This is a genomic window from Flavimobilis sp. BM9 (assembly GCF_058313055.1).
Map to the genome: position 1 here is coordinate 62,277 of NZ_JBZEMO010000004.1, position 56,808 is coordinate 119,084.

Sequence of the window (56,808 nt, forward strand, 5' to 3'; positions counted from 1 at the left end):
CTCGCGGCGACGGGTCGCTGGGGGATCTACACGTATGGCGGTTCGGGTGCGAAGCCTGCGGCGTTCGAGACGTACACCCCGCTGACGTTCGCCGAGCCGGCGCCCACCCCGTCGGTGACGGTGTCGAAGACGTCCGGTCTGGTCGATGGTGAGAAGGTCACCGTGCGTGGCACGGGTTTCGTCGCGGGGGACCCGACGGCGGTCGGGACGCGTCCGCCGCTGGCGGGGAAGTTCTCGGGGACGTATGTGGCGTTCGGTCGGTTCGCGGAGGCGTGGGAGCCGTCGGCTGGTGCGCCGTCGACGGCGCGCGTGACGGGTGACACGAGGTGGGCGGTGCTCGCTGAGGACGTGTCGACGATCGGTGGCGCTGCGGCGGGTGCGATCGAGCTGGGCGCGGACGGGTCGTTCGAGGCTGAGCTGACGTTGACCAAGACGGAGAAGCTGCTCGCGGCGACGGGTCGCTGGGGGATCTACACGTATGGCGGTTCGGGTGCGAAGCCTGCGGCGTTCGAGACGTACACGCCGCTGACGTTCAGCACGCCCACGCCGACGCCGACCCCCACGCCGACGCCGACCCCCACGCCGACGCCGACCCCCACGCCGACGCCGACCCCCACGCCGGCTCCGAAGCCTTCCGAGTGCGTCGCTGACTCTTCGATCACCTCCGGGACCGTCTCGTGGGGCGTGAAGTCCAGCTTCGTGACCTACATCGGCGGCTCCATCGCCAAGGGCCGGATCGAGCGCACGGGCGTCGACCTCAAGGGCGGCCGCTTCGAGTGGTCGGGCGGCACGGGAACCTACGCCGACGGCAAGGGCAGCGTCCTCCTGCCCGGCACGCTCCACTTCCTCGGGCACCACGACGAGATGGACATGCGCTGGACCAATCTGCGTCTCGTCCTGACGTCATCGACCAAGGCTGAGCTCCGGGCGGACGCCGACGTCAAGGCGTACCTGAGCACCCCGGCGCAGGACCTCAAGGACGTGGCGATCGCCTCGGTGGACCTCAGGGGCGCGGTGGCGACGTCGGGCCGTACGACGACCATCACCGACGCAGCCGTGACGCTCCTCGCCTCCGGCACGCCCGTCTTTGCGGGGTTCTACCCTGCGGGGGAGAAGCTCGACCCGCTCAGTGCCACGATCACCGTCGCCGAGAACTGCGACGACTCCAAGGTCCCGCCCACCCCGACGCCCGTCGCGACGCCGACGGTCTCGCTGGGTGGTGACGTCGAGGGCTCCCGCGTCGAGCAGGGCGGCACGATCACGTTCCGCGTCACCGGGCTTCCCGCGTCGGCGACCTCGAGCGCCGAGGTCCACTCCGACCCGATCAGCCTCGGTTCCCAGCGCACGTCGGCGAGGGGAGTCGTCACGTACGACTTCGACGTCCCGGAGGGTTTCGCGGCGGGCCGCCACACGTTCGTGCTCTCCGTCGCGGGCGTCGCGAAGCCGATCAAGCAGACCTTCACGGTCGTCCGCGCGGAGGCTGACAAGACTGAGCCCGTCGACTCGACGGGTACGCCCGAGTGCGTCGCTCGCAGCGTCAACGGCGCCACGCTGACCTGGGGCCTCAAGTCCAGCTACCTCGCCTACATCGAGGGCTCGGTCGCCCAGGGCAAGATCACGACGTCGGGCGCTCAGCGTTCCGGCTCGACGTTCACCTGGTCTGGCGGGACCGGCGCGTACAACACCGACGCTGCGCGCGGCACGGGCTCGTTCACCGGCTCCGTGCGGACGGTCGGCCACGGTGACGTTCTCGACGTGACGTTCTCGAACCCGCGCGTCGTGCTCCACAGCTCGACGCGGGCGTCGCTCGTCCTCGACACGCGAGGTACCACGATCGACGGCGACACGTTCGCGTACGCCGGCATCACGTTCGCGACGCTCTCGCTGAGCGGGCACGGCGGGGCCTCGGGCGACCGCATCGCCTACAGCGGCGTCCCGGCGACGCTCACGGCAGCGGGCGCCAAGGCGTTCTCCGGCTTCTACAAGGCCGGCGACGCCCTCGCCCCCGTCTCGTTCACGCTCCCGCTCGGGGGCGAGACCGACTGCTCGACGCCGACCGGCACCCTCCCGGTGACCGGCTCCGAGCCGGTCGGGCTGGTCGCGCTCTCGGGTGCGCTCCTGCTCGCCGGTGCTGCGCTCGTCCTGGTCCGCCGACGTCGGGGCACCGTCTCCGCCTGACCTGGACGCCGACGCACGTAGGCCCTGGACGCGATGCGTCCAGGGCCTACGTGCGTCGAGAGGTCTCGGGACGGTGGGGTCAGACCAGCTCGATCAGGTCCGCGATCGACGGGACGACGCGCGACGGACGGAACGGGTACAGCTCGACCTGCTCCGCCGTCGTCGAGCCGGTGAGCACGAGGAACGTCTCGAGGCCTGCCTCGATGCCCGCGACCACGTCCGTGTCCATGCGGTCACCGATCATCGCTGTCGTCTCCGAGTGCGCGTCGATGCGGTTGAGCGCCGACCGGAACATCATCGGGTTCGGCTTGCCCACGAAGTACGGCTTGCGCCCCGTCGCCTTCGTGATCATCGCAGCCACCGCACCCGTCGCCGGCAGCGGGCCCTCGGCGCTCGGGCCCGTCGCGTCCGGGTTCGTGCAGATAAATCGCGCGCCGTCGAGGATCAGGCGGATCGCCTTCGTGATCGCCTCGAACGAGTAGGTGCGGGTCTCGCCGAGCACCACGTAGTCGGGCGACGACTCGGTGAGCGTGTAGCCCACCTCGTAGAGCGCCGTCGTCAGCCCGGCCTCCCCGATGACGTATGCCGAGCCGCCTGGCGACTGGTCCTGCAGGAAGCTCGCGGTCGCGAGCGCCGACGTCCAGATCGCCTCCTGCGGGACGTCGATGCCCGACTGCGCGAGCCGTGCGCGCAGGTCGCGGTCCGTGAAGATCGAGTTGTTCGTGAGGACGAGGAACGGCCGCTCGGCGTCGCGCAGCGCCCGGATGAACTCCGGCGCGCCCGGGAGGGCGACCCCCTCGTGGACGAGGACGCCGTCCATGTCGGTCAGCCAGGAGCGGATCACGCGAGGCTGGTCGGTCATGTCACACCTCCGGTGTCGTCGTGGGGACGGACGCGGCCGTGTCGCGCGGCGCACGACGCCGCGCGAGCCAGCCGCGGGCGACCTCGATGATGATCGGGAGCACCGACACGAGGACGATCAGGACGAGGATCGCCTCGATGTTGTCGTGGATGAACGTGATCTGCCCCAGGAAGTACCCGAGCACCGTGATGCCGACGCCCCACAGCAGCGCGCCGATCACGTTGTAGCTCACGAAGTGCCGGTAGGGCATGCGGCCGACGCCGGCGGCGACGGGCGCGTACGTGCGCACGAAGGGCGCGAAGCGCGCGAGCACGATCGCCCGGCCACCGTACTTGTCGAAGAACGCGTTGGTCTGGTCGATGTACGACTGCTTGAAGAACCGGGAGTCGGGCTTGTTGAAGATCCGGGGCCCCGCCTTGTGCCCGATCGCGTAGGCGACCTGGTCACCTGCGAACGCGGACACGAACAGCAGCACGCACAAGAGCCACAGCGGGAAGTCGAGCTGCTCCTGCGCGACGAGCATGCCCGCCGTGAACAGCAGGGAGTCGCCGGGGAGGAACGGGAACAGCAAGCCCGTCTCGATGAACACGACGACGCAGATCCCGATCAGCGCGTAGGTGCCGAAGGACGCGATGAGCGTGTCCGCCTGCATCCAGTCGGGGCCGAGAGCGAGGACGCTCGGATCGGCGGCGGCGTGGAGGGGTACGGAGGACACGGCATCGAGCACAGAGGTCAGCACCGCTCCAGCCTAGTCCGGCGACCTCACGGGCCGGCGGCGCCCCGGTGAGCAGGAGGTGAACATCTCTGGACCGTTCGTCGGGCGACCTGCTGGACAATGGGCGGGTGCCGCAGGACCGTGATGACGAGACGACCCGTGAGATCGGCGTAGGCCCGTGGCCCGGCGGGGAGGATGCCTGGCCGGTCGGAGCGCGCTACGACCCAGACCTGTTGCGTGACGGCGACCGGCGCAACGTGACCGACGAGTTCCGGTACTGGACCGTCGACGCGATCGTCGCGGAGCTCGACTCTCGCAGGCACCCGTTCCACGTCGCGATCGAGAACTGGGGGCACGACCTGAACATCGGATCGGTCGTGCGGACCGCGAACGCGTTCAACGCCGCGGCCGTGCACATCGTCGGGCGTCGCCGCTGGAACCGCCGCGGCGCGATGGTCACGGACCGCTACCAGCACGTGGTCCACCACCCCGACGTCGCGGACCTGCTCGCCTGGGCTGCCGGGGAGGGCCTGCGGGTGATCGGCATCGACAACGTCCCGGGCTCGGTCGCGATCGAGAGGTTCACGCTCCCGCAGGAGTGCGTGCTGCTCTTCGGCCAGGAGGGTGCGGGCCTGAGCGACGAGGCTGTCGCGGCGTGCGACGTCGTCCTGCACATCACCCAGTTCGGCTCGACCCGCTCGATCAACGCGGGCGCCGCCGGGGCGATCGCCATGCACGCGTGGGTGAGCCAGCACGCGCAGATCCCCGAGGCATGAACCTGCGCTGGTGAGACCGTGTTCCACGGGTCAAACGGCCCAACGGGCGTTCGTGCATCCGTGAGAAACTGTCCCCGACAGTCCCGTAGAAAACCCTCACCCTTCTTTGGAGTTCTTCGATGGCCATCGCAACCCCCGAGGTCTACAACGAGATGATCGACCGCGCGAAGGCGGGCAAGTTCGCCTACCCCGCGGTCAACATCACGTCCTCCCAGTCGATCACGGCGGCCCTCCAGGGCTTCGCCGAGGCCGAGAGCGACGGCATCATCCAGGTGTCGGTCGGCGGCGCCGAGTACGGCTCCGGCTCGACGATCAAGGACCGCGTCTCCGGCTCGCTCGCGCTCGCCGCGTACGCCGCCGAGGTCGCGAAGAACTACCCGATCACGGTCGCGATCCACACGGACCACTGCACCAAGCAGAACCTGGACTCCTGGGTCCGCCCGCTCCTCGCCATCGAGGCGGAGCAGGTCAAGGCCGGTAAGAACCCGACGTTCCAGTCGCACATGTTCGACGGCTCGAACATCCCGCTCGACGAGAACCTCGTCATCGCGGCCGAGCTCCTCGAGCTCTCGCAGGCGGCCCGCACGATCCTCGAGATCGAGGTCGGCGTCGTCGGTGGCGAGGAGGACGGCCACATGGCCGAGATCAACGACAAGCTGTACACGACTGCTGAGGACGGCCTCGCGACCGTCGCCGCGCTCGGCGCCGGCGAGAAGGGCCGCTACCTGACGGCACTCACCTTCGGCAACGTGCACGGCGTCTACAAGCCGGGTGCGGTCAAGCTGCGTCCGTCGATCCTCGCCGAGATCCAGAAGACGGTCGGCGACAAGATCGGCAAGGAGAACCCGTTCGACCTCGTGTTCCACGGTGGCTCCGGCTCGACCGAGGCCGAGATCTCCGAGGCCGTCGACAACGGCGTCATCAAGATGAACATCGACACGGACACGCAGTACGCGTTCACCCGCCCGGTCGTGGCCCACATGTTCCAGAACTACGACGGCGTCCTCAAGGTCGACGGCGAGGTCGGCAACAAGAAGGCGTACGACCCGCGCGCCTGGGGCAAGCTCGCCGAGGCCGGTATGGCTCAGCGCATCGTCGAGGCTGCCCAGCAGCTCCGCTCGGCTGGTCACAAGCTCTGACCTGAGCTCACACGCAGAAGGCCTCCGCACCCTCGGGTGCGGAGGCCTTCTCCGTGTCTGGCGGGCTTCAGCAGCTCACCGGGGCCCGCGACGACGCACGGTGGGCTCTCGGCCCGTGCGCGTCAGAGCGCGGGGTTGCTCTGCCGGGGCAGACGCTCGATCGTGAACTCGTCGACGGGCGCGAGCTCGAATCCCGGGTCCTCGTCGAGGATCTCGAGAAGCTCGCCGATCCTCGTGACGTCGAGCAGGAAGCGCATGGTCGCGGGGGCGCGCAGGACGCGCACCTTGTGCGGCGACGTCGTCGCGAGGCGGGCGAGGAACGCGACGCCGGACGAGTCCATGAACGTCACGTGGTGAGCATCGACCTCGACGGGGAGGCCCGTGGCCTCCGCGTCCTGCATCGCGTCGGAGAACTCGTCGGCAAGGTTCGCGTCGATCTCGCCGGACAGGACGATCCGTGTGCGCACAGCGCCGACGAGGACGTGGACCGTGCCGGGGTCGCTCACGGTGGCCGCAGACTCGTCGGCGGCGGACGGGTCCTGCCCAGGGAGATCCTGCGGGCTGGGCGTGTCGTACACGGTCCTCCTTCGGTCGCCGTACGGTGCGGCGGGCGATCGTGCGGGCATATGGTCACTATCCTGGCGCCACCACGGTGGGTCGCCTGGGAGCAGACTATCTATCTTGCACGGGCGACGGGCAACTCAGGGGAGGACGGGTGCGAGAAGCAGGGACGAATCACCCGCGCACGGTCGGCGTCACCCCGGGTGGCGTCGCCAGCCTGCTCGCTGCCGCCGCGACGCGCGCCGGTGTGGGCATCACCGTCCTCGCGGTCGACGGCCCCGTCCTGACGATGCTGTGGGTCAACGACCGCTTCACGGAGATCACCGGGCACCGCTCCGCCGAGGTCGAAGGGCGCCAGCCCAAGGAGTTCTTCGGCGATCGGTGGGACGACTCCGCGCTCGCTGAGCTGGCCCGGCGCGTGCGGGCCGGTGAGCGGGTCGAGGTCACGCTGCCGTTCCGCCGTCCGCAGGACGATCTCGTGTGGTTGCGGCTGTGGCTCACGTCCGCGGGCGCTCCTGACGAGCGCCCGGAGCGCTGGGTGGCGACGTTCGACGACGTGACCGCGGAGATGGCGCGGGACGAGTCGCTCCAGGAGTCGATCGTCCAGGAGCGTCGCGCGCGCGAGGGGCTCTCGCTCCTCGTGCGGATCTCGCAGATCCTGACGGACGCCGACGAGTCCGAGGTGCTCGGCATCGTGTCGGCGGCGCTCGCCCGCACGGTCGCGTCGTGGGCGGGCTTCCTGCTCGTCGACAACCACCTCGAGGTGAGCTCCGGCGTCGACCCTTTCGACCTCGCTGTCCTTCCTGCGCGCGGAGCACGCGTGGAACCGCCCGAGCCTGCGTCCGTCGGGCCTGTGGACAGGTCGAGCGGGGGAGCGGTGCTGCACCTCCTCGGCGGGCGGCTCGCGGACGCGATCGTCGACCTGTCCCTCGGCTACCCGGAGGGGTCCGCCGCATACCGGGTGCAGCAGGCGGTGCTGGGCGACGACCCGACGCTCGTGCTCACGGCTCCGCGCGTACGCGTCATGGCGATCCCGGGGTCGCGGTCGGTGCTCGGCCTGCTCGTCGTCGCCCCGCCGGAGGGCGTCGCCCCGGAGGACCTCGACGACAACGTGCGGACTCTTCTCGACGTGATCGTGCGTCGCGTCGCCCTCGCGGTCGAGAACGCGCGTCTGCACGCGCGCGAGCACCAGCTCGCGTCCGCGCTGCAGCGTGCGATGCTCCCTGAGCAGGCGGACGTGCCCGGCCTCGACGTGTGGTCCTACTACTCACCGAACGTCGAGCACGCCCAGGTCGGTGGCGACTGGTACGACATCGTCGGCATCAGCGACGACGTCGCGGGCATCGTCATCGGGGACGTCGTGGGGCACGACGTCGAGGCGGCGGCGGTGATGGGACAGCTGCGGTCCGTGGTGCGTGCGTACGCGTTCGAGCTCACCGACCCTGCTCTCGTCCTCGAGCGCACGGACAAGCTCGTCCGCGGGCTCGGCGTGGCACGCGCGGCGAGCCTCGTCTACGGCACGCTCACGCGGATCGGCGTCGAGGGGGCCGCCGAGGACGAGATGCGCTGGCGGCTGGACTACTCGCGGGCCGGGCACCTGCCGCCCATCCTGCTGCGGGACGGGTCGGCGACCCAGCTCGCGCAGGGGGCGGGCGCCCTCGTGGGGTTCGGGAACCGCGCCCGCACGGTCGGTTCGGTCGAGCTGCGGCCGGGCGACAGCGTGGTGCTCTACACCGACGGCCTGATCGAGCGACGCGACCGTGGCCTGCGCGACGGGCTGATGGCGTTGCTCGAGGTAGCCGGGAGCTCGGTCGCGTCGGACGCGGCGGGGATCGGGGAGGAGCTCGTCAGCGCGCTCGCGGAGCGGCCGGAGGACGACGTCGCGGTCGTCGTCGTGCGGCTGCCGTCGCGTCGCCGCGCAGGCGGCCCGGCCGACGGGCCGCGGAGCCGGCGGTGGAGCCTCCCGAGCGATCCGGCGTCGATCGCACGTGCCCGGCAGGCGCTGCTGCGCACGGTCCAGGCGTGGGGGTTGGGGAACGTCGCCAACGCCGAGCTGGTGGTCTCAGAGCTCGTCGCGAACGCGGTGCTGCACGGGTGGGGGACGATCGTGCTGCGCCTCTTCGACACGGGTGACGGGCTGCGCATCGAGGTCGAGGACGCGAACCCGGCGCCGCCCGTCATCATGAACGGCCACCCGCAAGGCGTGGGTGGCTACGGCGTGCAGATCGTCGACCGGCTCGCCGACTGGGGCTGGCGCCCGTCCGCGGTGGGCAAGATCGTGTGGGCGAAGCTGAGCAGCTGAGCGTCCGCGAGGACGTCAGGCGCCGACGGCGACCGGGAGGGTCAGGCGCCGACCGCGCGGCCGTGGCGCCGGGGCCGCGGCGTCGGAGCGTGGTCCGTGCTGCCCGGGTCCGGGGTCTCGGGGGCCGCAGGGCACGCGTGGTCACCGTCGATGCGGAACAGGTCGAGCGCTCCGCACACCTCGAGGACGAACAGGTCGCGCTCGTCGCAGCCGCGCAGGACGGTCGCGCCGCCACGGCGCCGACCGGCGTCCGCGAGCGAGATGAGGAACGCCGCGCCGGTCGAGTCCATGAACGTGACGCGGCACATGTCGAGGACGAGGAGCTGGCGGCGCAGCCCGACGACGCGCGCGGTGATCTCGGGGAACTGGTCGCGCTCAGCGAGGTCGAGGTCGCCCGCGATCGTCAGCGTGGTCGTCGCCGGCGACGTGGAGATCTCGATCATGAGCGGTGTCCTCCGAGGCGGGCCGTGCTCCGACAGGAGCCACGCGGGCACGTCCGGGGAGGGCGTGCGTGGCACCGAGCGTAGCCAGGCCCGGGTGTCGGCGCGACCGAGAACGGCCGTGCGCCCTGTCACGATCGGGTCTCGGGTCATGTCTCCAGGAGCGCTGCGCCCGCGCGCAGATACGCACCGGCGTGCCCGCCGCCGGTGGCCGTACGGGTGCTGCGGCCGGGTCCTCTCAGTGGATGTCGAGGCGGGACTGCTCGACGTCGAGGATCGCCTGCGCGCGGTCGATCACGTGGCTCGCGTGCGCGCCCTCGGCGCGGGCGTCGTCGAGCGCGGCGCGCTCCGCCTCGAGGACGCGCTGACGCAGCGCCCGCTTCATGGCGTGCGGGCCGTCGTCGTCCGCGCGGACGATCTGCTCGGCGAGTCGCAGCCCGATGCGGCGCGTGTCCTCACGGACGCGCTCGACGATCTCGGGCGGGTAGCGGGTGCCGTCGGGTCGACGCAGCTCGGGGTTGTCGAGCGTCGCGAGGCCGGCGCTGTTGATCTCGGTGACGAGCGTCGCGAGCTTGACCCGCTCGGCCTGCTCGTCGGACCCCTGGACGTCGAGCCGGTCGATGACCCACGGCAGGGACGCGCCCTGCACGACGAGGGTGACGATCGCGACCGTGAACGCGACCAGGACGAGCTGCGGTCGGTACGGCAGGTCGGACGGGAGCGACTGCGCGGCGGCGAGCGTGACGACGCCGCGCATCCCGGACCAGGCGATGACGGCGCCGCCGCGCCAGCTCAGGCCCTCGGTCTGGAGGAAGTCCATGTCGGCGCGCTTGCGGCGCAGGCGCCGCGTGAAGCGGCGGGCGTGCTTGTCGTCGGTCAGGTCGAGGCCGGGCAGCGCGTCGCGGACGGCGTCGATGCGGCTGATCACCGAGTCGAGCTGTCGCGCCCGTACGCGGGCGCGTTCCTGGTCGCGGCGCAGCACGGCGATGAGCGGGAGGACGAGCGCGCCGCGGATCGCCGTGAGCGCGACGGTGACGACGAGCCCGATCCACACGGCGGTCCAGATGCTCAGGCCCTGCGCGTGCACCTGGTCCGTGAGCGCGTGCAGCTCGAAGCCCATGAGCAGGAACACGCCGTTCTCGAGGAGGAGCTGGGCGGTGCGCCAGTTGATGCGCTCGGAGACGCGGGCCTGCGGCGAGAAGTACGTCGAGCCGAGGTGGCCGGTGATGAGGCCGGCGACGACGACGGCGAGCACCCCGGACGCGTGCACCTCCTCGGCGGGGAAGAACGCGACGAACGGCACGCCGAACGAGATCGCGGTCGTCAGCACCGGGTCCTCGATCTTGCTGCGCACCCAGACGCTCGCGAAGCCGATGACGGCACCGACCGCGATCGCGACGACGACGGCGAGGACGAAGTCCCACGCGATGTCGACGAACGAGACGGCGCCTGCGGTCGCGGCGATCGCGGAGCGAAGCAGCACGAGCGCCGTCGCATCGTTGACGAGGCCCTCGCCCTCGAGGACGGTGACGAGCCGGTGCGGCAGTCCGAGCCGCTTGCCGATCGAGGTCGCGGCGACGGCGTCGGGCGGGGCGACGACGGCGCCGAGCGCGATCGCGGCGGGCAGCGACAGGTCGGGGAAGAGCCAGTACAGCAGGGCGCCCGTGAGCACGGCCGTGATGATGACGAGTGCCACGGACAACCACGTGATGGCCTTGAAGTTCCGTCGGAAGTCCATGAGCGGGACGTTGACCGCCGCCGAGTAGAGGATCGGCGGGAGCACGACCGTGAGGATGAGGTGCGGGTCGAGCTCGAACGTCGGGACGCCGGGCACGTAGCTCGCGGCGATCCCGAGCAGGACGAGCAGGATCGGGGCGGCGACGCCGAGGCGCGGGGCGATGCTCGCGACCGCGACGATGACGACGACGGCCAGGACACCGAGCAGCGCGAACTCCATCTTCGAAGGATATGCGGCGCGCCGGGCCCGGTCCGAGGAGTTCCGGGGATAATCGAGCCATGACCCAGCACCCGCGCCCTGAGCGCATCGACCTCGGCCCTGCTGTCACCCGTCTCCCCGAGGACGGCGCGGACGCGCGCGCCCGCGCGCTCGCTGCGCAGGGTGTCGCCCCGGCCGACGTCGCACGTCAGGTCCCTGCGTCGTCGTACGCCTGGGCGGTCCTCGCGGAGCATGCGCTCGCGACGGACGCGGTCACCGCGTACGCGTTCGCGAGGACGGGGTATCACCGCGGTCTCGACGCGCTCCGCCGCGCGGGCTGGCGCGGCGTCGGCGCCGTGCCGGTCGACCACGAGCCGAACCAGGGCTTCCTCAGGGCGCTCCTGGCGCTCGCCGAGGCTGCAGCAGCGATCGGTGAGGACGACGAGTCGCAGCGGTGCGAGCAGTTCCTGGGCGACTGCGGCACCGAGGCCGCCGCGGTGGCCTCGCTCCGCTGACGTCGGGCGCGCCACCTGGCGCGCGGACCCGCTGGGGCTCGGGCCCCTGAGCCGGTAAACTCGCGGGGGAACCGGGCTGCTGTCGCCCGGACCCCGGCGGACGCGACGCGTGCCGGGTGCCGCTCCGGCACCCTGAGCCTGCGGCTGAGACGCGCGCCGACGCGAGGGCAGCGACGAAAGTGGTGATCGGCATGCCAGCCATCGTGGTCGTCGGAGCCCAGTGGGGCGACGAGGGCAAGGGCAAGGCGACGGACCAGCTCGGCTCCCAGGTCGACTATGTGGTCAAGTTCAACGGGGGCAACAACGCGGGCCACACGGTCGTGGTCGGCGACGAGAAGTACGCGCTCCACCTGCTGCCGTCGGGCATCCTGACCCCGGACGTCACGCCGGTCATCGGCAACGGCGTCGTCGTCGACATCGAGGTGCTCTTCGAGGAGCTCGACGACCTCATCGCGCGCGGCGTCGACGTCTCGCGCCTTCTGGTCTCCTCCGCGGCGCACGTCATCGCGCCGTACAACCGCACGATCGACAAGGTCACCGAGCGGTTCCTGGGCAAGCGGAAGATCGGCACGACCGGGCGCGGCATCGGCCCGGCGTACTCGGACAAGATCAACCGGGTGGGCATCCGCGTGCAGGACCTGTTCGACGAGAACATCCTGCGGCAGAAGGTCGAGGGCGCCCTCGACCAGAAGAACCAGCTCCTCGTGAAGGTGTTCAACCGCCGCGCGATCACGATCGACGAGACGGTCGAGGAGCTCCTCGGGTACGCCGAGCGGCTCCGCCCGATGGTCACGGACACGTCGCTCGTCCTCAACAAGGCGCTCGACGAGGGCAAGACCGTCCTCTTCGAGGGCGGCCAGGCCACGATGCTCGACGTCGACCACGGCACGTACCCGTTCGTGACGTCGTCGAACGCGACGGCGGGCGGCGTGTGCACCGGCTCGGGCGTCGGCCCCACCCGGATCGACCGTGTCATCGGCGTCATCAAGGCGTACACGACGCGAGTCGGCGAGGGGCCCTTCCCGACCGAGCTGTTCGACGAGATGGGCGAGTTCCTGCGTGCGACCGGGCACGAGTTCGGCGTGACGACGGGTCGGCCGCGCCGCTGCGGCTGGTACGACGCGGTCGTCGCGCGCTACTCGGCTCGCGTCAACGGCCTCACCGACTTCGCGCTGACGAAGCTCGACGTGCTGACCGGTCTCGAGAAGATCCCCGTGTGCGTCGCGTACGACGTCGACGGTGTGCGTCACGACGAGATGCCGGCCGACCAGTCGGACTTCCACCACGCGAAGCCGATCTTCGAGTACTTCGACGGCTGGACCGAGGACATCACGTCGGCCCGCACGTTCGAGGACCTGCCCGCGAACGCGCAGGCGTACGTCCTCGCGCTCGAGGAGATGTCCGGCTCCCGGATGTCGGTCGTCGGTGTCGGTCCGGACCGTGAGGCGACGATCGTCCGTCACGCTCTCGTCTGAGCCGCCGAGACAGAGCAGACGCAGAACGGCGCGTTCCCCGCACGGGGAACGCGCCGTTCTGGTGTCCGGGTCAGATCCGCTTGCCGGCGAGGATCCTCTTGGCGGCCTTCATCTGCTTCTTGGAGCAGCCGCCGCCGTAGCCGGCCACGTACGTCGACGACGCGGTGAGCTTGCCGGTGCGCTGGGCGCCCATCGCGTCAGCGATGCAGTCGGCCATGTGCTCGAAGCTGCTGCCGTGCGCCTTGGCCTTCGGGTAGACCTTCTTCATCGCCTTCTCGGCGGCGCGGAGGTCGTAGTCGTAGACGCGGTACTGCAGGACGTGCGCGCACTCGTGGTACTGGGTGGCGACGGCGAGCGGGTGGTTCGGGTCGAGGCTCTTCCCGAAGGCGGTGCGTGACAGGACGATGCGCGCGGAGCCGTTCGAGCTGACCTGCGCGTAGTTGGTCGTCTTCTTCTTCGTCGTGACGGGGACGGTGCTGCACCAGCGCTTGATGTTCTTCTTCGCCGAGGCGCCCCAGGAGAGCTTGCCGACCTTGGTCTTGCCGGAGACCTTCGAGACCTTGGACTTCTTCACCCAGCCGGACTTGCCCTTGTACGTGACCTTGTACCGGCTGTTCTTGACCTTCGTGCTGGCGGCCTTCATCGTGTAGTCCGCCGGGATCGTCGCACGCTTGGCGGAGCCGCTGGCAGACGAGTAGAGGATCGTCTTCACCTTGGTCTGCAGGCGCCACGTGGGCTTGGCGGTCGCGACCTGAACCGCTGGGGCGACGACGGTCGACACCGTGGTCGCGGGCGCAGCTGTGGCGGGAGCCGCCGCGGTCGGCGCGAGGAGGAGCGCGACCGTCGAGGCGACGGCGAGCGCGAGGGTACGGGGCTTGGCAGACATCAGGGTGCTGGTTTCCTGTCCTGGCGACATTTCACGACAGACCGACCCTACCCGCGGCTCCGAGACCCGGCACCTGGTGGGGAAGCGGCGCTGACGCACCACGTGCCCGCCGTCCTCGTGAGGTCAGCAGACGCCCGGGCGCTTCGTCGGCTTGGTGGGAGCCTTCGTGGTCTCCTTTGCGGGCGTGTCCGTAGTCTCCGGGCTGCTCGGTGCGTCGGTCGTGGCTCCGTCGTCGCCTGCGGGCTTGCTCGGTGCGTCCTTCGTCGCCTGGGCGGCCTTCTCGTCAGCGAGCGCGGCGGGCGTCCCCGGGACGCGGTCGTCGTTGATGATGCGCTCCCAGATCTCGGCGGCCTCAGGCTTCCACTCGACACGGCCCGGGCGCGTGACGGAGTCGAAGACCGGCAGGTACGTGAACGTGATGTCGTCCATGTTGATCGACCGCAGCGAGAACGCGAGGCCTGCGAGCGCCGAGGGGGAGCCGAGGTCGGGGCTCGTGTTGATCGCGGCGAGCACAGCCTTGACGACCGAGTAGAGCTCGGGGGAGTTGGTGATGAGGTTCTGCTTGAAGATCTCGCGGGACGCCGCGTCGAGGAACGCCTGCTGACGCTCGATGCGGGTGAGGTCCGACTCGAGCTCGAGGCCCATGCCTTGACCGTGCCGTGCGCGCAGGAAGTTGATCGCGGTGCGGCCGTCGAGCGTGTTCGGGCCAGCGGGCAGGTCCAGCTTGCCGTACTTCGGGTTCTCCTTGACGGCCTCGGGGAGGCACATCGGCACGCCGCCGATCGCGTCGACGACCTCGATCACACCGGTCATCTTGAGCACGACGTGGCTCGTGATGCGGATCCCGGTGAGCTGCTCGACGGTCTTGATCGTGCACGCGGCCGCGGTCGCGAAGTCCTGCTTGGACCCGGCTCCGATCGCGAACGCCTTGTTGAACATCCCCTGGGCCTCGGGCGCGCTCTGCACCCCGTCGCCCGTGAGGCACGAGGGGATGTCGACGAGGGAGTCGCGCGGGATCGAGACGACCTCGACGGACTTCCGGTCGCCCGAGACGTGCACGATCATCGTCGTGTCGGAGCCCATGCCGCCGCCCTTGCCGGCGATCTTCTCGTTCTCCGCGTCGCGCAGGTCGGTGCCCATGACGAGGATGTTGAGCTGCTGGCCCGCGTACGGGTCGTCCGGGTCGGCGACGATCGTCGGGCGGTCGTCGCCCAGGAGCTTGTCGACGTCGTCGACCGTCAGCTTGGACTGCAGGTCGGCGTTGACGAGCGCGACCGCGGTGCCGCTGAACGCGATGAGCGCGGTCGCGGCGAGTGCGACGCCTCGAAGGACGCGGTGGTTGCGCTTGTGCAGCACGTGGCGCGGCGCGGTCGAGTTCGCAGGCATCTTGGGCACGATAGGAAAGATATGCGTTCGAGTGGTAAGTCAGGCGGCAAGGCGCGGCGGGAACCGTGAAGAAGCGGTGCAAGCGCGCTCGCGTGCGCCCGGGTCGGGTCCTTGGTCCGTTTTGGTGGTCACGGGGCGGACGTCCGCCCGCCGGGCGTGCGGCATCCGTAGGATCGTGGGCGTGAAGATCCTCGTCATCGGTTCCGGTGCCCGCGAGCACGCGATCCTCCACTCCCTGGCGCACGAGAGCGGCGCTCACGAGCTCCACGCGGCGCCCGGCAACCCGGGCATCGCCGCTCTTGCGACGCTGCACGGCATCGACCCGCTCGACGGTGTCGCCGTCGCGGCTCTCGCTACCACGCTCGGGGTCGACCTTGTCGTCGTCGGGCCGGAGGCTCCGCTCGTCGCCGGGGTCGCCGACGCCGTCCGTGAGGCGGGCGTCCCGGTCTTCGGACCGAGCGCGGCTGCGGCCGCGCTCGAGGGCTCGAAGGCGTTCGCGAAGGACGTCATGGCTGCGGCCGACGTCCCGACGGCGCAGGCCTATGTGTGCGTGACGCTCGCCGAGGTCGAGGCGGCGGTGGACGCGTTCGGCGCACCGTACGTGATCAAGGACGACGGCCTCGCCGCGGGCAAGGGCGTCGTCGTGACGAGCGACCGTGCGGAGGCGCTCGAGCATGCGCAGGCGTGCCTCGCGGCGCGCGGGGCTCAGGGGCGCGTCGTCGTCGAGGAGTTCCTCGACGGTCCCGAGGTGTCCCTCTTCTGCGTGAGCGACGGGACGAACGTCGTCCCGCTCGCGCCTGCGCAGGACTTCAAGCGCGCCTACGACGGCGACGAGGGCCCGAACACGGGCGGCATGGGTGCGTACTCGCCGCTGCCGTGGGCCCCAGCGGGCCTGACGGACGAGGTGCTCGAGCGCATCGCCCGCCCGACGATCGCCGAGATGGCCCGTCGTGGCACGCCCTTCGTCGGTGTCCTCTACGTCGGGCTCGCGCTGACGAGTCGGGGCACGCGGGTCATCGAGTTCAACGCGCGCTTCGGGGACCCGGAGACGCAGGTCGTCCTGTCGCGGCTGCGCACCCCGCTCTCGAGCGTCCTCTACGCGGCCTCGACCGCCTCTCTCGGCGGCCTCGAACCGCTGCGCTGGGCGCAGGACGCGGCGGTGACGGTCGTCGTCGCGGCGCACGGCTACCCGGCGGACGTCCGGTCGGGCGACCCGATCGACGGCGTCGACGGTCCCGACGGTGCGGCGGGCCTCCCCGGCGTGCACGTCCTGCACGCGGGCACCGCGGAGTCCGACGGCGTGCTCGTCGCGTCGGGCGGGCGCGTGCTGTCGGTCGTCGGGCGCGGCCCCGACCTCGCGGCGGCGCGCGACGCCGCGTACGCGGGCGTCGGACGGATCTCGTTGCCGGGCTCGCACCATCGCAGCGACATCGCCGCGAAGGCGGCGCAGGCATGAGCGCGCTCGCGCTGCCGGGCTGGCGTCACGTCTACTCGGGCAAGGTCCGCGACCTGTACGAGCCTGACGAGGCTGTCCTCGGCGGCCCGCACCCGCTCGGTGACGTCGTGCTCGTGGTGGCGTCTGACCGCATCAGCGCGTACGACCACGTGCTGGCGTCCGAGATCCCCGACAAGGGGGTCGTGCTGACGCAGCTGAGCCTGTGGTGGTTCGACCAGCTTGCCGACGTCGTGGACAACCACGTCGTGACCGTCGAGGTCTCGTCCGACCCGGCCGCCGGGCTCGTGCCTGCGGCGGTCGACGGTCGCGCGATGGTGTGCCGGCGGCTCGAGATGTTCCCGGTCGAGTGCGTCGTGCGTGGCTACCTGACCGGGTCGGGGCTCGTGGAGTACCGCGCGGACCGGACGGTCTGCGGCGTCCCGCTCCCCGCGGGGCTCGTCGACGGTTCGCGCCTGCCGGAAGCGATCTTCACGCCGGCCGCGAAGGCGGCGGTGGGTGAGCACGACGAGAACGTGACGTTCGAGGAGGTGGCTGAGCGCATCGGCGGCGAGGCCGCGGCGCAGCTCCGGGACCGCACGCTCGAGGTCTACTCCCGGGCGAGCGCCATGGCGGAGGAGCGCGGCGTGATCCTCGCGGACACGAAGCTCGAGTTCGGGGTCGACCCGACGACGGGCCGTACGGTCCTCGGTGACGAGGTGCTCACGCCGGACTCGTCGCGGTTCTGGCCTGCTGACGGTTGGGAGCCGGGACGCGCGCAGCCGAGCTTCGACAAGCAGCACGTCCGGGACTGGCTCGTCTCGGCGGAGTCCGGCTGGGACCGCGCGAGCGACGTGCCGCCGCCCGCGCTGCCCGAGCATGTCGTCGCGGCGACGCGCGAGCGTTATCTCGAGGCGTTCCGGCGCCTGACGGGACGGGACCTCGGCATCTGACCGTTCCTCCTGGTGAGACGGACTCAGCCGGGCCTAGGCCGCTTAGGTAAGGCATGCCATACTTGCGGCATGGCTAGCTCGACCGCACCCGCTGTCCGAGACGCGCGCCGTGCGGAGACCCGTGCACGGCGCGCTGCTGGCGCTGCGAGCGCGCAGCCCTCCTACCGGGCGTTCGCGGTCACCGTCGGCCGGGTCGAGCGGCTCAGCCCCTCGTTCACCCGCGTGACGTTCGTCGGCGCGGACCTCGCAGGCTTCGGCCGCGACGGGCTCGACCAGCGCATCAAGATCGTCCTGCCCGACGCCGCGGGCTGTGCCCCGCGCGTCGAGGACTTCACCGGCGACTGGTACCAGGCGTGGCGCGAGCAGCCCGAGGCCGAGCGGCACCCGTTCCGCACCTACTCGATCCGTGCGCTGCGGGGCGAGGGCGCGGCGACGGAGCTCGACGTGGACTTCGTGCTGCACGGCACAGGTCCGAGCGCCGGACCGGCGTCGCGCTGGGTCGCGGACGCGCAGGTGGGCGACCGCGTCGTCGTCAACGGCCCCAACGCTGCGTATGACGGACCGCCCGTCGGGCTCGAGTTCGACCCGCCCGCCGCTGCAGCGCGGCTCATCCTCGCGGGCGACGAGACCGCTGCCCCTGCCGTGTGCGCGATCCTCGAGCAGCTCCCCGCCGGCACGGACGTCGACGCGTTCCTCGAGGTCCCCACGCCGGGCGACGCCCTCGACGTCGACCTCTCGCTCGGCGCCCGCCTCACCTGGCTGCCGCGCACCCCGGGCCCCGCCCGCGACGGCGGCCCCGCCGCCGGAGCCGGCACGGTGACCGTCCAGGCGCACGACGGCGCCCCGCGCCCCCGCGGCGAGCTGCTCGACGCCGCCGTGCGCACGTGCATGGCCGAGCGTGAGAACGGCTGTGTGGCGTGCGCGCTCGGCCGCTCGTGCGCCGTCGCGCACGACCGCCTGCCCGACGACGTCGACGACATCGACGTCGACACCACGATCCTGTGGGACACCCCCGGCATGCGCGCCCTCGCGGGCACCGCCGGCACGGAGCCCACGCAAGAAGCCGAGCCCGTCCGCGGCTCGGCCGGCTGCTACGCCTGGATCGCAGGCGAGGCAGCCATCGTCCGGGACCTGCGCCGCCACCTGGTGCGCGACCTCGGCGTCGACCGCCGCTGGGTCGCCTTCATGGGCTACTGGCGGCGCGGCAAGGCCGAGGGCTGACGGCCCCGCCGTCCCACCCCATCTCACCCGCTCCGCGCGAGCACCGAACACCCGAGAGGCACCCCTGTGCGCACCATGTTCTCCGGCGCCCTGCGCCCCACCGCCGCCCTCGCGACGGCCCTCGCCCTCGTGACGCTCGCGGCGTGCTCGACCGACACGCCTGGCGGCTCGACGAGCCCCACGAGCGCCGGCACGAGCGCCGCCTCCACCACGTTCCCGGTGACGATCGAGCACGCGTTCGGCGAGACGGTCGTCGAGAAGCAGCCGACGCGCGTCGCGGCGATCTCCTGGGCCAACCAGGACGCGTTGATCGCGCTCGGCGTCGTACCTGCGGCGATGCCGTTCGCGTCGTACGGTGGCGACGCCGACGGCTACCTGCCGTGGACGCGGGCCGCGCTCGAGGCGCTCGGCGGGGAGGCCCCCGCGCTCCTCGACGAGGCCGACGGTCTCGACTTCGAGGGCATCGCGACCGCGGCGCCCGACCTCATCCTCGGCACGTACTCGGGCATCACGCAGGAGGACTACGACAAGCTCTCCAAGGTTGCGCCGACCGTCGCGTACCCCGAGGTCGCGTGGGGCACGAGCTGGCGCGACCAGCTCACCACGGCCGGCAAGGTCCTCGGCAAGGAGACCGAGGCCGCGCAGGTGACCAAGGACGTCGAGGCGAAGCTCGCGAGCGCGCTCGACGACGCCCCCGAGCTCGAGGGCAAGACGTTCGCCTACCTGTGGTTCAACTCTGCCGACCCGTCGTCCGTCACCTACTACACGACCTCGGACGCGCGCGTCGCGTTCGTCGAGTCGCTCGGCCTGAAGAGCGCCCCGAAGATCGCCGAGCTCTCGACCTCCAACGACGAGTTCTTCGGCACCATCTCTGCCGAGCTCGTCGACGAGATCGACGCGGACGTCGTGCTCGCCTACGTCGACAGCAAGGAGCACCTCGACGCCGTCAAGGCGGACAAGCTCCTCGGCAAGATCCCGGCGATCGCCTCGGGCGCCGTCGTCGCGCTCGACGACCCGACGTTCATCCTGTCGACGTCGGCGCCCTCGCCGCTGTCCGTCCCGTGGGCCGTCGACCAGTACGTCCCCGCGATCAAGGAAGCGCTCGCGAGCGCGAAGTGACGCACCACCGATGAGCACCGCTGCGCCGCACCGGCCGGTCGGGGAGAGCCTCGCGCTCGCCCGGCCGGCCGGTCGTCGTGCCGCGGGCCTCTCCCTCGCCCTCGTGGTCGGTCTCGGCCTGCTCGTCGTGCTCGCTCTCGTGAGCGTCGGTGTCGGCGCGCGGCACGTGCCGATCGCGGACGCGTGGGCCGCCCTGACCAGCTACGACCCTGCCAGCTTCGACCACGAGGCCGTCCGGGCGCGTGTGCCGCGTACCGTCCTCGCGCTCGTGGTCGGCGCCGCGCTGGGGCTCGCCGGCGCCCTCATGCAGGGCATGACCCGCAACCCGCTCGCCGACCCGGGCATCCTCGGCGTCAACGCCGGAGCGAGCGCGGCCGTGGTCGTCGCGATCATGGTCCTCGGCATCACCGCACCGGCGGGCTACGTGTGGTTCGCGTTCGCGGGGGCCGCAGGGGCGGCCGTCGTCGTGTACGCGGTCGCCGCCGCGGGGCGCGAGGGTGCGACGCCGATCAAGCTCGCGCTCGCTGGCGCGTGCGTCTCCGCCGCGCTCACGAGCCTCGTCACCGCGATCCTCGTGACGGGTACGGACGTGCTCGACACGTTCCGGTTCTGGCAGGTCGGCGCCGTCGGCGGCCGCGGCTTCGAGACGTTCCTGCCGATCTTGCCGTTCCTCGCTGTCGGCGCGGTGATCGCGCTCGCCTCCGGGCGTGCGCTCAACGCGCTCTCCCTGGGGGACGACGTCGCGCGAGGGCTGGGGCAGGACGTGCGGCGGTCGCGCCTCGTCGTCGGGTGCGCGGTCGTGCTGCTGTGCGGGGGAGCGACTGCCGCTGCGGGCCCGATCGCGTTCGTCGGCCTGACGGTCGCGCACGTCGCGCGCGCGATCACCGGCCCGGACAACCGCTGGGTGCTGCCGTTCAGCGGTGTGCTCGGGGCAGCGCTCGTCGTCCTGTCAGACGTGCTCGGGCGCGTCGTCGCGCAGCCTGGGCAGCTCCAGGTCGGCATCGTGACGGCGACCGTCGGGGCGCCGGTCTTCATCGCGCTCGTGCGCCGGCGTCGGCTGGCGGAGCTGTGAGCGCCCCCGTGCAGCCGCGCACGCGGGACGAGTCGCGCGCGGAGGCTGTCGCGACCGTCCGCGCCGTCCGTCGTCGCGGACGCGCTCGCGCGACGACGGTCTCGGCGGCGCTCGCGGTCGCGGTGCTCGTGCTCGCGGTCGTCACCGCGTGCCTCGGCGGCTTCACCGTCTCGTTCGTCGACGTGCTGCGGATCATCGGGGGAGCGGACATCCCCGGTGCGACGTTCATCGTCCACGAGGTGCGTCTCCCGCGGCTGCTCACGGGGCTGGGAGCGGGCGCCGCGTTCGGCGTCTCGGGAGCGATCTTCCAGACGCTCGTGCGGAACCCGCTCGCGAGCCCGGACATCATCGGCATCACCGCGGGTGCGAGCGCGGCCGCGGTCTTCGCGATCACCCGGCTCGGCATGAACCCCGGGCACGCGGCGCCCGTCGCGATCGGCGGTGCGTTCGCCGCGGCCGGCCTCATCTACGCGCTCGCCTGGCGGGGTGCCGTCAGCGGGCAACGCCTCATCCTCGTCGGCATCGGCGTCGCGGCCGTCCTCAACTCCGTGACCGGCTGGGCGCTGACGCGCGCCGAGGTCACCGACGCGTCCGAGGCCCTCGTCTGGATCACCGGCTCGCTCAACGGTTCCACGTGGAACCGGTTGCCCCTGCTGTGGTGGCCTCTGCTCGTCCTGCTCCCCGCCGCAGGCATGCTGGGCCGGCGGCTGCGCGCGCTGCAGCTCGGTGAGGATGCTGCCGCGGGGCTCGGCGTGCGCATCGAGCCGTCGAAGGCGTGGCTCGTCGTCGTCGCGGTGTGCCTGGCCGCGGTCGCGACCGCTGCCGCCGGGCCCGTCGCGTTCGTCGCGTTCCTCGCCGGGCCGATCGCCCGCCGGCTCACCGGTGGGGGAGGCCTCGCGCTCGTCCCCTCGGCCCTCGTCGGCTCGGTGATCGTCATGGCCGCCGACTTCGCGGGCGCCCAGCTGTTCGGCACCCGGCTGCCCGTCGGCGTGATCACGGGCGTGCTCGGGGCGCCCTTCCTGCTGTGGCTCCTCGCCACGGCCAACCGCGTCGGAAAGGGCGGCTGATGACCGGACCGGGTCACCACACTCTCGCTGCCGAGCGGCTGACGCTCGGCTACGGCGACCGCAAGGTCGTCCGCGACCTCACGGTCACGATCCCGACGGGCCGCGTGACCGTCGTCGTCGGTGCGAACGCCTGTGGCAAGTCGACGCTGCTGCGCGGCCTCGCGCGGCTGCTCGCGCCGTCCGACGGTGCCGTCCTGCTCGACGGCAAGGACATCACGTCCCTCGCGACGCGCGACGTCGCCCGCGTGCTCGGTCTGCTGCCGCAGTCGCCGATCGCGCCCGAGGGGATCACGGTCGCCGACCTGGTCGGCCGCGGGCGCTACCCCCACCAGGGCTGGTTCCGGCAGTGGACCCCGGACGACGACGCGGCCGTCGCTGACGCGCTCACGCAGACCGGCGTGCTCGACCTCGCCGGGCGGTCGGTCGACGAGCTGTCCGGCGGGCAGCGGCAGCGCGTGTGGATCGCGATGGCGCTCGCGCAGCGCACGGACCTGCTGCTGCTCGACGAGCCGACGACGTTCCTCGACGTCGCGCACCAGGTCGAGGTGCTCGACCTGCTCGCCGACCTCAACCGCGACCTGGGCCGCACGATCGTCATGGTCCTGCACGACCTGAACCTCGCCGCCCGCTACGCCGACCACCTCGTCGCGATGAAGGACGGGCGGATCGTCGCCGAGGGCGCGCCCGCCGACGTCGTCACTGAGCAGACGGTCGCGGAGGTGTTCGGTCTCGCGTCCCGCGTCGTGCCCGACCCGGTCTCCGGGACGCCGATGGTGGTACCGATCGGGCGGCATCGGGCCGGGGCGCCCGACCCTCTTGCGGGATAGGTCGCCAGCCGATATATATCGGGGGTGGCTGATTTCCGGATGACCGAGCAGGCCTACCTGCTGCTCCTCGCGCTCGCCGACGGGCGGCAGCACGGGTACGGCCTCGTCGGCGCGGTGCGCGAGCTCTCCGGCGGGAGCGTCCAGCTCGGTGCCGGGACCCTCTACGGAAACCTCGACAGGATGCTCGCGGCCGGCCTGATCGACCTCGACGGCGAAGAGGTCGTCGACGGTCGCGCCCGCCGCTACTACCGGCTCACGCCCGACGGGCTGCGCGCCGTGCGCGCACGGACGCAGCAGCTCGCAGCGCTCGCCGCCCGCGCCCAGCGTGCGCTCGGGGGTGCCAGGTTCCTCGGCCCGGAAGCGCTCGGAGGGCAGGCGTGAACCCGCGCGACGACGCCGCGGCGTCCGCCCGCCTCGAACGTTCTGTGCGCCGGTGGATGAACGCATACCCGCGCCGATGGCGCGTGACGTTCGGTGACGACCTCGTCGGCACGGCCCTCGAGCTGGCGGCCCCCGGACAGACCAGGCTCACGCTCCGCGACGGCCTCGCGATCGTGCGGGCCGGCTGGGCGCTCCGGCGTCGGGAACGTCCGCCGTGGAGGACGCGTCTTGCGTTCGCGTGGGGCGTGGGCCGGACCGAGCTTCCCGCCCGCCACAGGCCCTGGCTCGTGGACCAGATCCTCAGCCCGTGGGCGCGGATAGGCGCCGTGGTGGTCGTGAGCCTTCCTTGGGTTCTGCCGACGGCGTGGAGCCTGGTCGGCGCGCTCGCGGACGGGCAGGACGACGGGCTCGTCTGGCTGCGGTGGGCGACCGTCGCTATGTGGGCGGTCGCTCCTGGCCTGTTCGTGATCCCGGGCTTTCGGCGGCGCGCCGCCCGTAACGTGTGGGTCACCTACTTTCCTGGCGAGCCGGTCCCGGAGATGATCGCGTCGCGCCGCAAGCCCACGTCTGCCTGACGGCGTCCCACCCTCCGGCCCGCCCGCCGCGACCGTGAGGGCGGACGGTACGCTGAGCCCGAAACCTCCCGGCCGTGCGGACTCAGTCCGCTGCACACCTCAGGAGCACCCCGTGGGACGCGTAGTCGTCGATGTCATGCCCAAGCCCGAGATCCTCGACCCGCAGGGCAAGGCCGTCGTCGGGGCGCTGCCCCGCCTCGGCTTCACCCAGTTCGTCGGCGTGCGTCAGGGAAAGCGGTTCGAGCTCGAGGTCGACGGCGAGGTGACGCCGGAGGTGCTCGCCGCCGCCGAGGAGGCCGCCAAGACCCTCCTGTCCAACCCCGTCATCGAGGACGTCGTGCGCGTCGCGGACGCGAGCTGATGGCCCCCGCAGCGACCGGAGCCCGTATCGGCGTCGTCACGTTCCCCGGGACGCTCGACGACCGCGACGCCGCCCGCGCGGTGCGTCTCGCGGGCGCCGAGGCTGTGTCCCTGTGGCACGCGGACGATGACCTCCAGGGTGTCGACGCGGTCGTGCTCCCGGGCGGGTTCTCCTACGGCGACTATCTGCGTGCGGGCGCGATCTCGCGCTTCGCGCCGCTCATGGACAAGATCATCGACGCAGCGAACGGCGGGCTGCCAGTCCTCGGCATCTGCAACGGCTTCCAGGTGCTGACCGAGTCGCACCTGCTGCCCGGCTCGATGGTCAAGAACGACCACCTGCACTTCGTGTGCCGTGAGCAGGTGCTCAGCGTCGAGAACGCGAGCACCGCCTGGACCCGCGACTACACGACCGGCGAGCACATCACGATCCCGCTCAAGAACCAGGACGGCCAGTACGTCGCTGACGAGCGCACGCTCGACGAGCTCGAGGCCGAGGGGCGCGTCGCGTTCCGCTACGAGGGCGTCAACCCGAACGGTTCGCGCCGCGGGATCGCGGGCATCACGAACGCCCGCGGCAACGTCGTCGGGCTCATGCCGCACCCTGAGCACGCGGTCGAGGCCGGCTTCGGCCCCGACTCGGCTGCGGGTCCGCGCGCGGGTGTCGACGGCCTGCGGTTCTTCACCTCCGTGATCGGCTCCCTCGTCCACGCATGACCGGGACGGACCTTCATAGCCCTGTCGCGCCCGACGACGCGTTGGCCGGCATCACGCTGCCCGCGGGCGTCACGCTCTCGGCCGTCCCGTGGGAGGACGCCGAGTCTGCGAGGCTGCGCACGATCCAGCAGGCGGAGATCGCCGTGCGCTACGCCGACCCGGACGCAGACGAGGCCCCGACGACGAGCGACATCGGCCGACCGCCGTCGGCCGACGAGATCGTCGTCTCCCTCCTGCTCCGCGTCGACGGCGTCCCCGCCGGCTGCGCGGCGCTGCGCGACGTCTCCGGGATCTCCGACGAGATCGGCGGGGTCCACGCGCCCGGCACCGGGGAGGTCAAGCGCGTGTTCGTCGCCCCGGACCACCGCGGTCGCGGCCTGTCACGGCTGCTCATGCAGGGCATCGAGGCGCACGCGCTCGTCGCAGGGCTGCGGCGGCTCGTCCTCGAGACGGGGACGAAGCAGCCTGAGTCGGTCTCGCTCTACCGGTCCATCGGGTTCGAGCCGATCGACCGCTACGGCGAGTACGCGGACTCGGACGAGTCGCTGTGCTTCGCGAAGACCCTCCCGACCGCCTGAGCGGCCAGCCTGACCGACCGATCGCCCGGCTGCACACGTGACGTGTGCGCCGGGGCGATCCGTGCGGCGCGGGCCCCGGGTCAGCTGACCGCGACCTGCACGACGCCGTCGCGCACCTCGACCGGGTAGGACCGCAGGTCCTGCGGCTCCTTGCCCGCGGCGTCGAGGCACTCGCCCGACTCGAGGGACCACACCTGCTTGTGCATGGGGGACGTCACGGTGACGGTGTCCCCGCGGGTGCCGACGATCCCGCGGGAGACGACGTTCGCCCCCGAGAACGGGTCGTGGTTGTCGACGCCCAGCACGCGGCCGTCGTCGAGCAGGAACAGCGCGACCTGCGTGCCGTCGACGAGCGCAGCCACCCCTCGTTCCGGGTCGAGCGCGGTGAGCGCGCACACCGGGGTCCACGTGGTCATCGGGAAGCCTCCAGCTCAGCGTCGGACGGGCGCACGGGGATCGAGCGTGCGATCACGGGGTTCGAGTCGGACACCTCGCCGGGCCGGGCGGGGCGCACCTGGCCGCGCTCGGGGGTGTACGCGAGGTCGGGGTCCGGGGTGTCGGGGGCGTTGACGAACGACGCGAAGCGCGCGAGGCGCACCGGGTCCGCGAGGGTCGCTGCCCACTCGTCCTCGTAGTTGTCGACGTGCTGCGCGATCGTCGCCTCCAGCTCGGCCGCGATACCGAGCGAGTCCTCGACGAGCACCTTGCGCAGCTCGGCGATGCCACCCGGGTAGTCGGCGACCCAGGGCGCCGTGCGCTGCAGGCGGTCGGCCGACCGGATGTAGTAGGCGAGGAACCGGTCGATGACGCGCACGAGCATCTCGTCGTCGAGGTCCTCGGCGAGGAGCTCCGCGTGGCGCGGGGTGAAGCCGCCGTTGCCGCCGACGTAGACGTTCCAGCCGCGCTCGGTCGCGATGACGCCGACGTCCTTGCCGCGCGCCTCGGCGCACTCGCGCGCGCAGCCCGAGACACCGACCTTGAACTTGTGGGGCGCGCGCAGGCCCCGGTAGCGCAGCTCGAGCCGCACGCCCATGCCGACCGAGTCCTGGACGCCGAAGCGGCACCACGAGCTGCCGACGCACGACTTCACGGCGCGCAGCGACTTCCCGTACGCCTGGCCGGACTCCATGCCGGCGTCGACGAGGCGCTGCCAGATGTGCGGGAGCTGCTCGAGGCGCGCACCGAACATGCCGATGCGCTGAGCACCCGTGATGCGCGTGTAGAGGCCGTAGTCGCGCGCGACCTCCGCGATGACCGCGAGCTTCTCGGGGGTGATCTCGCCGCCGGGGATGCGGGGGACGACCGAGTAGGTGCCGTCCTTCTGCATGTTCGCGAGCGCGTGGTCGTTCGTGTCCTGGAGCGGGGCGTTGGCCGCGTCGAGGACGTGCCCGACGCCGAGCGACGCGAGGATCGACGCGACGACCGGCTTGCAGATGACGCAGCCGCGGCCCGTGCCGTGCGCCGCCACGATCTGCGTGAACGTCCGCAGGCCCTCGGCCTGGACGAGCGAGAACAGCTCCTGGCGGGACATCGCGAAGTGCTCGCACATCGCGCGCGACACCTCGACGCCCGACGCCTCGAGCTGCGTGTTGACCAGCTTGGTCAGCAGCGGCACGCACGAGCCGCACACCGTGCCGGCCTTGGTGCACTTCTTGACCTCGGCGACGCTCGTGCAGCCGTGCTCGGTCACGGCGCCGCGGACGGTGCCCGCAGTGACGTTCGCGCACGAGCAGACGACGACGTCGTCGGGCACGTCAGCGCTCGGCGCAGCCGCGCCGCCCTCGGGGGCGAGGAACGCGCTCGGGTCCGCGCCGAGAGCGCGGCCGAGCATCGGCCGCAGCGACGGGTAGAGCGCCGCGTCGCCGACGAACACGCCACCGAGGAGGGTGCGTGCGTCGTCGGACACGACGAGCTTCTTGTACGTCTTGGCGACCGGGTCGGCGAACGTGACCTCGAGCGCGCCGGGGGTGAGCGCGAAGACGTCGCCGAACGAGGCGGCCTCGACCGGGACGCCGTCGTGCGTGACGCCCTTGAGCTTCGTGCCGTCGGGTGCGGGCGTGTAGACCGCGTCGCCGCCGAGGAGCTGGTCGACGACGACGTCGGCCATCGCGTTGCCCGGTGCGACGAGTCCGGCGCACTCGCCGTCGTGCGACGCGACCTCGCCGATCGCCCAGATCGCAGGGTCGGACGTGCGGCAGGTGGGGCCGACGACGACGCCGCCACGCTCGCCGATCGCGAGCCCGCACTCGCGGGCGAGCCGGTCGCGCGGGCGGATGCCGGTGGAGAAGACGACGACGTCGACGTCGAGCGTCGACCCGTCGGACAGGACCATGAGACCGACCGGGCCGTCGGGAGCGGGGACGAGGCGCGTCGCGCCGGTGCCGGTGCGGACGGTGACGCCCATGTCCTCGATGAGGACGCGCAGCGCCTCACCGCCGCCGTCGTCGAGCTGGACGCTCATGAGGCGGTCGGCGAACTCGACGACGGTCGCATCGGCGCCGAGGTCCTGCAGGGCGGACGCGGCCTCGAGGCCGAGGACGCCTCCGCCGACGACAGCGCCGCGCAGGGGGCGGCCGAGCGTGGCAGCGCGGTCGGCGACCCAGGACTGCAGCCCGACGACGTCGTCCATCGTGCGGTAGCTGAAGACGCCGGGGAGGTCTGTGCCGTCGGTGCGGGGCGTCCATGCCCACGAGCCGGTCGCGAGGACGAGCGTGTCGTAGGGGAAGGTCTCGCCGCTGCGCGTGGTGACGGACTGGGCGTCGCGGTCGATCGAGGCGACCGCGTCACCGGTCCGCAGGGTGACGTGCGGGTCGTCCCACACGGTCGGGGCCATCGCGAGCTGCTCGGGCGAGCGGCCACCGAAGAACTCGGAGAGGTGCACGCGGTCGTACGGCAGGTGCGCCTCGTCGCCGATCACGGTGGCGGACCAGGGGGTGTCTGCGGGGGCGCGCGAGACGAGCTGCTCGACGAGCCGGTGGGCGACCATGCCCGCACCGACGACGACGATGCGCCCGGGGGACGCGGGGGCGTTGTGCTCGGACATGTCGGGCCTTCTGCTCGGCGGGTTCTCGTCGTGGTCAGTCTCGCCGGTGGGGGTGGTGCAATGGTGGGACCTTTGGACGGGCGTGGCCGTGAATAACCGATCCGGGGCGCCCTGGGCGAGGAGACCAGGGCAGCGTAGCCTGAACGTGTGACCGAGCACACGAAGGACCCCGCGCCGGACCCTGCTGCAGCGCGCTTCGCCCAGCTGCCCGAGCGCGTGGAACCCCGCGACTACGTCGAGAGCGTCGACGTCGCGGACGTCCCCGACCCCGAGATGGGCCGCGATCCGAACACGGAGTGGATGCTCAAGCACGCCTGAGCCCCCGCTGGGGCGTCAGGCCTTGAGCGCCTGCTCGATGTCGTCGAGCAGGTCGAGCGGGTCCTCGAGCCCGATGCTCAGCCGCACCGTGGACTCCGTCATGCCGACCGCGGCACGGCCCTCCGGGCCGAGCTTGCGGTGCGTCGTCGTAGCCGGGTGCGTGATGAGGCTCTTGGCGTCGCCGAGGTTGTTGGAGAGGTCGACGACGCGCAACGCGTCGAGGAACCGGAACGTGCGCTCCTTGACCTGCTCTGCCGACGCAGAGCCCGGGACCTCGAGGTCGAACGTGACGACCGTCCCGCCGCCCGTCTGCTGCTCCCGCGCGAGCGCCACCTGCGGGTGCGAGTCGAGGAACGGGTAGTAGACCCGACCGATCCCGGGCAGCGACTCGAGCGTGGTCGCGACCTGGAGCGCGGCGTCGGTCTGTGCGCGCACGCGCAGCGAGAGCGTCTCGAGTCCCTTGAGCAGGACCCACGCGTTGAACGGGGAGAGCGACGGGCCGGTGTGGCGGACCATCGTCTGCACGGGCCCGTCGATGTACTCGGCGCTGCCGAGGATCGCGCCGCCGAGCACGCGGCCCTGCCCGTCGATGTGCTTCGTCGCGGAGTACACCACGACGTCGGCGCCCAGCTCGAGCGGCTTCTGCAGGACGGGCGTCGCGAACACGTTGTCGACGACGACGGTCGCCCCCGCGCGGTGCGCGAGGTCGGCGACGGCGCGCACGTCGATGATGTCCTGCATCGGGTTCGACGGCGTCTCGAAGAAGACGACGTCCGCAGGCGTCGCGAGCGCCTCCTCCCACTGCGCCAGGACGTGGCCGTCGACGTAGTCGGTGTGCACGCCCCAGCGGGCGAAGATCTCGTCGAAGATCGTCAGGCTCGACCCGAAGAGCGCGCGGGCGGCGACGATCCGGGAGCCCTGCCCGACGATCGCGGCGAGCGCCGTGAAGACGGCCGACATGCCGGTCGCGGTCGCGTAGCAGCCCTCGGCGCCCTCGATGAGGCGCAGCCGCTGCTCGAAGGTGTGGACCGTCGGGTTGCCGTAGCGGGAGTAGATGAAGCGGTCGGCCTCGCCCTTGAAGGCGGCCTCGCACTCGGCGGCGGAGCCGTAGACGTATCCCTGCGTCAGGTAGATGGGCTCGCTCGTCTCGTGGAACCCGGAGCGCTCGATGCCGCCGCGGACCGAGACGGTCGCGGGACGCCAGGATGCGGGGACCTCGCGGGGCCCCGCGGTCACCGGGCGGCCTCGTCGATCGTGGTCGTCGGGAGGCCGTTGTTGCGCCAGCCGTCCACCGTGCGGGCGCCGGTCGCGTCCTGCGCGCCCTCGAAGCCCTGGAGGATGTTGCGCGCATCGGTCCAGCCGGCGGCGGTCGCGGCCTGTGCGGCGGCGACCGAGCGCACGCCGGAGCGGCACAGGAACAGGACGGTCGCGTCCTTCGCGACGCCCGCGGCGTCGAGCTGGGCGAGGAACTCGGTGTTGGGTCCCCAGGCGGTGTTCCACTCGACGAAGCGCGCGGCCGTACGGGCGGCGCTCGTGTCGGGGACGCCGATCGTGCGCCACTCGTCCTGGGTGCGGACGTCGACGAGCACGGCGTCGGGGGAGGTGGTGATCAGCTCCCAGGCGGCCTCGGGGGTGACGTCTCCTGCGTAGCTCATGGCGTTCTCCGTTCGCATCGAACGTGGCGGTAGCACCCTCGTCCTGCTGGGGGGTTGCTGCGGCGTCGTCGTGCCACGTCACTCGGCCGCTCTGGATGGTGTGGGGATCGTACCCTCCGCGGAAGGGTGCTGCCGAGGGCGTGACAGATGGCGAGATTCCGCGCCTCCCGACCGTGGGTCTCAGCACGTGGCGCGCCGTCTCAGATGTTGACAGTCGTCGGAGGGCGGTGGGACGATGGCCGCACGGTCATGAGCGCCAGCGCAAAACCCCGGTTTGCTGGCCGGCAACCCTCCACTCGCGGTGGGGTGCCCCGGGTGACGACCAGGCTGCGGTCGACCGACCGCGGCAAGCGCGGGCGCACAGCGCCCAGACTCGCGAAGGGCCCTGCCATGTCGACCGACGCGACCACCTGTCCCAGCCCCCGCGCCGACGTGGCGGACGAGCCCGCGCTCCTGCCCGTCGTCGGCCGCGACACCCTCGTCCCGCTCGTCGACGGACGCCACGTCACGTACGCGAACCTCGACGTCGCCGCGTCCGCACCCGCCCTCGAGGCGGTCGCCGCGCGCGTCGCGCAGGCACTCCCGCTGTACGCGAGCGTCCACCGTGGCGCGGGCTACCTCTCCCAGGTCTCGACCGCGCTCTACGAAGCATCGCGCCGCTCGATCGGCGCGTTCGTCGGCGCGCGCGAGCACGACGTCACGATCATCACGCGCAACACGACCGACTCCCTCAACCTCCTCGCGGGTTGCGTGCCCGCGACGGTCGGGGAGGGGCGCGTGCTCGTCCTCGACGTCGAGCACCATGCCAACCTCCTGCCCTGGGCGGCCGCACCCGGCGGCGCCGCCGTCCTCGCAGGCGCGTCGAGCGTCGCCGCAACCCTCGACGCGCTGCGCGTCGAGCTGGACGCCCGGCCGTACGCGCTCCTCGCCGTCACCGGCGCGTCGAACGTGACGGGCGAGGCGCTGCCGATCGCCGACGTCGTCACGCTCGCCCACGCCGCAGGCGCGCGCGTCGTGCTCGACGGCGCGCAGCTCGTCCCGCACCGCGGCATCGACATCGCCGCGCTCGACGTCGACTACGTCGCCTTCTCCGGCCACAAGACCTACGCGCCGTACGGCGCGGGCGCGCTGGTCGGGCGCCGCGACTGGCTCGACAACGGCACACCCCACCTCGCCGGCGGCGGCGCGGTGCGCGCCGTCACGCACGCGGAGCCCGACGGCGCTGCCCCCGGGACCGCGTCCGCGACGTGGGCGCTCGCGCCCGCCCGCCACGAGGCCGGCTCCCCGAACGTCATCGGCGCCGTCGCGCTCGCAGCTGCCTGCGAGGAGCTCGCCGCGCTCGACCCCGCAGCCCTGCACGCGCACGAGGCGCGCCTGCGCGCCCGCCTCGTCGAGGGCCTGACGCAGATCCCCGGCATCGACGTGCTGAGCGCGTGGGACGACGCCGTCGACCCCGTCGGCGTCGTCACGTTCGTCGTCGACGGGCACGACCCCGGGCTCGTGGCCGCCTACCTGTCGGCGGAGCACGGCATCGGCGTGCGCGACGGCAAGTTCTGCGCCCACCCCTTCCTCGCCCGGCTCGGTCACCGGTACGGCGCCGTGCGGGCGAGCGTCGGCGTCGGCACGACGGGCGAGCACGTCGAGCGGCTCGTCGCCGCGCTTGCGGCCTACGTGCGCGAGGGCACCCGCGCCGACTATGCGGTGCAGGACGGCTGCTGGGTCGTCCGCGACGACCACCGCCCCCTCCCCGACGTGACCGGGCTGTCCGGTCTGGTCGCCACCGCGGCGGTCGCGAACGTCGCACTCGCGGGTGGGTGCGGCGGTCCGTCCGAGGCGTGAACGAGCCGTCCGTCGCGGAGGCCGCCCGGGCTGCCTGAGCGGGCTCCCGCGAGGGTGATGTGGATCGCACGAAGCGCCTGATGAGTGGCTGGAAACCGCCACTTCCACGCGTCCGTCACCACCTGTTCGTCCCCAGGTCGCGCGGTGGGTGTTGGCGGTGTCCCCGGCGCGTGTTTTCATTTCTCGCGTGGAGCACGACATCACCCTCTCGGGGCACGGTTTTCGCCTCGAGCCGCTGACGCACAAGCACGTCGGCGATCTGGCCGCCATGGTCGATTCCGACCTGTGGGCGGGCATGGCCACACCCATGCCTGTGGGCGAGGTCGGGCTGATGAACTACATCGAAGACTCCCAGGCGCTCGACGGCTGCTACGCCTTCGCCGTCGTCGACGAGGTGAGCGGCGAGGTGCGCGGATCGACCGCTCTCGTCGACCACCAGACGGGTGCGCGCCGCGTCGAGATCGGTCGCACCTTCTACGACCGCGCCGTGTGGGGGCGCGTCGTCAACCCGGTCTGCAAGTTCCTGCTGCTCGAGCACTCCTTCGAGCGGCTCGGCGTGCACCGCGTCCAGCTCCGCGCCGACGCGCGCAACGCGCGCTCGCTCGCCGCGATCGAGCGCCTCGGCGCGACCCGTGAGGGCACGCTGCGAGGCTTCCGTGACGGGCAGGACGGGTCCCGCGTCGACTCCGTCGTCTTCTCGATCCTCGCGCCCGAGTGGCCCGCGGTGCGTGAAGGGCTCCTCGCCCGGATCGACCCGCTGCGTGCGATCGCCGGGCTCGGCGGCCCCGACGCGACCGCCCTGCTCGACGCGAACGGCCCTGCGCCACTCGCCGCGGTCGGGGCATCCGTCGCCGACCTCGGGAGCGTCGAGGAGGCAGGGATCGAGCTCGTCGGCGAGCAGCCGACCCCGGCTGTCCGTCGTGGCCGCGCACCGCGCGGGCGGCTCGCGCGCCGCCGCCGGCCGCGCTGACGCACGTCGCCGTCGGCCGAGCTGACGCAGACCGCCGGCTGCGCTGACACGCCCCGGCCGCGAGTGGCGGCCCGGGGCGTGGCCGGGAGCGAGAAATCGCAGGCCTGTCCGCGCCCGCCAGCCCTAGTCTGGGCGGATGGAACAGCTCGTCCTCTCAGGTCACGGTGTCCGGCTCGAACCGCTCGAGGTGCGCCACGCCGGTGACCTCAGCGCACTCGTCGACGCCGGTATGTGGCACGGCATGACCGTGCCGCTGCCTGACACGAGCGACTCGATGGCCGCGCACGTCGAGCGGCTCGCCGGGGTGGGGGCGACCGCGTTCGCCGTCGTCGACACGACCGGGACCGAGGCTGTCGCGGGGGTGACGGCGTTCTATGACGTCGCGCACGCCGTCGGCCGCGTCGAGATCGGGCACACGTTCTACGGCCGCCGGTGGTGGGGGACGCACGTGAACCCCGCGGCCAAGCTGCTGCTGCTCACGCAGGCTTTCGACGCCTGGGGCATGACGCGCGTCGCGTTCCGGGCCGACGTGCGCAACGCGCGCTCCCTCGCCGCGATCCGGCGTCTGGGCGCACAGCCCGAGGGCGTCCTGCGCGGGCACCGTGTGGCCTTCGACGGGACGCGCTCCGACACGGCGTACTTCTCGATCCTCCGCGACGAGTGGCCCGCTGCCCGCGCGGGTCTCGAGGGCAGGCTCGCCCAGCTCGGCAGTCCCACGGCCTGACCGCTCGCGCGGTCCCGACACACCCCCGGAAGCACGTCGTAGACAGTACTGCGCATCGCGTACTAGTGTGCGACGCACAGGGGTGGGCTCGCAGGGGGAGCCCACCCCGGCAACCGACGGAGGTCAGATGGATACCACCCAGCTCCTGAAGGGAGTGCTCGACGCCGCGGTGCTCGCGGTGCTCGAGGAGGCGGACGGGTACGGCTACGACGTCGTTCGCCGCCTGCGCGCCGCCGGGCTCGAGGGAGTCGGTGATGCTTCCGTCTATGGGACGCTTCGCCGTCTCTACGCGGCCGGTGCGCTCACGAGCTATGTCGTCCCCTCAGACGAGGGTCCGCACCGCAAGTACTACGGGATCAACGACCAGGGCCGCACCACGCTGGGCACGCAGCGCAAGGAGTGGCAGCACTTCGCCGGGGCGATGGGCGCCCTTCTGCAGACTGAAGGAGCCGCGTGATGTCTCACCTCACTCTCACGGACGCTGTCGCCGACTATGCGCGCGCCGTCCGCGCACACCTCGCCGACCTCGGGCCCGAGCTCGTCGACGACCTGACGGACGGCCTCGAGGCCGACCTCGCCGAGGCGATCGTGGACGGGGACGGAACGCTCCCGGTCGCCACTGCGGCACCGACAACCTTCGTCACCCTTCCGGAGCAGATTCCGGACAGCGTGGCGCCACCCTCCACCACCGACCTCACCGCACGCTTCGGGACACCGAGCGCCTATGCAGCCGAGCTACGTGCAGCGGCGGGCCTCGCACCCTCGGCAGACGCCGCGTCCCCCGCCCCGTTCTGGGCAGCCGCGACGACGAGCGGCAAGGACCTCGCGAGGCGCGCGGCTGGCCCGCTGACCCGAGCACGCTGGTGGCCGGGGGTCAGGGAGTTCCTTGTCGCCCTCCGCCCGTTGTGGTGGGTGCTGCGCGGGTGGCTCGCCGGGGCTCTCGTCCTCGCGATCCTGACCGGCGGTGACGGACAGATCATCTATCAGCCCCATCACGAGCCCTCGGGGATTGAGATCTACGTTCCCGTGGGCATTCTCGAGGCCATGGTGCTGGGCCTCGGCGTGGTCGCGTCGGTGCAGTACGGCCGCGGAAGCTGGGTGCTCCGCGGACGCTGGAACACGGTCGGGGTGCTTGCCTCGGTCGGCGCTGCGATCACCGTGATCCCTGTGGTGATCACGGTCGGCGGCGAGATCGGACGGACCGACGTTCGCTACGAGTACATCGACAACCCCGACTACAGCGCGGCGTCGATGCAAGCACTGGTTGGCGAGGACAGGAATGCGCTCATCGCGGGCGGGGAGCGTGTGCGGAACCTCTTCGTGTACGGGCCGGACGGCGAGTACATCGATGGTGCGCAGATCGTCGACCAGGACGGCCGGCCGCTCCTGCTCACGCCCGACGGGTCGATGTGGGAGCCGGAGACCGAGACCCAGGGTGAGACGAGCAGCTACTGGGTGCCACGCGAGGACGTCCACGGCCGACAGGTCTGGAACGCCTACCCGCTCGGGTACTGGACGAGCCACATGGCTGAGTGGGACGAGGATGCACAGACCTGGGTGCTCCCCGCGGGCATCGACCCGTGGCCCAAGGCGCCCGTGATCTCGAGCCTGCCCGGGCTGCGCACGCCGGACGCCGCCCAGACCGACGGGACCGACGAGCCGGGCGACATCGACGCGCAGAAGCCAGCGGGTACGCCCACAGGCGAGTCGACGGACAAGCCCGCGGACGGCGACGAGGCGACCCCGACCGACGAGCCTACGGACGAGACGACCGACCGGGGGACCGAGACGAAGAAGCCTGCCGGTGCCGTGCCGACCGTGCCGGGCAAGCCGACATTCCCCGTGCGCAGCGTGCCGCAAGGGACGGCGTCGGGCCGATGACGCGAGGGGTGCCGGGCCCGGGGGAGGGTCCGGCACCCCTCGTCGCGGTGCTGGCGGGCGGGGCGTCAGATCCTTGTGACGGTGCCCGTCAGGTGCGTCTTGCCGCTGCGCGGATGACGGGCCGTGTACTCGAAGGAGCCGCGCTGCGGCTCGGCGATCTCGACGGACACGGTGCCAGGCAGCAGGACGGGCTTGGCAAACTCGACCGTCCAGTCGTACGTCTGCCCGCGACGAGGCCCGACGTCGGCGAGCGCCCGGGCTGCCGTGTACATGCCGTGCGCGATCGCGCGCGGGAAGCCGAACGCCTTCGCCGAGAGCGCGGACATGTGGATGGGGTTCCGGTCGCCCGACACGGCGCCGTACTCCCGCCCGACGCCGGCCGGCAACTTCCACACGACCGACCCGACGGGCGCGCCGCTGTCCCGCCCTGTTCCTACGCCCGCCCCGTTGCCGTCACGCTCCGCTCCCTCGCCGACGTAGGGGTCCGCATCCGAGGTAGGGCCCTGGGAGGCCCTGTCTCGCGTCGAAACCCCTACCTCGGCGTCAGGGGACCGGTCGGCACGGTCGCCGTCGCCCGGCGCGCGCCCCACGGCGTGCTTCGCGAGGTACGTCGAGACGCCGCGCCACGCGACCTCGCCGTCGACCGCGACCTCCGCGACGACGTCGAGCTGGCTGCCCCGACGGTGGGGGCGCAGGTCCTGCGTCCACGCCGTCACCTCGAGCTCGTCGCCGACGGACACGGGCCGCAGGAGCGACGCCGCGTTCGCGACGTGCACCATGCCGAGCAGCGGCAGCGGGAAGTCGTCACGGACCATGACGGCCGTCGCGACCGGGAACGCGAGGACGTGCAGGTACCCCGACGGGAGGGCGTCGGCACCGGTCTCGTGCAGCAGGTGCTGGTACGCCGTCAGGTGCGCGACGTCCACCTGGATCCCGCTCGCCCGGTACGCGACCGACGGGAGGGCCGGGCGGCCGCCGACCCCGTGGCGGCCCCCCGGCAGTCGTGAGCGCGCCGACCCGGCGGCGCCCCGCAGGTACAGCCCGCCGAGCCCCGGCACCTCGGCGAGAGCCTGCACCCTCGTGCCCGACGGCGGACCCGAGATCTCCCGGGAGCGTGGCACGGCCGCCATGGCTCAGGCCCCCACGAGGTTCTGCCCGCACACGCGCAGCACCTGGCCGTTGACGGCGCCGCCCGCGGGGGACGCGAGGAACGCGATCGCCTCGGCGACGTCGGACGGCTCGCCGCCCTGCTGGAGCGAGTTGAGGCGCTTCGCGACCTCGCGGGTCGCGAACGGGATGCGCGCTGTCATCTCCGTGACGATGAAGCCCGGTGCGACCGCGTTCACCGTCCCGGTGCCGCCGCTGGCTGCCGCGAGGAGCGGTGCGGTCGCCCGCACCATGCCGATGACGCCGGCCTTCGACGCGCCGTAGTTGGTCTGCCCGCGGTTGCCCGCGATGCCGGACGTCGACGCGAGCGACACGATGCGCGGGGCGTCGCGGAAGTGCTCGGAGGCGAGGAGCTGCTCGTTGATCCGCAGCTGCGCGGCGAGGTTCACCGCGAGCACCGACTCCCACGTCTCGGGCTTCATGTTCGCGAGCAGCTTGTCGCGGGTGATGCCCGCGTTGTGCACGACGACGTGCAGCCCGCCGTGGCGTGCGACCGCGTGCTCGATGATGCGCGTCCCGGCGTCGGGCGCGGTGATGTCGAGCTGGAGCGCGGTGCCACGCACCTCGTTCGCGACCTTGGCAAGGTGCTCGCCCGCGGCGGGCACGTCGACGAGGACGAGGGACGCGCCGTCGCGCGCGAGCGTGCGGGCGATCGCGGCGCCGATGCCGCGGGCAGCCCCGGTGACGACGGCGACGCGCCCGGCGAGCGGACGCTCCTCGTCGGATCCGGTCAGGTCCGCAGCGACGGGTGCATCGCCGACGGTGACGAGCTGCCCGTCGACGAACGACGACCGCGCGGAGAGGAAGAAGCGCAGGGCGGCGAGGACGCCGTCGTCGGCGGGGGTGGTGGACTCGTGCGCGAGCACGAGGCCGTTGGCGGTCGCGCCGCCGCGCATCTCCTTGCCGAGCGAGCGGACGAACCCGTCGACAGCCTGACGGGCAGCCGCTGCGGTCGGTGTCGTCGCGCCAGACGCGGCACGCGAGATCGTCACGACCCGGCCGCCGCGCGCCATCTGCTTGAGGGCGGGGGCGATCGGCAGGACGTGCGCGCCGAGCTCGCTCGCGTCGTCGACCTCCGAGAGCACGACGACGACGGCACCCCACCGGGCCGATCCCGTCGAGGGGGAGCGGTGCACCTCGAGGTCCCAGCCGAGCAGCGCCGTCGCGAGAGCGTCGGTCTGCTCGGTGTCCGGGCCGAGGACGAGGACGGGACCCGGCACGAGCGCCGCTCCCGGCGTGTAGCGCCGCAGCGGAGCCGGCTGCGGCAGGCCCAGCTTCTTGGCGAGCGACCCCGCGAACCCACCGTTGACGAGGTCGATGTACCGGTCGCTCATCAGTTGCCTCCCTCGGCCGGGACGGACTCGAGGATCGCGGTGACGCCGAGGCCCCCGGCCGCGCAGACCGTGATGAGCGCGCGGGCCGGCGTGCCGTGCTCGCGCTGGTGCTCGGCGAGCAGCTTCGCGGTCTGCGCGACGATGCGGCCGCCGGTCGCGGCGAACGGATGCCCTGCGGCGAGCGAGGAGCCGTTGACGTTGATCCGGTCGGGGTCGATCGTGCCGAGCGCGCCGTCGAGGCCGAGCTCGGTGCGGCAGTACTCGTCGTCGGCCCATGCGGCCTGGGTCGTCAGGAGGACGGAGGCGAACGCCTCGTGGATCTCGACGTAGTCGAAGTCCTCGAGCCGCAGGCCGTTGCGGGTGAGCAGGCGTGCGGCGGCGTGGACGGGCGCCATGAGCAGGCCCTCGTGGCCATGCACGAAGTCGACCGCGGCGGTCTCGGCGTCGACGACGCGGGCGAGCAGCGGCAGGTTGCGCTCCTGCGCCCACTCGCGGGACCCGAGCAGGACGGCGGACGCGCCGTCGGACAGCGGCGTCGAGTTGCCTGCCGTCATGGTCGCCGCCGTGGGGAGGCTCTTGCCGAAGACGGGCGAGAGCTTGGCGAGCTTCTCGGCGGACGTCTCGGGGCGCAGGATCTGGTCCCGCACGAGGCCGCGGTACGGGGTGACGAGGTCGTCCTGGAAGCCGCGGTCGTACGAGGCGGCGAGGTTGTGGTGCGAGCGCAGCGCGACGTCGTCCTGCGCCTCGCGGGTGATGCCCCAGCGGGCGGTCGTGATCGCCTGGTGCTCGCCCATCGACAGGCCCGTGCGGGGCTCGTCGGTGCGCGGCGCGTCGGGCGCGAGGTCCTTCGGGCGGACCTTGAGGAAGGCCTTGACCCGGCTCGGGGTGTCCTTGGCGTGCGCGGCGGCGAGGAGCGCGCGGCGCAGGCCCTTGCTCACGGCGATCGGTGCGTCGGACGTCGAGTCGACGCCGCACGCGATCCCGGACTCGGTCTGGCCAAGGCGGATCTTGTTGCTGAGGGTGACGACCGCCTCGAGGCCGGTCGCGCACGCCTGCTGCAGGTCGAACGCGGGGGTGCGCGGGTCGAGTGTCGTGCCGAGGACGCTCTCGCGGACGAGGTTGAAGTCTGCTGAGTGCTTGAGGACGGCGCCGCCGACGACCTCGCCGATGCGCTCGGACTGCAGGCCGTGGCGGGCGATCAGTCCGTCGAGCGCGGCGGTCAGCATGTCCTGGTTGCTGGCTCGCGCGTAGGCGCCGCCGACCTTGCCGAAGGGGATACGGTTGCCGCCGAGGACGTAGGCGTCGCGGACGCCGTCTGCTGGGCTGGCGCCGGGGGTGGTGGTCTGGGACATCGGTTCCCTCTCGCTCCGTTGCTGGGAATGTTCCTCGAACCCAGAGTACCTGATACTGTGGGTTTCGTGAGCCGGGTCACGTCGTGACGTACCCGACACCAGGCACCGACCAGGCAAGGAAGCCATGCGAGCGAACGACGTCGTCGAACAGGTAGGCACGGACGCGGCCGACGGCCGCTCCACCCGGTGGGAGGGCCACCGGGTAGCGCGCCGCACCGAGCTGACGCACGCCGCCCGCCGGGCCGTGCACCGCCGAGGCCCCGACCTCTCGATGGACGAGATCGCCAGCGAGCTCGGCACCTCGAAGTCGATCCTCTACCGCTACTTCGGCGACAAGGTCGGGCTGCAGAACGCCGTCGGCGAAGCCGTCGTCGAAGCCATCCGCGCCACCCTCGCCCAAGCGTCCGAGCACGCCCCGACCCCGCGAGCGTCGCTCGAGGCCATGGTGCGCGCCTACCTGCAGATGATCGAGCACTCGCCGAGCGTCTACTACTTCGTCACCCGCAACGCCCCCGTCGCCAACTCCGTCGTCAAGCACTCCGGCGACGCACCGCTCACCGCGCAGCAGGCGCCGCTGAGCGACTTCATGCACTCCGTCGTCGCCCTCGTCGCACGCCCCTTCGCCGAAGAGGTCGGCAGCTACGACACCGCCCAGGTCGACGCCTGGGCGGCCGGAGCCGTCGGCTTCGTCACCGGCACCGGCGAGTGGTGGCTCTCCCGCCGCGGCTCGCCCACCACGCCTGACGCCGCTCACGTCGCGGCACAGATCACCGCATGGCTCTGGGTCGGGCCCGGCGGCGGCATGATCCCGCAGGCCCGCACGACCCCCTGAGACGCCTGGGGCGCGAGCCCCGCACCCGAAGAACCGTTGGAGACAAAGGAGTCCCGATGACCACCACCGTTGCACCCTCCGCCAAGGACGTCGACGTGGAGGCGCGCGTCGACGTCGCGAGCCTCACGCACCAGCTTCTCGGCCGGTGGGGTGACCTGCGCCTGTTCTCCCGCGCGATCGTCGGTGACCCGCGCTTCCAGAAGATCGAAGGCCTCCCGGTCGCCGAGCACCGCGAACGCGTCCTCGAACAGCTCAAGCTCCTCGTCACCGAGGCCAAGGTGCTGCGCGCCTTCCCCGAGCGCCTCGGCGGCGCCGACGACGCGGGCGGCTCCCTCGCTGGCTTCGAGGAGCTCGTCGCCGGCGACCCGTCCATGCAGATCAAGGGCGGCGTGCAGTGGGGACTCTTCGCGTCAGCGATCCTCCACCTCGGCACCCCCGAGCAGCACGACCGCCTCCTCCCGGGCGCCATGACCCTCGCGGTGCCCGGCGCCTTCGCGATGACGGAGATCGGGCACGGCTCGGACGTCGCGTCCGTCGCGACGACCGCGACCTACGACGAAGAGACGCAGGAGTTCGTCATCCACACGCCGTTCAAGGCGGCGTGGAAGGAGTACCTCGGGAACGCCGGCAAGCACGGCGTCGCCGCCGTCGTCTTCGCCCAGCTCATCACCAAGGGCGTCAACCACGGCGTCCACGCGTTCTACACGCCGATCCGCGAGCAGAACCCCGACGGGAGCGCAGGCGCGTTCCTCCCGGGCATCGGCGGCGAGGACGACGGCGTCAAGGGCGGCCTCAACGGCATCGACAACGGCCGCCTCCACTTCACGAACGTCCGCGTCCCGCGCGGGGACCTGCTCGCCCGCTACGGCTCCGTCGCAGCCGACGGCACGTACTCCTCGCCGATCGAGAGCTCGGGCCGCCGATTCTTCACGATGCTCGGGTCGCTCGTCCAGGGACGCGTCTCCCTCGACGGCGCTGCCGTCAACGCCCAGAAGATCGGCCTCGCGATCGCGATCCGCTACGGCAACGAGCGCCGCCAGTTCCCCGGGGCGAACGGCGAGGAGACTGTCCTCCTCGACTACGGCCGCCACCAGCGCAGGCTCATCCCGCTGATCGCGCGCACGTACGCCGCGCACTTCGCGCACGACCGCCTGCTCGACCTGTTCCACGCCGTCTTCTCCGGCGAGACCGACACACCCGAGTCGCGTGAGGACCTCGAGACGATGGCCGCCGCGCTCAAGGCGTCCTCGACCTGGACCGCGCTCAGCACGCTCCAGGAGTGCCGCGAGGCGTGCGGCGGCGCCGGGTTCATCGCCGAGAACCGCCTCACCGGCCTGCGCGCCGACCTCGACGTGTACGTCACGTTCGAGGGCGACAACACGGTCCTGCTGCAGCTCGTCGGCAAGCGGCTCCTGTCGGACTACGCCAACGAGTTCAAGAACATCGACGCAGGCGGCATGGCACGTCTCGTCGTCGAACGTGCCGCGGACACCGTGCTCTACGGGACTCCCGTCGCGCGCGCCCTGCAGACCATCACCGACCAGGGGCAGCGCCGCCGCGCCGTCGGCCACCTGCGCGGGGAGGACGCGCAGCGCGCGCTCCTCGCCGACCGCGTCGAGACGATGGTCGAGCACGTCGCCGGGCGCCTGCGCCCCGCGTCGAAGCTGCCCGCAGCCGAGGCCGCCGCGCTGTTCAACCAGAACCAGCACGAGCTCATCGAGATGGCCAAGGCCCACGCAGAGCTCGTCCAGTGGGAGGCGTTCACCAAGGCGCTGCTCGACGTCAAGGACGAGGGTACGCGCCGCGTCCTCACCTGGGTGCGCGACCTGTACGGACTCACGGTCATCGAGAACAACCTCGCCTGGTACCTCATGAACGGCCGCCTCACCGGCCAGCGGGCCCGCACCGTGTCGAGCTACATCGACCGCCTCGTGCTGCGGCTGCGCCCGCACGCTCAGGACCTCGTCGACGCGTTCGGTTACGGCCCCGAGCACCTTCGGGCGCCCATCGCGACGGGCGCGGAGAAGGAACGTCAGGACGAGGCGCGGGCCTACTACCGTGCGCTGCGCGCCGCGGGCGACGAGCCCGTCAAGGAGAAGCACCTCCAGAAGAAGCGCTGACCCGGCCGACGACGCAGCGCCCCCGTTCCTGTGGCTGCAGGGACGGGGGCGCTGTGGTGCTATCGGGGTTCTACAGGGTGCGCTGGCCGGTCCAGCGCACGCCGTCCCAGAACTCCTGCCCGCCCTGCGGGCTCGGGTACCAGCCGGGAGGTGTCGCAGCGAAGGGCGCCCCGGCGCCGCTGATGACGGCGTGCGACTGGCACGCCATGACGAGGGCGACGATCCACCCGATGAGGGTCCAGCCGAGGAGCAGGTTCAGCACGGCGATGCTGCCGTGGTTGGAGCGCCCGCGGGTCGCAGCGATCGCCCAGGGCAGCATGTAGAACCCGCTCAGCACAGCGAGGACCCAGGCGATGACCACGACGGCTGGGTCGACCACGCGGCGGTCGGTCACGTATGCGGGCGCGCCACCCCACGTCGTCCCGTAGGCATGGGCGTAGGGCTGCGGCGGGTACGGCCCCGACGAGTACGGGTCGGACATGGGAATCAGCCATCCTCGGTCGGCGTCGGTGATCGATCAGCTCACGGTAGCGCGGGCGAACCATCGTGCGGTTCGCGCGACGAGACGCTCGAGAGGACCACGCCCGATGGTTGCGACCCACACGGTCGCGAAGACCATGAGGAGGATGCTCTGCTCGGCCCACTGGATCGGTCCCGGCGCTACGGAGTCGCCCAGGACTGCGAGCGTGACGATGTGCAGCGAGTACGCCGTCAGCGGCATGCTGCCGAGCGCGGCCAGCGGGATCAGCAGCACCCGCAGGAACCGCGCGAGGACCAGGCAGAGAGCGAGGACCATCAGCGCGACGCCGCCCGAGCCGACGACCTCGGAGACCCCACCTGAGTGCGGGTAGTCCGCGAGAACCGACGAACGGATCGAGTCGAGGACCGAGGGCTCGTCAGGGTTGTCGATGATCGGCTCGTCGTCGGGAACGTCCGTGGCGTCGTAGCACGAGACGTAGTTGCCCGGCCCTGGGTAGCGCTCGCACGTCATCCCGGTGAGGTCGACGTCCTCGCCCGGGAGCGTCTCCGGCCCGGCAACCTTGTCGGAACCAGGTGGAGCCGTGTCGGCTGACGAGGTTGGGGTAGCGGACGCGGACCCCGTCGGGGATGAGGGCAACGCGGCGACCGGCTCGTCGAGCTGCGTGCCGAGCATGCCGCCGATCGCGCCGGTGATCGCGAGAGCGAGCCCGATCGCAAGCAGACGTGCGGCTACCCCGAGCGAACGGAGCTGCGATCGGCCGACCGCCATCCCCGCGAACATCAGGGCGAGCCACACCGGCACGGAGTACGTGGAGAAGAACGTGAAGGTCGCTCCGATACCGCCGTATCGGTTGGTCGCGGCGAGAGTCGCGCCCAGGACCGGGCCGAGCACGCCGAGAAGCCCCGAGGCGACGAGGAGCCGCCGCCTCGACCAGCCCACGAACGGCGCGACGGCGACGAACAGCGCGCCGTACACGCACAGGATGATCGCGACAGGAGTGCCGAGCGACTCGAGCACCAACCCGATGACGAAGACCGCGAGGCCTCTCCCGACGAGAGCGAGGCGCGTCCGGCGCATCGCGTCGTCGTCGGACGGGTCGAGGTTGCGCGTCATGAGCGCGACCGACACGCCCGCGACGAGCGCGAACAGCAGCGACGACCGCCCGTGCGCGAGCCCCGCCCACGTCGAGGGGTCGCTCCACACCAGATCCGGCGCCCCGCCGACGTGTGCGGCGATCATGCCGACGACGGCGACCGCGCGCGCGACGTCGACCCCCATCACGCGTGGCGGGCGCCCGAAGTCCTTCAGCCCACGCACGCCCAGCTTCCCCCTGCGCCCCCACGGCCTCCCGAGCCGGCGCCGCGGCGCCGGCTCGGGAGCGTGCGGGTCAGCCTGCGTAAGCACCCTGCCAAGCCGACGTGAAGGGCGCGTTGGACGGCAGACGCGACTCGACGGCAGCGGTCACGAAGTCCTTCGCGACGGCGACGGCGTCACGCACCGACGCGCCCTTCGCGAGCTCCGCCGTGATCGCGGCCGCGAACGTGCAGCCGGCGCCGGAGACGCGCTCCTCGCCGATCTTCGGACGGGAGAACACCTCGATGCCGTCGTCGGAGACGAGCACGTCGACCGCGTCCGGACCGGGCAGCTCGACACCGCCCTTCGCGACGACGAACGGGACTCCCAGCTCGTGGATGCGCTTCGCCGCGGCGATCAGCTCGTCGACCGTCGCGATGTCGTCGACGCCCGCGAGCGTCTTCGTCTCGAAGAGGTTCGGCGTGACGACCGTCGCGAGCGGCAGCACCTTCTCACGCAGCGCCGTGTCCGTGTCGAGCGCGGCGCCCGGCTCCTGGCCCTTGCAGATCAGGACCGGGTCCAGCACGACGTGCTTGAACGAACGGGCGGAGACCTCGCGGGCGACCGTCTCGATCGTCACGGGCGTGCCGAGCATGCCGATCTTGACCACGTCGATGTCGTGCACCGCCGTCGCAGCCTCGATCTGGTCCGCGATCACTGGAGCGTCGACCGGCACGAAGCGGTGCCCCCAGTCGTTCTTCGGGTCGAACGAGACGATGCACGTCAGCGCTCCCGAACCGTGCACGCCCAGCTGCTGGAACGTCTTGAGATCGGCCTGGATGCCGGCGCCGCCGGAAGCCTCAGACCCTGCCACGACTAGTGCGAAATCAACCATGGGCACCATTGTGGCCCCTCCGGGGTGCAGCCAGGCAGGACCGTCCGGGGGGGTGCCGGTTCGTTGCGTCCTTGCGCCGACCTGATGTCGCAGAGGGCGTCAGGGGCGTGAGTCCTATGGCTGTGGTTCTGTCGGTTCCGCTAGGTTCGCGTCATCCGCCGAGAACGGTCTCGACGTCGCCCAGGGAGAACACATGCGCGCGAGCCCGCCTCTGCCTCGACGATGCTCGGCTTGCGAGCGTCTCTCCGACCTGCCGCGTTCACGATGAGCGCCCGCCCGGTGGCTCCGCGCGTGCCGATGATTGCGGTGAGCTCCGTGTTCAGGTCGAGAGGTGCCGGGCTTGGCTCGGGCCTAGCGCTGGCGGCTCTGTTGTCTGGCTGCATCGCTATCGACTTCCCCGTGAAAGGGGCGGTGTTCATCAATCGGACCGACGAAGCGGTGGTCTTCCATGTTGAGGGAACGGACCTGAGCGCCGTCGTGCAGCGTGGCGAGTATCGCATTCCGGGAACTGAGACGGGGTGCGTGGGCACGGGGATCGTCGTCACAACTGCTGGTGGCGAGGAGCTCGCTTCCTTCGACGGTGCCGCCTGCGAGGAGACGACGCTTGAGGTGCACGAAGACGGAAGCGTCACCGTGACCGACAAGTGGGGCTCGAACGAGATGCGCGCTCCGCGACCGTAGCCGGGAGCGCTCGCGAAGTCCTGGCGACGAGCGCGCCAGCACGTGCTCGGATGAGTTGGCGCAGCGGCGCGAGGCTCTCGGGCGCCATTTGGACCACTTCGTCGCCCGCCCGCCACTTCCGCGTCGCGCTCGTAGACGTCGCTCCCGACGTCGGCGGCGCTGAGCCACGACGGGGGCGATGTGACGGCTCCGTGGCAAGTCAGCGGGACACGGCTCCGTGACATTCACCGTCTCGGAGGACCGGTCAACAGAGAACTCGACGCCACTGTCGCTCTTGATTCCGGAGGCCGCCATGACATACACCGTCCGCCGGTTCGTTGCCTACTTGCGCCGAACTGATGTCGCAGAAGGCGTCCGGGGCTCGAGTCCTATGGCTGCGGTTCGGTCTGTTCCGCTAGGTTCGCATCATCCGCCGAGAATGGCCTCGGTGTTGACCAGGGGGAACACATGCGCGCGAGCCCGGCTCTGCCTCGACGATGCGCTGCTTGAGAGGGTCTCTCCGACCTGTCGCGTTCACGATGAGCGCCCGCCCGGTGGCTCCGCGCGTGCCGATGATTGCGGTGAGCTCCGTGTTCAGGTCGAGAGGTGCCGGGCTCGGCACGGCCCTTGCGATGGCGGCTCTGTTGTCTGGCTGCATCGCTATCGACTTCCCCGTGAAAGGGGCGGTGTTCATCAACCGGACCGACGAAGCGGTGCTCGTCCACTTTGAAGGGACGGATCGGACGACGGTCGTGAAGCCTGGGCATCATGGAATCCCTGAGACCGACTGCCTGGGAACGGGCCTCGTCGTCACAACCGCTGGTGGCGAGGAGCTCGCTTCCTTCGACGGTGCCGCCTGCGAGGAGACGACGCTTGAGGTGCACGAGGATGGAAGCGTCACCGTGACCGACAAGTGGGGCTCGAGCGATACGAGGGCGCCGCGAGAGAAGTCGGGCTGACGGCGGGCGTTGCGTGACGGAGTCCGGACCTAGTGAATGAGCGTCCCGAGAACCCGCGCCGCCTCGACCCGCGCATCACCGGACAGCGGGAGGAGCGGCCGCGGCAGGGACGGCGCGCCGACGAGGCCGAGCAGCTCGACGATCGTCGCAGCGACGCGCACGCCAGCGTGCGCACGGACCAGGTCCCACAGCGGCGCGAGGTTCTCGACGGCGTCGTGCACCGTCTCGTCGCCTGCGCGCGCGGCGCGGGCGAGCGGCACGACGGCGTCGGGCAGCGCGCCGCCGATCGTCGAGTGCCACGTGTCGGCGCCCGCGAGCAGTCCTGCGGGACCGGACGGGTCGCCCGAGAAGCCGAGCGTCACGCCGTCGGGCAGAGAGGCGCGCAGCTCCGCGACGCGACGGCGTGCGTCGTCGGGGCCGCCCGTCGGGCCAGGCGTCTTGATGGCGCCGACGCCGGGCAGCGCGGCGAGCTCCGCGAGGAGACCGTGCGACATGTCGACGCGCGTCGTGCGCGGGTTGTCGTACACGACGAGCGGCACGTCCAACCCGGCGACCACGTCCGTGAACAGGGCGACGACCTCGGCGTCGACGAGCGGCACGTACCCGACCGGCGCGAGCAGGACGGCCGCCGCTCCCGCCGCCTGCGCGTCGTCCGCGTGCGCGCGCACGACCGACGTGCGCAGCCCCGAGATCCCCGCGACCACGGGCAGGCCCGTGTGTGCGACGGCGGTGCGCACGACGTCGCGCCGCTCGTCGCGGTCCAGGTGCATCGCGGCCCCCGTCGAGCCGAGGACGCCGAGCCCGTCGACCCCCGCAGCAGCTGCCCGTTCGACCAGACGACCGAACGCGGCGAGGTCCACGCGGTCGTCCCGCACAGGGGTCGGGAGGTAGGCGATCAGCCCGGTCGGGGCCGAGGTGCGCTGCGCGGTCATGTCACCGACCGTAGCCGCGGGCGCTCGCGGACTGGCACGGCCGGACCGCGTCCTGAGACGCGGCTTCAGTCGACGGGGTTGCAGCGCGCGAGCAGGTAGTCGAGATAGTCGACGTCGGGGCGCCACGGCTCGAGGTTCCAGCTCTCCTTCGTCGGGGCGCCGAGGGCGTGGCAGCGCAGCTGCTTGTCCATGACCGACGTCGCAGCCTTCGGTTCCGCGGCGGCGAGCGCCTGCCGCACCGCCTCGAGCGCGGCGACCGAGCCGGAGCGACCGAACGCCGTCGGGAAGACCTGCAGCGACCGGCCACCCTCGAGGCGGTCCGCCCACACGGCACGCTCGAGAGCCGACGGCGCGACGTCGAGCGTCACCGTCACAGGGAGCTGTGCCGTGCCGCGGGCACGGAGCCGCACCTCGAGCCGCTCGCCGTCGCCCTCCACGAGCGTGCCGACCGGCGTGCCCGCCGCGTCCTTCGCCGCCGGCGGCGCCAGGCCACCCACCTCCGGGCGCGCGTCGTCGACGAGCACGGCCGACCGGTCCGTCTGCACCTCCCAGCGCGCGCCCTCGGGCGCGGGCAGCGCGAGGACCGCGTCGCGGGTCGCGAACGTCGCCACGACCTGGACCGCGCCCTCGCCGAACGTGCTCTCCCCGGTCGTCAGCGCGCCGTCGGACAGGACGGCCGTCACGGTCCGCCCGAGGCCGTCCGGCACCGCGAGCTCCGCGGGAGTCGGCACGGCGGTCGGGGACGACGTCGTGCCCACCGTGGTCGTGGAGGTCGCCGGGGCGGGCGACGGCGAGCCCGAGCAGCCCGCGAGCAGCGCCGCGCCGACCGCGACCGCGCACGCCAGGCGCGCGCCGCGCTGGGCGCGACCGAGCGGGCGGAGTCGAGTGGGCTGCACGCATCGAGGCTAGCCGTCGCGCGAAACACGAGGCGCCGGGTGTCGCCGCGGGCATAGCATCCGGGCATGACATGGCAGGTGTGGGCGGCGTTCCTCGGTGCGTCGCTCGCGATCAGCCTGTCGCCCGGAGCGGGCGCCGTGACGTCCATGTCGACGGGGCTCGCGGTCGGGCTGCGGCGCGGGTACTGGAACATCCTGGGCCTGCAGATCGGCGTCGTCCTCCAGATCGGCGTCGTCGCCGCGGGCGTCGGAGCGCTGATCGCGGGGTCCGACGTCGCATTCGAGGTCATCAAGTGGTTCGGCGTCGCCTACCTCGCCTACCTCGCGGTCGCGCAGTGGCGCGCGGTCCCCGCCGAGGCGGACGTGACCGTCGAGGTCACCGAGCTCAGCCCGCGCGCCCTCGTCACGCGCGGCTTCCTCGTCAACGCGTCCAACCCCAAGGCAGTCGTCTTCATGCTCGCCGTGCTGCCGCAGTTCCTCGACCCGGCGCGGCCGCTCGTGCCGCAGTACCTCGCGATCACCGCCACCATGGTCACGGTCGACGTCCTCGTCATGACCGGCTACACCGGGTTCGCCGCCAAGGTGCTGCGCGCGCTGCGCTCCCCGCGCCAGCAGCGCGCCGTCAACCGCGGCTTCGCGTGCGCGTTCGCGCTCGCCGCCCTCCTGCTCGCGCTCATCCGGCACTGAGCGGCCGGTACCCGCGCGAGGGCCGACGTCGGCCCTCCCGCCACGCCTCGGCCGCACCTCCCGCCCGACGTGAGACGCGCCGCAGCCCGCGTGCGGGCCTGGATAGACTGACGCCGTCTCGCCCGCACGGATGAGCACCCGGACGCACCTGCCGCCCGGCGCCCGCACGGCGTCGCCCGGCTCCGCGCGGACGATGCCGGCTCGCCGTACGCTCGCCCACCACACCTGAGGGAATCGATGACCGCGCCCAAGCCCACCCTGGACACCGTCGAGAACGCAGCGGCCACCCCCGACGAGCAGCAGCCGTTCGCCGAGCTCGGGCTCAAGCCCGACGAGTACCAGCGGATCCGCGACATCCTCGGGCGCCGCCCCACGGCCGCCGAGCTCGCGATGTACTCGGTCATGTGGTCCGAGCACTGCTCGTACAAGTCGTCCAAGGTGCACCTGTCGAAGTTCGGCAAGAAGACCACCGACGAGATGAAGAAGCACCTCCTCGTCGGCATCGGTGAGAACGCGGGCGTCGTCGACATCGGCGACGGCTGGGCCGTCACCTTCAAGGTCGAGTCGCACAACCACCCGTCGTTCGTCGAGCCCTACCAGGGCGCCGCGACCGGCGTCGGCGGCATCGTCCGCGACATCATCTCCATGGGTGCGCGCCCCGTCGCCGTCATGGACCAGCTGCGCTTCGGCGCCGTCGACCACCCCGACACGGCGCGCGTCGTGCACGGCGTCGTGTCCGGCGTCGGCGGCTACGGCAACTCGCTCGGCCTGCCGAACATCGGTGGCGAGCTCGTGTTCGACGCGTCCTACCAGGGCAACCCCCTCGTCAACGCCCTCTGCCTCGGCGTGCTGCGCCACGAGGACATCCACCTCGCCAACGCCTCCGGCGTCGGCAACAAGGTCGTGCTGTTCGGCGCCCGCACGGGCGGCGACGGCATCGGCGGCGCCTCGATCCTCGCGTCGGAGACGTTCGAGGACGGCGTCCCCGCGAAGCGCCCCTCCGTCCAGGTCGGCGACCCGTTCATGGAGAAGGTGCTCATCGAGTGCTGCCTCGAGCTGTACGCGGCCGACGTCGTCGAGGGCATCCAGGACCTCGGCGCGGCCGGCATCTCGTGCGCGACGTCGGAGCTCGCCTCGAACGGTGACGGCGGCATGCACGTGTGGCTCGACGACGTCCTGCTGCGCGACCCGTCGCTCAACGCCGGCGAGATCCTCATGTCGGAGTCGCAGGAACGCATGATGGCGGTCGTCACGCCCGAGAAGCTCGACGAGTTCCTCGCGATCACGAAGAAGTGGGACGTCGAGACGGCCGTCGTCGGCGAGGTCAACGACTCGGGCCGCCTCACGATCGACCACCACGGGCAGCGCATCGTCGACGTCGACCCGCGTACCGTCGCGCACGAGGGCCCGGTCTACAACCGCCCGTACGCGCGCCCGGCCTGGCAGGACGGCCTCAACGCCGACACGACCGTCGCTGCGGGCCTCGCCCGCCCCGAGACGGGCGACGAGCTGCTCGCGACCGCCCTGCAGATCCTCGGCTCGCCCAACCACGCGTCCAAGGCGTGGGTGACCAACCAGTACGACCGCTTCGTGCAGGGCAACACCGCGCTCGCGCAGCCCGACGACTCCGGCGTCATCCGCGTCGACGAGTCGACGGGCCTCGGTGTCGCGCTCGCGACCGACGCGAACGGCCGCTACGCGAAGCTCGACCCGCGCACCGGCGCCCAGCTCGCCCTCGCCGAGGCGTACCGCAACGTCGCGACGACGGGCGCCCGCCCCCTCGCGATCACCGACTGCCTCAACTTCGGTTCCCCCGAGGACCCCGACTCGATGTGGCAGCTCGTCGAGGCGATCGAAGGCCTCGCCGACGGCTGTGCCGAGCTCGGCACGCCCGTCACCGGCGGCAACGTCTCCCTCTACAACGGCACGGGTGAGCCCGGCCAGATCGACTCGTCGATCCACCCGACGCCCGTCGTCGGCGTGCTCGGTGTGATCGACGACGTCACCCGCGCGACCGGCTCCGGCTGGCGCAACCCGGGCGAGTCCATCTACCTCCTCGGCACCACGCGCGCCGAGCTCGACGGCTCCGCGTGGGCCGACGTCGTGCACCAGCACCTCGGCGGCCTGCCGCCGCGCCTCGACCTCGCCGCCGAGAAGGCGCTCGCCGACGTGCTCATCAACGCGAGCCGCGACGGCCTCGTCGACGCGGCGCACGACCTCTCCGAGGGCGGCCTCGTCCAGGCGCTCGTCGAGGCGAGCCTGCGCTACGGCGTCGGCGCGACCGTGTCGCTCGGCGCGCTCCTCGAGCGTGACGGCATCACCGCGTTCGAGGCACTGTTCTCCGAGACGACGGCCCGCGCGATCGTGTCCGTCCCGCGCGGCGAGGAGGTGCGCCTCGTCGACGCGTGCGTCGCCCGCGGCGTGCCGCACCTGCGCCTCGGCGAGACCGGCGCGACGTCGGAGGACGACGCCGAGGCGCTCGTGATCGACGGCGTCTTCACGCTCCCGCTCGAGCAGGCCCGCGAGGTCTTCGAGGGTGCGCTCCCCGCGATCTTCGGCTGAGGGCACGCGATCATGGGGCTCTTCGGACGCCGGCGACCTGCTGCCGACCACGCGGAGTGGCACGAGCTGTGGGCTGCTCTCGCTCCGCTCCGCGGGCGTCTGGAGCCAAGCGGGCTGCAGCTCGTGCGTGAGCGGATCCTGGGGATGACCGAGGACGAGGCGACGCGGTTCGAGCGCCAGCTCGGCGAGGCGCTGGCAGTGCTCGACACCGAGGAGCACGCCCGCCACCTTGCCCGCGACGCCTGGAAGGGCCCGCGGGAGGTGTTCGGGCGGCGGCGGTTCGTCCGGGCTGTCACCGCAGTGATCGCTGCCGGCCCGGAGTGGGTCGGGCGAGTCGCTGCAGATCCCGCGCAGATCCGAGGCTTCGACTCTGCGCTCGTGCCCGGGCTGCCAGAGCGTGCCCGCAAGGACGCGCTGGGCGAGACGATCGCGAACGCGTTGGCGGACCGTGAGGAGATGTTCATCTCCGACATCGCGGACGACCTCGCCAGCCGCGAGCTGATCGAAGAGCGCGGCTGGAAGTCTCTGCGCCGGATCCTCCGCTCGCAGTCCTACTACGACTTCGAGGCGTACGACCCGGAGGGTGTCTGGCTGGAGCTCGATGTCGACTACGTCCAGGTCGAGAACATCGGTGCGGACGGCGCCAAGCTCTTCGACGACTCCGAGATTCCGGGCCGCAGGGCAGAGGCAGATGCCTGGCGTGCAGCTGTACCGGAAGCCACCGCCTACATCGTCGCCCGGTGCGGACCCGGGGCGCCGGACCGGATCGGAGCCGTGCCGCCGACGCTCGGGTCCCCCTCGGTCGAGAAGGTGTACCTGGACTCATGGGTCTCCGACGAGACCGCCGCCCAGGCCCCGGAGACAGACCTGACCGACGGTGAGCTGCGTGTCGTCTTCCAGGTGAGCACTGCAGACGTCGACGCCGCGTCCGGACAGAAGGAGAGGTTCCTGGTCCAGCACATGGCTCAGGTCCTGCTCGCAGTCATGCCTGACCTGACGCCCGCCGGCCGTGACCTGCTGAAGGGCCTGGCCGCAGGCCAAGCCTGACCGCGGGACGGCGGGTCCCGGTCGGCGACGACCTCACAGCGAGCACAGCCGCTCTGTGCGGACATCGTTACGGGCGATTTACCCCGACCCTGCGGGGGCGAAACAACGCACCGAAAGACTTCTTCCACGCCCCTGGAAGGAGCCCGCCATGACCGCACCCGTCACGACCGAGTCCGCCGCGACCGAGCCCGCCGCGACCGCGCGAGCGACCGCAGCCACCCCCGCGGCGGCGCCCACGCTCGCCACCCGTCCCGGCCGCTGGATCGACGGCTGGAACCCCGAGGACGAAGGGTTCTGGACCGCCGTCGGCCGCAAGGTCGCCCGCCGCAACCTCGCCGGCTCGATCTACGCCGAGTTCCTGGGCTTCTGTGTCTGGGCGCTGTGGAGCGTCGTCGTGCCGCACCTGCCCGCGGCCGGGTTCGACCTCACGGTCGACCAGCAGTTCTGGCTCATCGCCGTCCCGAGCCTCGTCGGCGCCGCGATGCGCATCCCCTACACGTTCACGGTCCCGCTGTTCGGCGGCCGGAACTGGACGATCATCTCGTCGCTCCTGCTGCTCCTGCCCGTCCTCACGCTCGTGTGGGTCGTCCAGCGGCCCGAGACCGGCTTCGGCACGCTCCTCGCGGTCGCCGCGCTCGCGGGCTTCGGCGGCGGCAACTTCGCGTCGTCGATGACCAACATCACCTTCTTCTACCCCGAGCGGGAGAAGGGCAAGGCGCTCGGCCTCAACGCGGCGGGCGGCAACCTCGGCACCGGACTCGTGCAGCTCGTCGTGCCGCTCGTCGTCATCACCGGTGCGGGCCTGAGCCTCGAGCGGGCCGGGCTGATCTTCGTCCCCCTCGTCCTCGTCGCAGCCGTGGTCGCGTGGCGGTTCATGGACAACCTGAGCGGCGTCGCGAGCGACCCCCGCAGCTTCGCCGCAGCCGGCCGCCACCCGCACACGTGGCTCATCTCGTTCCTGTACATCGGCACGTTCGGCTCGTTCATCGGCTACTCGGGCGCGTTCCCGACGCTCCTCAAGACGCAGTTCCCCGAGGTGACGACGTCGCTCGCCTTCCTGGGCGCGCTCGTCGGGGCGCTCATGCGTCCGCTCGGCGGCGCGCTCGCCGACCGCGTGGGCGGTGCCCGCCTGACGATCATCTGCTTCGGCGGGCTCGCCGTCGGTGCGGGTGGCGCGATCCTCGGGCTGCAGCAGCACTCGTTCCCGCTGTTCTTCGGCGCGTTCCTGCTGCTCTTCGCGTCGTCCGGCGTCGGCAACGGCTCGACGTACCGCATGATCCCCGCCGTCTTCCGCACGGGCGTCGCGCCAGCCGACCTGGGGCGTGCACGCCAGGCCGCCGCCGGCTGCCTCGGCATCGCGGGCGCCGTCGGCGCCGTCGGCGGCTTCCTCATCCCGCGCGGCTTCGCGATGTCGACGTCCCTCGCCGGGACGCTCGTGCCCGCCCTGACGATCTTCATCGCCGTGTACGTCGCCATGGCCGCGCTCACGTGGGCGCTCTACGTCCGCCGAGGCTCGGCGTTCGCCGCCGAGGGTGTGTGAGCCTGTGCCAGCCACGGACACGCACTGCCCGTACTGCGCGCTGCAGTGCGGCATGCGCCTCGCCCCGCCGAGCGCGGAGGACCGCACGGCACCGCTCGACGGCGGGGAGCGCCGTCGGCTCCCCGTCACCGTCGCGGGGCGGCAGTTCCCCACGAACCGGGGCGGGCTGTGCCAGAAGGGCTGGACGTCCGCGAGCGTCCTCGCGACCCCGGACCGCCTGACGACGCCGCTCGTCCGGGACGCCAGCGGCACACTCGTCCCGGCGACGTGGGTCGACGCGCTCGACGTCGTCGCCGACCAGTTCCGCGCGGTCCGCGCGCTCCACGGCCCCGACGCCGTCGCCGTCTTCGGCGGAGGCGGGCTCACGAACGAGAAGGCCTACCAGCTCGGCAAGTTCGCGCGCACCGCCCTGCGCACCCGCAACATCGACTACAACGGACGCTTCTGCATGGCCTCCGCAGCCGCGGCCGCGAACCGCTCCCTCGGGCTCGACCGCGGCCTGCCGTTCCCCGTCACCGACCTCGACGGCGGGCAGGCGATCCTCCTCGTCGGATCCAACCCCGCCGAGACGATGCCCCCGCTCGTCGCGCACCTCGCCGGCGCGCGCGAGCACGGCGGGCTCGTCGTCGTCGACCCGCGACGCTCCGCCACAGCCGAGCTCACCGACGACGGCGCCGGGATGCACCTGCAGCCCGTCCCCGGGACCGACCTCGCGGTGCTGCTCGGGCTCGCGCACGTCGTGCTGCTCGAGCAGCTCGCCGACACGGACTACCTCGACGCCCGCACGACCGGGCTCGACGACCTGCGGCCGGACCTCGCGCAGTGGTGGCCCGAACGCACCGAGCAGATCACCGGAGTGCCAGCCGACGATCTGCGCCGTGCGGCTCGCCTGCTCGCCCACGCGAGCCCGCACCACGGCGGCGCAGGCGCCTACGTCCTCACGGGCCGCGGGCTCGAGCAGTCCCGCCAAGGGACCGACGGCGTCACCGCGGCGATCAACCTCGCGCTGCTCCTCGGGCTCGTCGGCCGGCCCGGGTCGGGATTCGGCACCCTCACCGGCCAGGGCAACGGGCAGGGCGGCCGCGAGCACGGCCAGAAGGCCGACCAGCTCCCCGGCTACCGCTCGATCACCGACCCTGCCGCGCGCGAGCACGTCGCGCGCGTGTGGGGAGTCGACCCCGCGGAGATCCCGGGGCCCGGACTGCCCGCAGCCGAGCTGCTGCGTGCGCTCGGCACCCCCGGCGGACCGCGCGCCCTCCTCGTGCACGGGTCCAACCTGCTCGTCTCCGCGCCCGACGCCGCGCGCGTGCGCGAGCGTCTCACCGCTCTCGACCTGCTCGTCGTGTGCGACTTCGTGCCGTCCGAGACCGCGCTGAGCGCCGACATCGTGCTCCCCGTCCTGCAGTGGGCCGAGGAGGACGGCACGATGACGAACCTCGAAGGCCGCGTGCTGCGCCGTCGAGCCGCGCTGCCTGCGCCCGAAGGCGCGCGCAGCGAGCTGTGGATCTGGTCCGAGCTCGCACGACGTCTCGACGCGCCCGGCCGCTGGTCCACCGACCCGTCCGTCGTCTTCGACGAGCTCGCCCGCGCGAGCTCAGGCGGCCGTGCCGACTACTCCGGCCTCTCGCACGCACGCCTCGACGCGCACGAGACCGCGACCAACGGCGCCGACGGCGGCGGCCTCTACTGGCCCGTCCCCAGCCCCGACCATCCCGGCACACCACGCGCCTTCCTCGACACGTTCCCCCTGCCCGGCGGCCGCGCCCGCCTCCTGCCCGTGCAGCACCGCGGGCCCGACGACGTCCTCGACACCGCGCACCCCGTCCACCTCGTCACCGGCCGGGTCCTCCAGCACTACCAGTCCGGCGCGCAGACGCGCCGCGTCCCGGAGCTCGCCCGTGCCGTGAGCGACGCGTACGTCGAGATCCACCCGCTGCTCGCCGAGCTGTACGACGTCGCGGAAGGCGACACGGTCCGCCTCACCTCACGTCGCGGCACCGCGGTCGCTGTCGTGCGGCTGACCCGCAGCGTGCGGCCCGACACGCTGTTCATGCCGTTCCACTGGCCCGGCGAGAACAGCGTCAACAGGCTCACCAACCCGGTCACCGACCCCGTCTCCGGGATGCCGGAGTTCAAGGTTGCGACCGT

51 protein-coding genes, 1 pseudogene and 1 riboswitch (1 of these 53 cut by a window edge) are annotated in these 56,808 nt (G+C 72.1%); of the genes and pseudogenes, 33 read left to right on the top strand and 19 right to left on the bottom strand.

The features are described from left to right. Positions 1–2,178, top strand: a pseudogene (locus AC4F3Q_RS08125) (HtaA domain-containing protein); the annotation flags it as partial. A gap of 79 nt (positions 2,179–2,257) precedes the next feature. Here AC4F3Q_RS08125 and AC4F3Q_RS08130 read toward each other — a convergent pair. Together AC4F3Q_RS08130 and AC4F3Q_RS08135 are read right to left on the bottom strand one after the other, a co-directional pair. Continuing rightward, the gene (locus tag AC4F3Q_RS08130) at positions 2,258–3,040 is read right to left on the bottom strand and encodes an HAD-IIA family hydrolase (protein WP_168447943.1); all 783 of its coding nucleotides are present in this window, start codon (positions 3,038–3,040) and stop codon (positions 2,258–2,260) included. Between the two features lies 1 nt (position 3,041). After that, positions 3,042–3,779 (bottom strand): DedA family protein, encoded by a 738-nt coding sequence (locus AC4F3Q_RS08135; protein ID WP_491039522.1) that lies wholly within the window; start codon positions 3,777–3,779, stop codon positions 3,042–3,044. 104 nt (positions 3,780–3,883) lie between these two features. On the opposite strand from AC4F3Q_RS08135, the gene AC4F3Q_RS08140 reads away from it, so the two are divergent. Both AC4F3Q_RS08140 and fbaA read left to right on the top strand, forming a co-directional pair. After that, positions 3,884–4,531 carry a TrmH family RNA methyltransferase gene (locus AC4F3Q_RS08140; RefSeq protein ID WP_491039523.1) on the top strand — a complete coding sequence of 216 codons (648 nt, stop codon included), beginning with the start codon at positions 3,884–3,886 and terminating at the stop codon, positions 4,529–4,531. A gap of 119 nt (positions 4,532–4,650) precedes the next feature. After that, positions 4,651–5,670 (top strand): class II fructose-bisphosphate aldolase, encoded by a 1,020-nt coding sequence (gene fbaA / locus AC4F3Q_RS08145; RefSeq protein WP_491039524.1) that lies wholly within the window; start codon positions 4,651–4,653, stop codon positions 5,668–5,670. A 122-nt stretch (positions 5,671–5,792) separates the two neighbouring features. Here fbaA and AC4F3Q_RS08150 read toward each other — a convergent pair whose 3' ends face one another. Continuing rightward, complete coding sequence (locus AC4F3Q_RS08150) at positions 5,793–6,248, bottom strand: STAS domain-containing protein (RefSeq protein WP_350308869.1); 456 nt, start codon at positions 6,246–6,248, stop codon at positions 5,793–5,795. A gap of 137 nt (positions 6,249–6,385) precedes the next feature. On the opposite strand from AC4F3Q_RS08150, the gene AC4F3Q_RS08155 reads away from it, so the two are divergent. Then, positions 6,386–8,533: an ATP-binding SpoIIE family protein phosphatase gene (locus AC4F3Q_RS08155; protein WP_491039525.1), complete on the top strand. Its 2,148-nt coding sequence runs from the start codon at positions 6,386–6,388 to the stop codon at positions 8,531–8,533. Between the two features lie 41 nt (positions 8,534–8,574). Here the strand turns inward: AC4F3Q_RS08155 and AC4F3Q_RS08160 are convergent, their stop codons facing one another. Next, positions 8,575–8,976, bottom strand: coding sequence for an STAS domain-containing protein (locus tag AC4F3Q_RS08160; RefSeq protein ID WP_491039526.1), 402 nt, complete (start codon positions 8,974–8,976; stop codon positions 8,575–8,577). Between the two features lie 235 nt (positions 8,977–9,211). Next, the gene (locus AC4F3Q_RS08165; protein ID WP_491039527.1) at positions 9,212–10,930 is read right to left on the bottom strand and encodes a cation:proton antiporter; all 1,719 of its coding nucleotides are present in this window, start codon (positions 10,928–10,930) and stop codon (positions 9,212–9,214) included. 59 nt (positions 10,931–10,989) lie between these two features. Here AC4F3Q_RS08165 and AC4F3Q_RS08170 point away from each other — a divergent pair, with 59 nt between their 5' ends. Together AC4F3Q_RS08170 and AC4F3Q_RS08175 are read left to right on the top strand one after the other, a co-directional pair. Further along, positions 10,990–11,424: a DUF3151 domain-containing protein gene (locus AC4F3Q_RS08170; RefSeq protein WP_491039528.1), complete on the top strand. Its 435-nt coding sequence runs from the start codon at positions 10,990–10,992 to the stop codon at positions 11,422–11,424. 191 nt (positions 11,425–11,615) lie between these two features. Continuing rightward, entirely contained in the window at positions 11,616–12,899 is a 1,284-nt protein-coding gene (locus AC4F3Q_RS08175; RefSeq protein ID WP_168447948.1) for an adenylosuccinate synthase, read from the top strand. A 70-nt stretch (positions 12,900–12,969) separates the two neighbouring features. On the opposite strand, the gene AC4F3Q_RS08180 is transcribed toward AC4F3Q_RS08175, so the two are convergent. Together AC4F3Q_RS08180 and AC4F3Q_RS08185 are read right to left on the bottom strand one after the other, a co-directional pair. Next, positions 12,970–13,785 carry a hypothetical protein gene (locus AC4F3Q_RS08180; RefSeq protein WP_491039529.1) on the bottom strand — a complete coding sequence of 272 codons (816 nt, stop codon included), beginning with the start codon at positions 13,783–13,785 and terminating at the stop codon, positions 12,970–12,972. A gap of 123 nt (positions 13,786–13,908) precedes the next feature. Beyond that, positions 13,909–15,171, bottom strand: a complete 1,263-nt coding sequence (locus AC4F3Q_RS08185; protein ID WP_168447950.1) for an LCP family protein — start codon at positions 15,169–15,171, stop codon at positions 13,909–13,911. A 181-nt stretch (positions 15,172–15,352) separates the two neighbouring features. Here AC4F3Q_RS08185 and purD point away from each other — a divergent pair, with 181 nt between their 5' ends. The 12 genes from purD to AC4F3Q_RS08245 all read left to right on the top strand — a co-directional run bounded on the left by purD (position 15,353) and on the right by AC4F3Q_RS08245 (position 25,473). Continuing rightward, positions 15,353–16,627 (top strand): phosphoribosylamine--glycine ligase, encoded by a 1,275-nt coding sequence (gene purD / locus AC4F3Q_RS08190; protein ID WP_491039530.1) that lies wholly within the window; start codon positions 15,353–15,355, stop codon positions 16,625–16,627. Next, positions 16,624–17,556, top strand: a complete 933-nt coding sequence (locus AC4F3Q_RS08195; RefSeq protein ID WP_491039531.1) for a phosphoribosylaminoimidazolesuccinocarboxamide synthase — start codon at positions 16,624–16,626, stop codon at positions 17,554–17,556. The genes purD and AC4F3Q_RS08195 overlap by 4 nt, the downstream gene beginning before the upstream one ends. Before the next feature lie 69 nt (positions 17,557–17,625). Continuing rightward, positions 17,626–18,777 (top strand): siderophore-interacting protein, encoded by a 1,152-nt coding sequence (locus tag AC4F3Q_RS08200; protein ID WP_491039532.1) that lies wholly within the window; start codon positions 17,626–17,628, stop codon positions 18,775–18,777. 75 nt (positions 18,778–18,852) lie between these two features. After that, entirely contained in the window at positions 18,853–19,896 is a 1,044-nt protein-coding gene (locus AC4F3Q_RS08205; protein WP_491039774.1) for an iron-siderophore ABC transporter substrate-binding protein, read from the top strand. A 10-nt stretch (positions 19,897–19,906) separates the two neighbouring features. Then, positions 19,907–20,968: a FecCD family ABC transporter permease gene (locus AC4F3Q_RS08210; RefSeq protein WP_491039533.1), complete on the top strand. Its 1,062-nt coding sequence runs from the start codon at positions 19,907–19,909 to the stop codon at positions 20,966–20,968. Further along, positions 20,965–22,035: a FecCD family ABC transporter permease gene (locus AC4F3Q_RS08215; RefSeq protein ID WP_491039534.1), complete on the top strand. Its 1,071-nt coding sequence runs from the start codon at positions 20,965–20,967 to the stop codon at positions 22,033–22,035. The genes AC4F3Q_RS08210 and AC4F3Q_RS08215 overlap by 4 nt, the downstream gene beginning before the upstream one ends. Then, positions 22,035–22,862: an ABC transporter ATP-binding protein gene (locus tag AC4F3Q_RS08220; RefSeq protein WP_491039535.1), complete on the top strand. Its 828-nt coding sequence runs from the start codon at positions 22,035–22,037 to the stop codon at positions 22,860–22,862. The genes AC4F3Q_RS08215 and AC4F3Q_RS08220 overlap by 1 nt, the downstream gene beginning before the upstream one ends. A 24-nt stretch (positions 22,863–22,886) precedes the next feature. After that, the gene (locus tag AC4F3Q_RS08225) at positions 22,887–23,243 is read left to right on the top strand and encodes a PadR family transcriptional regulator (RefSeq protein ID WP_491039536.1); all 357 of its coding nucleotides are present in this window, start codon (positions 22,887–22,889) and stop codon (positions 23,241–23,243) included. Then, a complete protein-coding gene (locus AC4F3Q_RS08230; RefSeq protein WP_491039537.1) occupies positions 23,240–23,818 on the top strand; it encodes a hypothetical protein in 579 nt (192 codons plus the stop codon). Before AC4F3Q_RS08225 ends, AC4F3Q_RS08230 begins: the two co-directional genes overlap by 4 nt. A 112-nt stretch (positions 23,819–23,930) precedes the next feature. Further along, a complete protein-coding gene (gene purS / locus AC4F3Q_RS08235) occupies positions 23,931–24,179 on the top strand; it encodes a phosphoribosylformylglycinamidine synthase subunit PurS (RefSeq protein WP_098458203.1) in 249 nt (82 codons plus the stop codon). Further along, positions 24,179–24,895, top strand: coding sequence for a phosphoribosylformylglycinamidine synthase subunit PurQ (gene purQ / locus AC4F3Q_RS08240; RefSeq protein WP_491039538.1), 717 nt, complete (start codon positions 24,179–24,181; stop codon positions 24,893–24,895). Before purS ends, purQ begins: the two co-directional genes overlap by 1 nt. Next, entirely contained in the window at positions 24,892–25,473 is a 582-nt protein-coding gene (locus AC4F3Q_RS08245; protein ID WP_491039539.1) for a GNAT family N-acetyltransferase, read from the top strand. The genes purQ and AC4F3Q_RS08245 overlap by 4 nt, the downstream gene beginning before the upstream one ends. Before the next feature lie 80 nt (positions 25,474–25,553). Here AC4F3Q_RS08245 and nirD read toward each other — a convergent pair whose 3' ends face one another. Together nirD and nirB are read right to left on the bottom strand one after the other, a co-directional pair. After that, entirely contained in the window at positions 25,554–25,889 is a 336-nt protein-coding gene (gene nirD, locus AC4F3Q_RS08250) for a nitrite reductase small subunit NirD (protein WP_491039540.1), read from the bottom strand. After that, entirely contained in the window at positions 25,886–28,516 is a 2,631-nt protein-coding gene (gene nirB / locus AC4F3Q_RS08255) for a nitrite reductase large subunit NirB (RefSeq protein WP_491039541.1), read from the bottom strand. Before nirB ends, nirD begins: the two co-directional genes overlap by 4 nt. 147 nt (positions 28,517–28,663) lie before the next feature. On the opposite strand from nirB, the gene AC4F3Q_RS08260 reads away from it, so the two are divergent. Beyond that, entirely contained in the window at positions 28,664–28,834 is a 171-nt protein-coding gene (locus AC4F3Q_RS08260) for a heme biosynthesis protein HemY (protein ID WP_491039542.1), read from the top strand. Between the two features lie 15 nt (positions 28,835–28,849). Here AC4F3Q_RS08260 and AC4F3Q_RS08265 read toward each other — a convergent pair whose 3' ends face one another. Both AC4F3Q_RS08265 and AC4F3Q_RS08270 read right to left on the bottom strand, forming a co-directional pair. After that, positions 28,850–30,070: an O-succinylhomoserine sulfhydrylase gene (locus AC4F3Q_RS08265; protein ID WP_491039543.1), complete on the bottom strand. Its 1,221-nt coding sequence runs from the start codon at positions 30,068–30,070 to the stop codon at positions 28,850–28,852. Further along, the gene (locus tag AC4F3Q_RS08270) at positions 30,067–30,489 is read right to left on the bottom strand and encodes a rhodanese-like domain-containing protein (protein ID WP_491039544.1); all 423 of its coding nucleotides are present in this window, start codon (positions 30,487–30,489) and stop codon (positions 30,067–30,069) included. The genes AC4F3Q_RS08265 and AC4F3Q_RS08270 overlap by 4 nt, the downstream gene beginning before the upstream one ends. Before the next feature lie 245 nt (positions 30,490–30,734). Then, positions 30,735–30,848, top strand: a riboswitch (SAM riboswitch). 31 nt (positions 30,849–30,879) lie between these two features. Here AC4F3Q_RS08270 and AC4F3Q_RS08275 point away from each other — a divergent pair. The 5 genes from AC4F3Q_RS08275 (at position 30,880) to AC4F3Q_RS08295 (ending at position 35,903) form a co-directional block, all read left to right on the top strand. Beyond that, complete coding sequence (locus AC4F3Q_RS08275) at positions 30,880–32,328, top strand: aminotransferase class V-fold PLP-dependent enzyme (RefSeq protein ID WP_491039545.1); 1,449 nt, start codon at positions 30,880–30,882, stop codon at positions 32,326–32,328. 187 nt (positions 32,329–32,515) lie between these two features. Next, positions 32,516–33,298, top strand: a complete 783-nt coding sequence (locus AC4F3Q_RS08280) for a GNAT family N-acetyltransferase (protein WP_491039546.1) — start codon at positions 32,516–32,518, stop codon at positions 33,296–33,298. Between the two features lie 136 nt (positions 33,299–33,434). Then, positions 33,435–34,022, top strand: a complete 588-nt coding sequence (locus AC4F3Q_RS08285) for a GNAT family N-acetyltransferase (protein ID WP_491039547.1) — start codon at positions 33,435–33,437, stop codon at positions 34,020–34,022. 127 nt (positions 34,023–34,149) lie between these two features. Continuing rightward, complete coding sequence (locus AC4F3Q_RS08290) at positions 34,150–34,479, top strand: PadR family transcriptional regulator (protein WP_491039548.1); 330 nt, start codon at positions 34,150–34,152, stop codon at positions 34,477–34,479. Beyond that, entirely contained in the window at positions 34,479–35,903 is a 1,425-nt protein-coding gene (locus AC4F3Q_RS08295; RefSeq protein ID WP_491039549.1) for a hypothetical protein, read from the top strand. Before AC4F3Q_RS08290 ends, AC4F3Q_RS08295 begins: the two co-directional genes overlap by 1 nt. Before the next feature lie 65 nt (positions 35,904–35,968). Here AC4F3Q_RS08295 and AC4F3Q_RS08300 read toward each other — a convergent pair whose 3' ends face one another. From AC4F3Q_RS08300 to AC4F3Q_RS08310, 3 genes are read right to left on the bottom strand one after another with little or no spacing between them, the layout of a single operon-like run. Further along, the gene (locus AC4F3Q_RS08300; RefSeq protein WP_491039550.1) at positions 35,969–37,024 is read right to left on the bottom strand and encodes a MaoC/PaaZ C-terminal domain-containing protein; all 1,056 of its coding nucleotides are present in this window, start codon (positions 37,022–37,024) and stop codon (positions 35,969–35,971) included. A 12-nt stretch (positions 37,025–37,036) separates the two neighbouring features. After that, positions 37,037–38,404 (bottom strand): 3-oxoacyl-ACP reductase, encoded by a 1,368-nt coding sequence (locus tag AC4F3Q_RS08305; protein WP_491039551.1) that lies wholly within the window; start codon positions 38,402–38,404, stop codon positions 37,037–37,039. Beyond that, positions 38,404–39,756 (bottom strand): acetyl-CoA C-acetyltransferase, encoded by a 1,353-nt coding sequence (locus tag AC4F3Q_RS08310; protein WP_491039552.1) that lies wholly within the window; start codon positions 39,754–39,756, stop codon positions 38,404–38,406. Before AC4F3Q_RS08310 ends, AC4F3Q_RS08305 begins: the two co-directional genes overlap by 1 nt. Before the next feature lie 124 nt (positions 39,757–39,880). Here AC4F3Q_RS08310 and AC4F3Q_RS08315 point away from each other — a divergent pair, with 124 nt between their 5' ends. Beyond that, positions 39,881–40,588, top strand: a complete 708-nt coding sequence (locus tag AC4F3Q_RS08315; RefSeq protein ID WP_491039553.1) for a TetR/AcrR family transcriptional regulator — start codon at positions 39,881–39,883, stop codon at positions 40,586–40,588. 56 nt (positions 40,589–40,644) lie between these two features. After that, entirely contained in the window at positions 40,645–42,708 is a 2,064-nt protein-coding gene (locus AC4F3Q_RS08320; RefSeq protein ID WP_491039554.1) for an acyl-CoA dehydrogenase family protein, read from the top strand. A gap of 70 nt (positions 42,709–42,778) precedes the next feature. Here the strand turns inward: AC4F3Q_RS08320 and AC4F3Q_RS08325 are convergent, their stop codons facing one another. The 3 genes from AC4F3Q_RS08325 to thiD all read right to left on the bottom strand — a co-directional run bounded on the left by AC4F3Q_RS08325 (position 42,779) and on the right by thiD (position 45,377). Next, positions 42,779–43,189 (bottom strand): superinfection immunity protein, encoded by a 411-nt coding sequence (locus AC4F3Q_RS08325; RefSeq protein ID WP_491039555.1) that lies wholly within the window; start codon positions 43,187–43,189, stop codon positions 42,779–42,781. Positions 43,190–43,225: 36 nt separating this feature from the next. Continuing rightward, positions 43,226–44,506, bottom strand: coding sequence for a heparan-alpha-glucosaminide N-acetyltransferase domain-containing protein (locus AC4F3Q_RS08330; protein ID WP_491039556.1), 1,281 nt, complete (start codon positions 44,504–44,506; stop codon positions 43,226–43,228). Between the two features lie 70 nt (positions 44,507–44,576). After that, positions 44,577–45,377, bottom strand: a complete 801-nt coding sequence (gene thiD / locus AC4F3Q_RS08335) for a bifunctional hydroxymethylpyrimidine kinase/phosphomethylpyrimidine kinase (RefSeq protein WP_491039557.1) — start codon at positions 45,375–45,377, stop codon at positions 44,577–44,579. A gap of 306 nt (positions 45,378–45,683) precedes the next feature. On the opposite strand from thiD, the gene AC4F3Q_RS08340 reads away from it, so the two are divergent. Continuing rightward, complete coding sequence (locus tag AC4F3Q_RS08340; RefSeq protein WP_491039558.1) at positions 45,684–46,058, top strand: hypothetical protein; 375 nt, start codon at positions 45,684–45,686, stop codon at positions 46,056–46,058. A 560-nt stretch (positions 46,059–46,618) separates the two neighbouring features. After that, positions 46,619–46,996 (top strand): hypothetical protein, encoded by a 378-nt coding sequence (locus AC4F3Q_RS08345; protein WP_491039559.1) that lies wholly within the window; start codon positions 46,619–46,621, stop codon positions 46,994–46,996. 29 nt (positions 46,997–47,025) lie between these two features. Here the strand turns inward: AC4F3Q_RS08345 and AC4F3Q_RS08350 are convergent, their stop codons facing one another. After that, a complete protein-coding gene (locus tag AC4F3Q_RS08350; RefSeq protein WP_491039560.1) occupies positions 47,026–47,928 on the bottom strand; it encodes a dihydrodipicolinate synthase family protein in 903 nt (300 codons plus the stop codon). Between the two features lie 65 nt (positions 47,929–47,993). Beyond that, complete coding sequence (locus AC4F3Q_RS08355; protein WP_491039561.1) at positions 47,994–48,824, bottom strand: DUF2599 domain-containing protein; 831 nt, start codon at positions 48,822–48,824, stop codon at positions 47,994–47,996. A gap of 66 nt (positions 48,825–48,890) precedes the next feature. On the opposite strand from AC4F3Q_RS08355, the gene AC4F3Q_RS08360 reads away from it, so the two are divergent. The 5 genes from AC4F3Q_RS08360 to AC4F3Q_RS08380 all read left to right on the top strand — a co-directional run. Beyond that, on the top strand, positions 48,891–49,511 hold the full coding sequence (locus tag AC4F3Q_RS08360; protein ID WP_491039562.1) for a LysE family transporter: 621 nt from the start codon (positions 48,891–48,893) through the stop codon (positions 49,509–49,511). A 237-nt stretch (positions 49,512–49,748) separates the two neighbouring features. Next, on the top strand, positions 49,749–52,073 hold the full coding sequence (gene purL / locus AC4F3Q_RS08365) for a phosphoribosylformylglycinamidine synthase subunit PurL (protein ID WP_491039563.1): 2,325 nt from the start codon (positions 49,749–49,751) through the stop codon (positions 52,071–52,073). 12 nt (positions 52,074–52,085) lie between these two features. Beyond that, entirely contained in the window at positions 52,086–53,120 is a 1,035-nt protein-coding gene (locus AC4F3Q_RS08370) for a hypothetical protein (protein WP_491039564.1), read from the top strand. 148 nt (positions 53,121–53,268) lie between these two features. Next, positions 53,269–54,660, top strand: coding sequence for an MFS transporter (locus tag AC4F3Q_RS08375; RefSeq protein ID WP_491039565.1), 1,392 nt, complete (start codon positions 53,269–53,271; stop codon positions 54,658–54,660). A gap of 4 nt (positions 54,661–54,664) precedes the next feature. Beyond that, positions 54,665–56,808: the 5' portion of a molybdopterin oxidoreductase family protein gene (locus AC4F3Q_RS08380; protein WP_491039566.1), read on the top strand. It continues 88 nt past the right edge of the window; the window shows 2,144 of its 2,232 coding nt (coding positions 1–2,144); it begins with the start codon at positions 54,665–54,667; its stop codon lies beyond the right edge, outside the window.

Bases quoted from the DNA above. Each gene is read 5' to 3' on its own strand.
- AC4F3Q_RS08295 (WP_491039549.1), top strand. From the start codon at position 34,479: ATGTCTCACCTCACTCTCACGGACGCTGTCGCCGACTATGCGCGCGCC.
- AC4F3Q_RS08160 (WP_491039526.1), bottom strand. From the start codon at position 8,976: ATGATCGAGATCTCCACGTCGCCGGCGACGACCACGCTGACGATCGCG.
- AC4F3Q_RS08220 (WP_491039535.1), top strand. From the start codon at position 22,035: ATGACCGGACCGGGTCACCACACTCTCGCTGCCGAGCGGCTGACGCTC.
- AC4F3Q_RS08165 (WP_491039527.1), bottom strand. From the start codon at position 10,930: ATGGAGTTCGCGCTGCTCGGTGTCCTGGCCGTCGTCGTCATCGTCGCG.
- AC4F3Q_RS08320 (WP_491039554.1), top strand. From the start codon at position 40,645: ATGACCACCACCGTTGCACCCTCCGCCAAGGACGTCGACGTGGAGGCG.
- AC4F3Q_RS08205 (WP_491039774.1), top strand. From the start codon at position 18,853: ATGTTCTCCGGCGCCCTGCGCCCCACCGCCGCCCTCGCGACGGCCCTC.
- nirD (WP_491039540.1), bottom strand. From the start codon at position 25,889: ATGACCACGTGGACCCCGGTGTGCGCGCTCACCGCGCTCGACCCGGAA.
- AC4F3Q_RS08185 (WP_168447950.1), bottom strand. From the start codon at position 15,171: ATGCCTGCGAACTCGACCGCGCCGCGCCACGTGCTGCACAAGCGCAAC.
- AC4F3Q_RS08200 (WP_491039532.1), top strand. From the start codon at position 17,626: ATGGCTAGCTCGACCGCACCCGCTGTCCGAGACGCGCGCCGTGCGGAG.
- purQ (WP_491039538.1), top strand. From the start codon at position 24,179: ATGGCCCCCGCAGCGACCGGAGCCCGTATCGGCGTCGTCACGTTCCCC.
- AC4F3Q_RS08370 (WP_491039564.1), top strand. From the start codon at position 52,086: ATGGGGCTCTTCGGACGCCGGCGACCTGCTGCCGACCACGCGGAGTGG.
- AC4F3Q_RS08315 (WP_491039553.1), top strand. From the start codon at position 39,881: ATGCGAGCGAACGACGTCGTCGAACAGGTAGGCACGGACGCGGCCGAC.
- AC4F3Q_RS08360 (WP_491039562.1), top strand. From the start codon at position 48,891: ATGACATGGCAGGTGTGGGCGGCGTTCCTCGGTGCGTCGCTCGCGATC.
- AC4F3Q_RS08290 (WP_491039548.1), top strand. From the start codon at position 34,150: ATGGATACCACCCAGCTCCTGAAGGGAGTGCTCGACGCCGCGGTGCTC.
- AC4F3Q_RS08245 (WP_491039539.1), top strand. From the start codon at position 24,892: ATGACCGGGACGGACCTTCATAGCCCTGTCGCGCCCGACGACGCGTTG.
- AC4F3Q_RS08350 (WP_491039560.1), bottom strand. From the start codon at position 47,928: ATGACCGCGCAGCGCACCTCGGCCCCGACCGGGCTGATCGCCTACCTC.
- AC4F3Q_RS08130 (WP_168447943.1), bottom strand. From the start codon at position 3,040: ATGACCGACCAGCCTCGCGTGATCCGCTCCTGGCTGACCGACATGGAC.
- AC4F3Q_RS08170 (WP_491039528.1), top strand. From the start codon at position 10,990: ATGACCCAGCACCCGCGCCCTGAGCGCATCGACCTCGGCCCTGCTGTC.
- AC4F3Q_RS08210 (WP_491039533.1), top strand. From the start codon at position 19,907: ATGAGCACCGCTGCGCCGCACCGGCCGGTCGGGGAGAGCCTCGCGCTC.
- AC4F3Q_RS08285 (WP_491039547.1), top strand. From the start codon at position 33,435: ATGGAACAGCTCGTCCTCTCAGGTCACGGTGTCCGGCTCGAACCGCTC.
- AC4F3Q_RS08325 (WP_491039555.1), bottom strand. From the start codon at position 43,189: ATGTCCGACCCGTACTCGTCGGGGCCGTACCCGCCGCAGCCCTACGCC.
- thiD (WP_491039557.1), bottom strand. From the start codon at position 45,377: ATGGTTGATTTCGCACTAGTCGTGGCAGGGTCTGAGGCTTCCGGCGGC.
- AC4F3Q_RS08275 (WP_491039545.1), top strand. From the start codon at position 30,880: ATGTCGACCGACGCGACCACCTGTCCCAGCCCCCGCGCCGACGTGGCG.
- fbaA (WP_491039524.1), top strand. From the start codon at position 4,651: ATGGCCATCGCAACCCCCGAGGTCTACAACGAGATGATCGACCGCGCG.
- AC4F3Q_RS08305 (WP_491039551.1), bottom strand. From the start codon at position 38,404: ATGAGCGACCGGTACATCGACCTCGTCAACGGTGGGTTCGCGGGGTCG.
- AC4F3Q_RS08195 (WP_491039531.1), top strand. From the start codon at position 16,624: ATGAGCGCGCTCGCGCTGCCGGGCTGGCGTCACGTCTACTCGGGCAAG.
- purL (WP_491039563.1), top strand. From the start codon at position 49,749: ATGACCGCGCCCAAGCCCACCCTGGACACCGTCGAGAACGCAGCGGCC.
- AC4F3Q_RS08175 (WP_168447948.1), top strand. From the start codon at position 11,616: ATGCCAGCCATCGTGGTCGTCGGAGCCCAGTGGGGCGACGAGGGCAAG.
- AC4F3Q_RS08310 (WP_491039552.1), bottom strand. From the start codon at position 39,756: ATGTCCCAGACCACCACCCCCGGCGCCAGCCCAGCAGACGGCGTCCGC.
- AC4F3Q_RS08375 (WP_491039565.1), top strand. From the start codon at position 53,269: ATGACCGCACCCGTCACGACCGAGTCCGCCGCGACCGAGCCCGCCGCG.
- AC4F3Q_RS08180 (WP_491039529.1), bottom strand. From the start codon at position 13,785: ATGTCTGCCAAGCCCCGTACCCTCGCGCTCGCCGTCGCCTCGACGGTC.
- AC4F3Q_RS08270 (WP_491039544.1), bottom strand. From the start codon at position 30,489: ATGAGCTACGCAGGAGACGTCACCCCCGAGGCCGCCTGGGAGCTGATC.
- nirB (WP_491039541.1), bottom strand. From the start codon at position 28,516: ATGTCCGAGCACAACGCCCCCGCGTCCCCCGGGCGCATCGTCGTCGTC.